Here is a 55,075-nt window from a genome sequence, read left to right on the forward strand (position 1 = left end):
CCTCGTGGCCGTGGACGGAGACCGCGTGCTCGGCGGCGGCCCGCACCACTTCCTCCTCCTCACCGACGATGGTGAGGGTGCAGCCCATGACGCTCGGCGTCCTGCGGCAGTCGGCGACTTTCCTGGTCATGACAGCCTCCTCGGCACCCGTGCGCGTGCCGTTCCCCTCCAGCCTAGGTCCGTTCTCACCAGGCTTCGAGCGGCGGCGTCGTCCCGGCCGGCGGGGGCTCCCACGGGCGGGCCGCCGACGCCCACACCACGAACGCCAGGAGGGCGAGCGCCGTCAGGGTCCACAGCAGCCGCCGGGCCCGCCCGGCCCGGCGCAGCCGGCGCGCGCCGAGGACGGCCGCCCGGGGCGCGAGGTCGCGGGGGACCGGCGGGTGCGGGGTGTCGAGGAGCCGCCGGACCGCCTCCTCCCGGTCACCGCGCCGGTTCACCGGGCGTCCCTCAGCACGCCGACCGCGCGGGCGCGGACGGCCAGGACCCGCGCCTCGGAGACCCCGAGCAGCGCCGCGACCTGCTCCTCCGCGACCCCCTCGTACAGGCACAGGACGACGACGACCCGTTCCCGGGGGCCCAGCGCGGCGAGGACGCCGCCGTGGCCGCCGCGGTGGCGGCGGGGAGCGCGCGCGAAGCGGAGCACGAGCTCGTCGCGCGCGCAGGCGTACGGGTCGTCGTCGCGCAGCCGGTCCCACACCGCGTACGCGTGCGCGAGGACGTGCGTCAGGAGGGCGCGGGCGTACGGGTTCCGGGTGCGGGTCTCGGCCGTCAGCAGGGTCGCGACGTGCAGCAGCCGCCCCGCCGCCCCGGCCGCGAACGCGTCGAACTCCCGGGCGCGGGAGGCGCGTCGGACGTCCCGGCCGTTCCGCCGCTCTCGCACCCCCTCATCCGACGACAGCGCGGGGGCGGGGTCAAGAGGCCGGAGCCGACTCGCTTCCGCCCGTGGTCCCCGGCTCGGCCGGGAGGTGCCCCGTGTGCGCCGACTGGCGTGCGGACAGGGCGGTGTTGAAGCGGGTGAGCAGGGTGCAGAAGGCCTCGCGCTCGTCCGGCGTCCAGCCCTCGGTGACCTCGACCATCAGCCGGCGGCGCGAGGCGCGGACCTCCTCCAGGCGCGCGAGCCCGCGCTGCGAGAGCTGGAGGACGACCGCCCGCCCGTCCTCCGGGTGCGAGGTGCGCTTCACCAGGCCGGTGTCCACGAGCGGGGCGACCTGGCGGGTGACCGTCGACGAGTCGATCCCCATGCCCGCCGCGAGCGCCTTGACGCCCATCGGGCCTTCCCGGTCGAGCCGGTTGAGGAGCAGGTACGCGGCCCGGTCCATGGAGTTGCGGAGCTGGCCGGTGCCGCCGAGGCGGGTCTGTTCGGCCCGGCGGGCGAAGACGGCCACCTGGTGCTGGAGGGCGTCGAGGAGACCGGGGTCGAGAGCGGTCGTCATGTCCTGGGACGGGGGCATGGCTGTGGGTCTCTCTCGTGCGGGAGCGGTCGGACGGTGGGGGACAGAGTACGCGGACCCGGGGGGGTCCGTACCGGGCCCGTCCAAACCCGTTCGGACACCTGCCCGCCGGGCGGTCACCAGGGCCGTGAGCTGCGAGACTTGCTGTCATGAGCTTCCGTACACCACGCCCCTTGCACCGGCTGATGCTCGACGACGTGCGCGGGGCGCAGAAGATGCTGTCCGGGGTGGCCCGCGTGACGGCGATGGAGGGCAGCCGGCACCTGTCCTCCCTGGTGGGGGCGCCGGTGCACCTCAAGTGCGAGAACCTCCAGCGGACCGGCTCCTTCAAACTGCGCGGGGCGTACGTGCGGATCGCCGGGCTGCGGCCGGAGGAGAAGGCCGCCGGGGTCGTCGCCGCCTCCGCCGGGAACCACGCGCAGGGCGTCGCGCTCGCCTCGAAGCTGCTCGGCGTGCGCGCCACCGTCTTCATGCCGGTCGGCGCCCCGCTGCCGAAGGTCGCGGCGACCCGCGAGTACGGCGCCGAGGTCCGCCTCCAGGGGCAGGTCGTGGACGAGACGCTCGCGGCGGCGGAGGAGTACGCGCGGGAGACCGGCGCCGTCCTCATCCACCCCTTCGACCACCCCGACGTCATCGTCGGGCAGGGCACGGTCGGCCTGGAGGTCCTGGAGCAGTGCCCGGAGGTCCGCACGATCGTGGTCGGCGTCGGCGGCGGCGGTCTCGCGGCCGGCATCGGGCTCGCGGTGAAGTCGCTGCGCCCGGACGTGAGGGTGGTCGGCGTGCAGGCGGAGGGCGCGGCCGCCTATCCGCCCTCGCTGGCCGCCGGACACCCGGTGGTCGTCGAGTCGCCGGTGACGATGGCCGACGGCATCAGGGTGGGGCGTCCGGGCGACGTGCCGTTCGACCTGGTCAGGGAGTACGTGGACGAGGTCCGCACGGTCTCCGAGGACGCGCTCTCCTCCGCCCTGCTGCTCTGCCTGGAGCGCGCCAAGCTGGTCGTGGAACCGGCCGGCGCCAGCCCCGTCGCGGCCCTGCTCTCCGACCCGGGGTCCTTCCGGGGCCCGGTGGTCGCGGTCCTCTCCGGCGGCAACGTCGACCCGCTCCTCCTCCAGCGCGTGCTGCGGCACGGCATGGCGGCCGGGGGCCGCTACCTGAGCCTGCGGCTGCGCGTGACGGACCGGCCGGGGGTCCTCGCGTCGCTCCTCGCGGCCCTGACGGTGGTCGACGCCAACGTCCTGGACGTCAGCCACGTGCGGACCGACCCGAGGCTCGGCCTGACGGAGGCGGAGGTCGAACTGCACCTGGAGACGAAGGGCCCGGAGCACTGCCGGGAGGTGACGGAGGCGCTGCGGGACGCGGGCTACACGGTGCTCGGCTGATCCCGTACGCCCCTGACCTCGGCTTGTGGCGCGGATCACTTATTCGCTGGGCGCGGGCCGTCCCCCAAACCTAGGATCGGTGGGAAAAAGTCCCGATCCATGGGGAGTATCCACATGCCAGGCGCGATCTACGCCGAAGGTCTGGTGAAGACCTTCGGCGACGTACGAGCTCTGGACGGGGTGGACCTCGACGTACCCGAGGGCACCGTCCTGGGCCTGCTCGGCCCGAACGGCGCGGGGAAGACCACCACCGTGCGCGTGCTGACGACCCTCCTGCGGCCCGACAGCGGGCGGGCCGTGGTCGCCGGGATCGACGTCCTCAAGCACCCCAACGAGGTGCGCCGCTCGATCGGCCTCTCCGGCCAGTTCGCGGCCGTCGACGAGTACCTCACCGGCCGCGAGAACCTCCAGATGGTCGGGCAGCTCTACCAGATGAGGGCGAGGGCGGCGAAGGAGCGGGCGGGCGAGCTGCTCGACCGGTTCCACCTCGCCGAGGCCGCCGACCGCCCCGCCAAGACGTACTCCGGCGGCATGCGGCGCCGCCTCGACCTCGCGGCGGCGCTCGTGGTCTCCCCGCCGGTCATGTTCATGGACGAGCCGACCACCGGCCTCGACCCGCGCAACCGGCAGGAGCTCTGGGAGGTCATCAAGGAGCTGGTGGCCGGCGGCACGACCCTGCTGCTCACCACCCAGTACCTGGAGGAGGCCGACCACCTCGCCCACGACATCTGCGTGGTCGACCACGGCCGGGTCATCGCGCGCGGCACCTCCGACCAGCTCAAGGCGCAGACCGGCGGCGAGCGCGTCGAGGTCGTCGTCCGGGAGCGGGGGATGCTCGACGGCGCCCGGGAGGTCCTCGGCCGCTACGGCGTCGGCGGCCCCGGCGGTCCCGGTCCGGGGGGCCGCGCCGAGGTCTCCGTCGAGGAGCACACCCGGATGCTCACCGTCCCCGTCACGGGCGGCGCCAAGCTGCTCGCCGAGGTCATCCGCGACCTGGACGCCGTCGGCGTCGAGATCGACGACATCGGCCTGCGCCGCCCGACCCTCGACGACGTCTTCATCTCCCTGACCGGCCACGCGGCCGAACAGGAAGAGGAGGAGGAAGGCGCCCCGGACCAGCAGGGCGGCCGGGGCCGCAAGCACCGCGCGAAGGGCGCGAAGGCCGCGAAGGACGCGGAGACCGCCGAGGACGTGAAGGAGGAGGTGAAGTGAGCACCGTGACCACCGAGGCCCCGGCCCCCCGGGCCCCGCGACCGCGCGGGGGAGTCGCCCAGTCCCTCGGCGACTCGCTCGTCGTCGCCAAACGCAACCTCATCCGGATGACCCGGATCCCCGAGATGATCCTCTTCGGGGTCATCCAGCCGGTGATGTTCGTGGTGCTCTTCACGTACGTCTTCGGCGGCTCGATGGCGATCGGCGGCACCCTCGACCCCGACGTCTACCGCGACTTCCTGATGGCGGGCATCTTCGCGCAGACCGTCACCTTCGCCACGGCGGGATCGGCGGCCGGCATCGCCGACGACATGCAGAAGGGGATCATCGACCGCTTCCGCTCGCTGCCGATGGCGCGGGGCGCGGTCCTCACCGGCCGCACCGTCGCCGACCTCGCGCAGACCTCGGTCACGCTGCTCGTCCTCGCGATCGTCGCGCTCCTGGTCGGCTGGCGCACCGGCTCCGCCGAGCCGACCAACGCCGGACGGGTCCTGGCCGGCTTCGCCCTGCTGCTCCTCCTCGGCTACGCCTTCACCTGGATCGGGGCCCTGATCGGCCTCTCCGTCCGCACCCCGGAGGCCGCCACCTCGGGCGGCATCATCTGGCTCTTCCCGGTCACGTTCATCTCGAACGCGTTCGTGGACTCGGACCAGATGACGCCCTGGCTGCGGCACATCGCCGAGTGGAACCCGTTCAGCGCCACCGTGCAGGCGTGCCGGGAGCTCTTCGGCAACCCGGGCGTCTCGACCTCGGACGCCTGGCCGATGCAGCACCCGGTCTGGGCCTCGATCATCTGGTCGGTCCTGATCATCGCCTTCTTCCGGACCCTCGCGGTCCGCAAGTACCGCTCGGCGGCGTCCTGACGCCCGGCCCCGCCTCGCCACGCGCACGCGTGTGCGCCCGGGGCGGGCGCACGACCGAGGGCCGGACCCCGATCGGGGTCCGGCCCTCGGTCGTGCGCCGGGTGCCTCAGGCGGTGTACGGCTTCGCGCTGAGGATCTTCACCGCGGCCTTCTTGCCGTTCGGCAGCTCGTACTCGGCGTCGTCACCGGCCTTCTTGCCGTTGACGCCGACGCCCAGCGGGGACTGCGGCGAGTAGGTCTCGATGTCACCGCTCGCGTACTCGCGGGAGGCGAGCAGGAAGGTCAGGGTGTCGTCCTCGTCGCCGTCGAAGGCGATCGTGACGACCATGCCGGGCTCGACGACGCCGTCGTCCGCCGGGGCCTCGCCCACCTTGGCGTGCTGGAGCAGCTGGGTGAGCTGACGGACCCGGAGCTCCTGCTTGCCCTGCTCCTCCTTGGCCGCGTGGTACCCGCCGTTCTCGCGCAGATCGCCCTCTTCGCGCGCGGCGGCGATCTTGGCGGCGATCTCGGTACGCGCGGGACCAGACAGGTACTCAAGCTCGTCCTTGAGCTTGTTGTACGCCTCCTGGGTGAGCCAGGTGACGTTGTCGCTGGTCTGGGTCACAGGTGCTCCTCGTAGGTACTGGGAATACAAAGCAACGCCCTACACGGGAATGCTGTGCTGTCCCGGGTGGGCGAAACCACGAGCCTAACAATCAGTGGCGAAAAGCGGGAGGACATAAACCACGGAATGGCGTCACCCCAGGTCACGGTGGTGACCCGCCGGGACTCGTCACCGGCTCCCTACCCACCGCTACCGGGTCGTACACCCGATCAGTTCGGCGCTCGTCGCGTGCGCGGTGGTGCGGAGGGAGAAGACCTGGTCGACCCGGGCGGCGGGATCGTCGATCCGCACGTCCTTGCGGGCCACCTCGGTCCCGTCCTCGGCGCGCGAGCGCAGCGTGCAGACGCCCTCGACGCCCTCGTCCTTGCGGACCTCCAGGTGCACCTGGACCTCGGTGGCGCTCACCACGTCGAACTTGATCAGCTCGGCGCTGATCCTGCTGTCGACCACGTAGTACCAGCCGAACCAGCCGAGCAGGCCGAGGAAGAGGACTCCGAGCACCGACCCGACGACCTTGAGCGTGCGGTCGGCCCGCTCGTCCTCGGAGCGTCCGTAGCGCCCCTCGGGCGGCTGCTCTCGCACCGCGCTCATGATCGATCCTCTCGAAGCCGGGGGCGGCGGAATTTTCGGCCCCCCGATTCCGTCACTATAGAGACCTCCCTCCGCGACCAATCACTGAGGATCGAGTCTTGACTGACCAGCTGCGACTGATGGCCGTGCACGCCCACCCCGACGACGAGTCGAGCAAGGGTGCGGCCACGATGGCCAAGTACGTGTCCGAGGGGGTGGACGTCCTGGTGGTGACGTGCACGGGCGGCGAGCGCGGCTCGGTCCTCAACCCCAAGCTCCAGGGCGACCCCTCCATCGAGGAGAACATCCACGAGGTGCGCCGCAAGGAGATGGACGAGGCCCGCGCGATCCTCGGCGTCTCCCAGGAGTGGCTGGGCTTCGTCGACTCGGGCCTGCCCGAGGGCGACCCGCTGCCCCCGCTCCCCGAGGGCTGCTTCGCCCTCCAAGACGTCGACGAGGCGGCCGGCGAGCTGGTCCGCAAGATCCGCTCCTTCCGTCCCCAGGTCGTCACGACCTACGACGAGAACGGCGGCTACCCGCACCCCGACCACATCATGACCCACAAGATCACGATGGTGGCCTTCGACGGCGCGGGCGACCCCGAGAAGTTCCCCGTGGACGAGTTCGGCCCGCTCTGGCAGCCCCTGAAGCTCTACTACAACCAGGGCTTCAACCGGCCCCGCACCGAGGCCCTGCACCAGGCGCTCCTCGACCAGGGCCTGGAGTCCCCGTACGGGGAGTGGCTGGAGCGCTGGAAGGAGTTCGAGCGCAAGGAGCGGACCCTGACCACCTTCGTGCCCTGCGCCGACTTCTTCGAGGTCCGCGACCGGGCGCTGATCGCCCACGCCACCCAGATCGACCCGGACGGCGGCTGGTTCCGCGTCCCCATGGAGATCCAGAAGAAGGTCTGGCCGACGGAGGAGTACGAGCTCAGCAAGGCGCTGGTGCCGACCTCCCTCCCCGAGGAAGATCTCTTCGCGGGCATCCGCGACAATGCCTGACATGAGCGCACACCTGGCACTGACCCAGCTTGTCCCCTTCGCCGCCGAAGAGCTGGACAAGAACAAGGTGACCCCCGGCGTCCTCGGCTTCGTCGTCTTCGCGGTCCTGGCCCTGGCGGTCTGGATGCTGATGAAGTCGATGAACCGCCACATGGGCCGGGTCTCCTTCGAGGAGGCCCCGGACCCGGCGGCCACGGCGGCGACGCCGGCGGAGACGCCGAAGAAGTAGTGGCCCCGGCCGACCGTCGGGAATCGGCTGCCTTCCGGGCCGGGACCCACGGGAATCGGCGCCCTTTCCGGCCGGGGCCCCGCCCCGGGAGGCTCCGGCCCACGGACGCCCCGCCCTCCGGGCCGTACCCCTGCGGTACGCCCCGGAGGGCGTCCGGGCGCGTCCGGTGCGGGCGGCTGCCCGCGCAGTACGGCCGTCCGGCGCGTACGGGTGCTCCCGCCCGGCCGGTGCCTTCGCGCCGACCGGCGGTACGGGCCGGAACCGGGGCCGGCGGAGGAGGTCCCCGGGCTCACGCCCCGACACCCCGCACCGGCCCCGCCCCCGGTCGGAGGCCCCCTGCCCCCGACACCTCCCGGGACCGGCGGGTCGGGAGCGCGGACACGGAGACGTTCTCGGTGGTCCAGGTGCGCCCGCTCCCCTCCCGTACCGCCCCGACAGCGACGTCCGCGGGGGCGGTCAGCCGGTGTCCGGACCCCCGCTCAACGGCTGACGGCCCGCGTCGAGAACGCGTAGCCGTGGCACACCAGGTCCCTCACGAGATCCTCCGGCAGGGGGTGCTTCTTCAGGGACGGGACCATCAGGACGTCGCACGGCGTGGACGCGTCGGCGGCGATCGGGAAGCTCCGGTGTCCGCGGTGCGGGTCGGCGACGCTGACGAGGCCGTCGGAGCAGCTGACCCAGGGCGCCAGGGCGTAGTCGGTCCCCGCGTCGAAGCGGAGCGGCTCGTCCATGCCGTAGGCCTCGAAGAAGATCCGCGCGATCGGGTCCGCGTAGTCGGCGTAGATCTTGCGGGCACCGCCGAACCGGACCCGGCGCTCGTCGATCTCCGCTTGGACCGGTGACTTCTCCAGCGGCACGGGAGCGCGGTCGGGCCGGCCGAGCACGTCCAGGGTGCGTTCCACCACCGCGCGCTCGGAGAAGGCCGCCCGGCCCCGGTCGAGAGCGGCTTCGTCCACGGCGGCCGCCGACCTGCGCACCGCGGCCGTGAGGGCTTCGGCCAGGGTGGCGGGGTGCACGACCGGGCCCAGCGCGGACCCGTGGACGGGGACCAGCGTCAGCTGCTCCGGGAACCACTCCTGGAAGCCCCGGTGGCCGCCCCAGGACGTCGACACCACCTGATGGCCGTTCACCAGGGACGCGAGGACGGACGAGCCGAAGTTCTCGTCGGAGTGCACCGTGGGCGACACCAGGACGTGCGGCTCCTGGTGGACGTCGTAGAAGACCCAGTCGCGGGGCCGGGGCCCGTGCCAGGTGACCACGTCCGCCAGGCCCAAAGCCTCGGCGAGCTCCCGCAGGAACGCGCCGTAGTCGGAGTTCTTGAGCCCCATGTTGGGGCTGCCCAGGTTGTCCTCGCCGCCGTACACGTCCAGGGTCACCGGCGGCGCCCCGGCGCCGGAGTTCCGCATGAGCCACAGGGCGAACAGCAGGGTGTGCAGGTTCTTCTGCTCCGAGACGCGCCCGACGTAGCCCAGCCGTGTGACCTCGCCTTCCGGCCGCCGCTTCCGGCTGTTCACCTTGAACAGGTCGACCAGCGGGAACGGGATCTGCTCGATCCGGGCCCGCGGGAAACACGCCCGGACCGTCGCCGCCTCCGCCTCGCACGTCACGACGAAGGTGTCCCGCTCGGTGAGCACGTCCGAGAGGGCCCCGAAGGCTTCGAACCCTTCGGGGCCGTCCCCGTGGACGTAGAGGATCATCGGCGCGGGCTCCTCCGCCTCCGCCCGCAGGGAGAGCGCGGCCTTGACCGTGCCGGGCGTCACGGTGGTGAGGACGACGCGCTCCACCCGTGCGGCACGGGCGCGGAGGCGCTCTTCCACCGCGGGCGGCAGGGGAACGCAGAACGTGCTGACGGCCTGCCGCCCGGACCGGCCGATGCGGTCCCAGACGCGTTCGACGGCCGGGATGATCTCCTGCAGGCTCAGCCACCACTCCTTCTCCCTGGTGGTCAGCACGACGATGCCCTCGCTGCTCGACACGTACCCTCCCTGGGGATCGCCCCGTGACCCGCTGGTCACGGGTGAGATGTTCTGCCGCCGCGGTGCCGTACCGGCGCGCTGCCGTGTCCCCGACCGCCTCAGCCGCGGCGGATCACGAGGGCGGTGGCGTCGTCCCTGACCCCGTCCGCGCCGGTCGCGGCGGCCACCAGGGCCTCGGACAGGGCCTGGGGATCGTCCTCGTACCGGAGGGCCAGCGCCTCCATCGCGCCGTGCGGCACCTGGTCGTGGACCCCGTCCGACATCAGCACCACCAGCGGGGACCGGGTCCAGGCCTCCGACACGGTGGCGACGGCGGCGCTCCGCACGGTCGTGCGGACCCACTTGGCGGCCTGGCGCGGGATCTCGCCGGTGTACCCGCACAGGGTCAGGTGCTCCGCGAGGTTGTGGTCGGCGGTCAGCGGCCGCAGCCGTCCGCCCTCCAGGGCGTAGGCGCGGCAGTCGCCGACCCACGCGACGCGGATCCGCTCCTCCTCGGCCGACGCGGACGCCAACCCCGGGGTCGAGCCGGACGCCGTCGCCGAAGCCGTCACCGTGGCGACCACCGCGACGGCGTCCGGCTCCGGTTCGTCGCCCGCGCCCTTGTCGGCCACCAGCTCGGTGCCGGTGAGCAGGCCGGCGAGGCTTCCCCGGCGCGCCGCGACCCGTGCCATGACGGTGGCGAGCAGCTCCGCCGCGGACGCGACGCGGTGGCTGTGCCCGATGCCGTCGACCACGGCCGCAGCGGTGGTGCCGTCGGCCTGGACGTGGACGGCGACCGCGTCTCCGCTGGGGGTGGCGGTGCCGGTCCGTGTGGCCGTGGCGACGCGGACGTTCCCGTATCCGAACTGCGTGGTCATTCAGACGACCTCGACGAGTACGGCGGACTGCACGATTCCCACACCCTCGCTGAAGACGACGGCGTGGTCCCCCGGGGAGAGTTCGCCCGACGCGATCGCGTAGTGGAGGGAGGCGATGGGATCCGCCCCGCCCAGATGCCCGATCTCGCGTCCCCGTTCCTCGCTGGAGCGCGCGGGTTCGAGGTCTCCGAGATAGGGGAAATACTCTTCTTCGAGGACCTGGCGTCCCCTGAAAGGCAGCACCACACGGGCCACTTGTTCGCGTGCGATGCCGGCATCGGCCAGTACCTTGTCGATGACGGCGCCAATTCCGTCTCCGCGCATCTTCCAGGCTTCTTCGCGAGAGATGTCGGACGTCTCGTAAAAGGCGTGGGAGCGCTGCGAGAGGACCACCGGAAGGCTGACGCCCTGGCCGAACACGCGGGGGCCCCGGTGGACCCCTTCGAGATGCGGCTGCGTGTGGCTGGCGGTCGCGAGGAGGCGGGCGATTCCGTGGTCCCTGGACATGACCAGTGCCGCTCCGCCGTCTCCGAACGGGGTGTCCGGGTCGACGGTCCACCGGTCGATCACCTCTTTCGGCTGCCAGCTCTCGGCGGCGGTGACCAGCGCGGCCCCGTGTTCGGTCTCGCAGGTGAGACGGGCGGCGGCCCAGCGCATGCCGTTCACCACCCCGTCGCAGCCGTTCATCAGCTGCGCCACGTCCCGGAAACCGCCCGGTCCGATCTCCCGCTCGAGCCACATCACGGGATTCGACATCCGGGGCGACGGGTCCAGGACCGACGTGTGGACGAGCAGTCCGACGTCGTCGAAGGCGTACCCCGAATCCGCCAGGGCCGCTTTCGCCGCCCGGGCGGCGAAAGCCGCCGGGGGCTCGTCCGCCGGAGCGACCGCGACGGTGCGCTGTCGTGTGCGCCGTGCGAGTTTCTCCGGGTAACTTCCGTCTGCCACGGCCTCGGACACGGGGACGACGGGCGGCAGGTCCACCGCCGTCGCCGCGATGTAGACGTTCTCCCAACGCGTCATGAAGAGCTCCGTCCAGTTCACGCTGATGCGGGCTGCAATTCTTCGGTCGGCCTCGTCTTTTCGACGGAACCATAACAGAGGGTCGAACTTGTCGCCGGTGCGGCGAAGTCGCCTTTTGCACAAGCGAGTTGGGGCACGTTGAACGCGCTTGCGCCGTCTGGTGCCCGCATGTTCACATGACCCCGTGAATACGTTTCATGACGACATGAATCTGCGGCCGAAGACTCTCGCCTGGGTGAACCGACACCTGGACAGCGGCGAACGAGTCGTCGAAACCGCGATGCTGCACGGCGGCATGACCGCGGAAATGCGCAAGCTGACCATCGGCACCCAGGACGCCGTCACCCGTCACCTCGTGCTGCGCAGTTTCGTCGACCCGTTCTACCTGCGAAATGCCGAGGAATGGCTGACCAGGGAGGCGGGCGCCCTGGAACTCCTCGGTGGGACCGGGGTGCTCGCGCCGGATCTGGTCGCGGTCGACCCGACGGCCGCGCACTGCGAGTACCCGTCGCTGCTGATGACGCATCTGGAGGGCCGCTCGGTCCTCGACGACGAGGGCGTCGAGACCCGCGCCCCCCTGCTGGCCCGTCAACTCGTCGCCATCCACGCGCTTCAGCCCGTCGAGCGACCCCGGACGTTCACGACGTTGACGACGCCGGAATCGGTCGTCGTGCCGAAGGGCGGCCAGGAGGCCGCCTGGGCCGCGGCGATCGACGTGATCCGCGAGCCCGCCCCGTCGTACGAAGGCCGTTTCCTGCATCGCGACTTCCAGCCGGGCAACGTCCTGTTCGACGTGCCGTCGTCCCGTCCGGACGAGGCCCGGATCGTCGGCGTCGTCGACTGGTCACAGCCTTCCTGGGGTCCGGCGGACCTCGATGTCGCCCACTGCTCCACCAACCTCGCGCTCCTCCACGACCCTTCGTGGGGACTGCGGTTCGCCGGGGCTTACGAGGAGGCGGGCGGGACGCTGGCGTCGAAGCCGGGCGAGCGCCTGTACTGGCTGGTGCGGGACGCGCTGGCGTGCTCCGAGGAGGTCGACCTGTGGGCGCAGGCCTACCAGGCCGCAGGGCGGACCGACCTCACGACGAGCGTCCTGGAACGGCGTCTGGACACCTACGTCACCGGCCTGATGGCCGCCCTGGGCTGACGTCCCGGCGGCGTGCGCCACGCCCCTGACCCGTACGGTTCCCCGTGCCCGCGCCGCCGGGTGCGACGGGGCACGATGAACCGTACGGACGCGTCAGGAGCCGAGAGGGACGCTGTTCTCGAGGAACCAGTCGATGGTCCTCTTGATCCCGGCTTCGATGCTCACCGCCGGCCGCCAGCCGAGGGACCGTTCCGCCCGGCTGATGTCCGGCCGCCGCAGGCCCGGGTCGTCCTGGGGGCGGGCGACGAACTCGATGGACGAGAACGAGCCGACGAGGCCGCGGATCATCTCGGCGGTCGCGAGGACCGTCATCTCGTGCGTCCCGCCGATGTTCACCGGTCCCTGCTCGCCCGGCGCCCACAGGAGCCGGAGGATGCCGTCCACGGTGTCGCTCACGTAGCACAGCGAGCGGGTCTGGCTGCCGTCCCCGGCCACCGTCAGCGGTTCTCCGGCGACGGCCTGGCGAATGAAGTTGGGGATCATCCGGCCGTCATCGGCGCGCATGTGCGGTCCGAAGGTGTTGAAGATCCGCACGATCCGGGCGTCCAGGCCGCGTGCGTCCCGATGGGCGACGGTCAGCGCCTCGCTGAACCGCTTGGCCTCGTCGTAGACGGCGCGCGGGCCCACCGGGTTCACGTGGCCCCAGTAGCTCTCCGGCTGGGGGTGGACCTGGGGGTCGCCGTAGACCTCGCTGGTGGACGCGAGCAGGAAGCGCGCACCCTTGCGGCAGGCCAGGTCCAGGGCGTGCTGGGTGCCGGTGGACCCCGCCCGCATCGTCTCCAGGGGACGCCTCAGGTAGTCCACGGGAGAGGCGGGGGAGGCGAGGTGGAGCACCGCGTCGACCGTGCCCCCGACGTCGAAGCCGGCCGACACGTCGGCCTCCAGCAGTCGGAAGCCGGAGCGGCGTTCCAGCGGCTCGACGTTGCGCACCGATCCCGTACTGAAGTCGTCGACGCACACGACCGCGAAGCCTTCGCGCAGGAGCCGCTCGCACAGGTGCGAGCCCACGAAGCCGCCGCCGCCCGTGACCACTACACGTCCCTCGTACTGCGTCATGGTCCTTCTCTCCTTGAGTCCGATGTGCCTGTGGTGTCTCCCGCGGCTCCAGGCGTCGCGGTGGGCTCAGACGCGCGTGACGAGGGCCGACCTCACGGAGGCGTCGAGGACGTCCAGCGCGAGGTCGAGGTCGCCGCGGGAGACGGTGAGCGGCGGCAGGAGCTTCACGACCCCGCCGCCCGGACCGCACGTCTCCAGCAGGAGTCCGCGTGCGAACGCCGCCGCGCTGATCCGGTCGGCCGTGGCGCCGTCGGCGGTGGCCAGGCCCAGGGCGAGGCCGCGCCCGCGGACCGCCAGTTCCTCCCCGGGATAGGAGGCCACGATCTGCCGGAGGCCCCCGAGGGCGTGTTCTCCCTTGTCCTCGGTGGACCTCTCCAGCCCGTCGTCGCTCCAGTAGTGGCGCACCGCCTCGGCCGCGGTCACGAAGGCCAGGCTGAAGCCGCGGAAGGTTCCGTTGTGTTCCGCCGGCCGCCACACGTCCAGCTCGGGCCGGATCAGCGTGAGCGCCATCGGCAGTCCGTAGCCGCTGATGCTCTTCGACAGGCAGACGATGTCCGGTTCGATCCCGGCGTCCTCGAAGCTGAAGAAGGGCCCGAGGCGGCCGCAGCCCATCTGGATGTCGTCGACGATGAGGAGGATGCCGTGGCCTCGGCAGACGGCGGCGAGCTTCCGCAGCCACGCGAGGCGGGCGACGTTGATCCCGCCCTCCCCCTGCACGGTCTCCACGATGACGGCGGCCGTGCCGGTGAGGCCGCCCTCGGTGGCCGCCAGCAGGGCCTCGACGTCCGCGACGTCGGCCCGGTCGTCGTCGTAGGGCAGTTGGACGCGGTCCACGAGGGACGTCCCGGCGCTGCGCCGGATCGCCGGATCGCCGTTCACCGAGAGCGCGCCCAGGGTCATGCCGTGGAACGCGTCGCCGAAGTGGGCGACCCACTTCCGCCCGGTGGCCTTCCGCGCCAGCTTGAGAGCCGCCTCCACCGCGTTCGCTCCGGCGGGACCGGGAAAGACGACCTTGTACGCCAGCCCCCGTGGGGCGAGGATCCTCTCCTCCAGTGCCTCCAGCAGGCCCTCTCGGGCCACCGTCCACATGTCGAGGGCGTGCGTGACCCCGTCGTTCCCGACGTAGTCGAGGAGCGCCCGCTTGAGTACGGGGTTGTTGTGGCCGTAGTTGAGCGTGCCGGCCCCGGCGAAGAAGTCCAGGTAGGACCTGCCGTCCACCCCGTGGAGCCGGCTTCCCACAGCCCGGTCGAAGACCACCGGCCACCGTCGGCTGTAGCTGCGCACCTCGGAGTCGAGCCGCTCGGTGCTGGTCACGACGGCACGCCCGACGCCCAGAGCAGCGCCGCGGCGGCGGCGGACGCCTTGTGGCGGGCCTGCCGCTGCACGAGCGAGGTCACGCTGGTGCCGTCCAGGACGTCGGACGCCACCTCCTGTTCGCGGACCGCGGGCAGGTCGTGCATGAACACGGCGTCGGTCGATCCGCTGAAGCGCCGCATCAGGTCCTTGGTGACGTCGAACCCCTCGAAACGCGCCAGCCAGGCCTGATCGTGGCGGGCCGCGCTCATCGACTGCCAGCGCGTCGTGTACACCGCGTCGACCGGGTCCGGCGTGTCGGGCACCGCGTGGTGCTGGCGGACGACCTCCTGGCCCCGGATGGCGTTCAGCGACGCGATCTCCTCGGCGGAGAACCCCGAGCCGGCCGGGCCGTAGACGTCGAGGCCGTGGAAGGGCAGCTTGCAGACGAGCAGCGCCAGCGCCCGGGCCGTGTTGTTCACCTCGCCCAGGTAGGCCAGGCGCAGACCGGTGACGTCACCGAAGTGGTCCCGCAGCGCGCAGAGGTCCGCGATCGCCTGGGTGGGGTGCTCCTCGCGGGTGAGGGCGTCGATCGTCGCCGGCACGTGCTCCGCCAGCTCGGCCAGGTGACGCCGCGGACCGTTCGTGCGGGCGACGACGACGTCGAGGTAGTGGGCGAGCATCGCGCCCGTGTCGCTCCAGGTCTCCCCGGTGGAGATCTGGAGGTCGGCCTCGCCGAGGTGCAGGACGTCGCAGCCCAGGGTGCGGGCCGCGCTCCAGAACGACGTCCGGGTCCTGGTCGACGGCGCGGTGAACACCAGGCCCACCTTCGTCCCGGCCAGGCGGCCCGCGAAGGATCCCGGGTCCTGTCCGTAGCGGAACGCGAGCTCGCCGACCTCCGTGATCTCTTCCGGGCTGAGGTCCGCCAGGCTCAGCAGGGGCCGCCGGTTCGGGAATCCCACTGTCATCGAATCCACTCGCTCCTCTTACTCCTGTTGCTCCGCTTGCTCTGCTTCTTCCGGAGGGACCGCAGCCGTGGGCGCCGCCGCGCCTGCCCGGGACCGTGCCGTCGAGGCGGCGCGGCCCCGGGCGAGGGACACCACCGGAGAACTCCGCCTCCGGGGGGCGGCTTCGCGCCGGTCAGTCCAGGTAGCGCTCGGGGCCGCCCTCGCGGACGGTGTCCAACGTGACGCAGTGGAATCCGCCGCCGAGCACGCGCGAGTGGCGCAGTCGCCGTGGCGCGACCGTGATGCCCTTCTTCTCCATCTCGCGGATCAGCTCGGTCTGATTGCCGTCGACGACGGCCAGCTCGGGACTGACCATGAGCAGGTTCATCCCCACCCAGGGGGTGCTCAGCGTCCGCGGGAGGAGGGGCGCCGCCGGCTCGTTGATCGGCGGGCACCAGATCACGTCCCACCCCTTCAGCGGCTCCGGGACGGTTTCCTCGGTGACGCGCTCGGGGTTGAGCAGCACGAGGCCCGGCCGCAGGAAGGTGATCGTGCTGTCGATGTGCGTGCCCCGGTAGAGGCCGCGCAGCGGATGGACGCGGATGTCGCCCAGCAGCTCCAGGGTCGACTCCAGCCAGCGGAGGCCCATCTCGTTGCCGCTGCGGGAGACCTGGTAGAAGACGTCGCGGCCCAGCCGCAGCACGTTGGCCGCCTCGAAGGCCGGCTCCGCCTCGCCCAGGGTGGGGTTGCCGTCCTCGTCGGTGAGGAACAGCTCGTCCCGCAGCTGCGGCCGGGGGGCGCCGAGCCAGTGGGCGCCGCGCCGCAGGTAGTCCTGGAAGAGGTCCCTCATGTTGGCCAGCTCGAAGTACCGGCCGCGTGACGGGCTCGGCGCCTCGATGATCGTCGAACCGATGACCAGGGCCAGGTCCCGGGGGCAGTACGAGTGGCGGCCCCTGGTCTTCCAGCCGGGGCCGCCGAACTCCTGCTCGTGATCGGACGCGGGCGGCTGGTGCACCAGCACGCCCATCTCGCGCAGGGTCGTCACGAGGTCGGCGAGGTCCTCGTTCGTCTCCTCGATGACCCGCTTCGGGAACTGGCCGCCGACCTGCTCCCGTTCGGACGGGGTGAGTTCGGGGTAGTCGTTGAGCCAGGCCGAGACGTCGGTCTGCGACGGAACGCCCGCGCCCGTCGCGTCGCCGACGACGATCTCCCGCAGCGGGCTGAACTCGTCCCAGGAGTTCACCGCCTTCGCCCCGCCCTCCGGTCGCGACGCGCTGTCGGTGCCCAGGTCTGCTGCGGACTTCGTGTCCGGTGCCACGGTCATGTGTGTGGGTCCTCCTCTGTCCTCTGCGGTTCTTCTGGCTCTGCTACTCCGGAATGCGGGTGCCCCAGCGGCGGAACGTCAGCGCGCTGCCGCAGATCATCGTGCGCATCAGCCAGCGGTCCTTTCCGTCGAAGCGCGCGGTGAACGGCGTACGGGCGTGGACGACCCGCTTGTTGTCGAAGATCAGGAGGTCGCCCCGCTCCATCACGTGGGAGACGGCGGCCTTGTCCAGCGCCATGCCCAGGTCCCTCAGGGCCGTCGCCGCCTCGTCGTCGGCCTCGTCGACCACTTCGAGGTGGTGGGTGTCGTAAGCGATCTCCGGCGACGCCTCCGAGCCCGTCAGGATCGCGAGGGGGCGCTTCGGCATGTCGTCGGGCAGTACGTGGGCGGGGTCCGGCCGCACGTGATAGCGCGGCTGTCGGAGGATCGCGATCTGCTCGTCGGGGAGGTCGACGTCCTTCACACGGGCGTACTTGGACGCCGCGGAGGTGTCGCCCCGGAGACAGAGGAGGCCCGCGTAGTCGCAGCGGTCCTCGCGGAAGCTGTCCTCGCAGTGCCAGTCGAGCATGCCGGTGCTGCTCTGGCTGGTCTGGGTGAACTCCATCCTCCGCACCGGCACCATGTTCTGGACGATGCGCCCCTTGTACAGGCTCGCGTAGTTGAAGGGCTCGCCGAGCATGACCGTCACCGCGGTGAGCAGCAGCGAGGCGCGCTGTGCCGGGCCGGGCGGCGGCGGTGCGTACGGGGCCACCGCCGTCTCGGGAAGCGCGGCGCTGTTCGGCAGGAGGCCGCGCAGGAGGATGACGTCCCCCTGCGGCGCGTAGCGCCGGTAGGCGGTGACGTGGCGGCGAACGGCGGCCGGCAGGAACGCGTTCGCTTCGAGCGCCAGGTCGACGAACTCGTCGGGGGCGAGGGTTTCGAGGTCCCTGCCGCCCACGAGCGTGCCGATGGCCTGCCACAGCTCTTCGGCTTCGTGCGGCTTCATCTCGATCGTCGCTGTCGGCGACTTCGTTGTGGATTCCACTTCGATGCCCTCTCGTTTCAGCGTTTCGCATTCGAGCGTGCATAGATGGTGCACGCCGGCGAGGGAAAGGTGATTTCGCGTCCCGGTGAACACCTCGGGGGGTGCACGGAACTGCCGCGAGAAAGGGACACGCAGCGCCCCCGCCGCCCTGTCGTTCCGCCGTGCTCTTCGCCGCGGAATTTCCCTCGGTACTTCCCGTCGAGGAGAACGGTCGGCGGTGGCGGTGTGATTCGCACTCGGCGTGTTCCCCATCTGAGCACGCTCCGTCGCGTCATCGCAAGGTCCGTCGGTGCCGCGGCGGCAGAGCCGCTCATCCGTGCGTGCCGACAGCTGGACGCCCGGGGCCGCGAAGGAACCGGCCGCACCGGCCTGCCCTGTGCAGATGCGGAATTTCCGCGATTGCACAACCGTCCGCGACACAGTGTGAAGCTTCCGTGAGATTGGGCCAAAAGTACCCTTCCTGGCTGAATTCAGTGAATGCGGGAAGAGGCATGTTCGACGCTTCGGGCGACACCATCCCAGGTGAAACCCAGTACCACGGAGGCAGAGGTGAGCGGGGCGCGCCCGTGCGGGTGGGGCCGCCGAATCCACACTTCGGCCACGCCTGACCCGAACGCGTCGACAGGCGCTCTTTTGCGTGGCCTTTAAGCAACTACACTGCAATATTCGAGAAGTGGAAGGCCGGTGCGCCGAACCGACTCCCCATTGACCTCATCTCGGTGCATGACGCATGATCATAGATGGACGCACCAGTGGGGGAGTCACTTCATGAATACGCCTGAAACTGATCTAACCCAGCATGATGTCGAAACCGTACTGAGGCAGTTTTCACCCGATGAAGATCTACCGGTGGTGGAAGTTCCGGTCAATGAGTTGGTCCTCACCGAATCGCCCCGTTCGCAAGGAATCTGCGCATCCCACGTCCACACCCTCACGGAAACCGATGCCGCGCTTCCTCCCATCCTCGTGCACCACGAGTCGATGAAGGTGATCGATGGTCTCCATCGAGTACAGGCGGCCATCCTCAAAGGCGAGCAGAAAATCCGGGCCCGCTTTTTCAGGGGCAGTGACGACCAGGCCTACCTGCTGGCGGTGAAGCTTAACACCACACATGGTCTTCCCCTGCAACTCGCGGACCGCAGAAATGCCGCCCTCCGTATACTCGGAATCCATCCGGAATGGTCGAACCGGGCCATTTCCGAGATCACCAGGCTCTCGGACAAGACGGTCGCCAAACTGCGCGTGCAGAAATCGGGAGGATCCGAGAAGCAGCGGCGGAGGGTGGGAAAGGACGGTCGGTCCCACCCGCTGGACGTCAACTACGGGCGTCTCCGGGCGAGTCAGGTCATCGCCGACCGCCCGGACGCCTCGCTGCGCGAGATCGCACGGGCCGCGGGCGTGTCGCCGAACACCGCGAGGAGGGTGCGGAACAGCCTGCGGGAAGGACGGACCCCCCTCCTCGAGCCGGCCGCCGAGAACACCGGTTCACCCGCGGAGGCCGACTTAGGGAACAGGTCCTCCTTGCGCTCCCTCGCGACGGCCGTGTCGTCGATTCCCCCCGACGCCCGCGGACCGAGCTGGCTCAAGCTCAAACGCGACCCCTCGCTGAGGTCGACGGAGACGGGACGGTTCCTGCTGCGCAGCCTGAGCCTGCACGCCCTCACCTCGGACACGTGGGAGAGGGTGATCGAAACGATCCCCCCGCATTCCGCCGACGCGGTGGCCGACGTCGCCCGCAGGTGCGCGGCGGCGTGGCAGGAGTTCGCCGACAGGCTTGACAAGTCCGGGAACTGACACGTCCACATCAAGGAGTCCGCATGCCCGCCGCGATCGCCCATGAGCGCGAACAGCGCCTCTGGCACTCCACGTACACCACCGCCGGAGGCTGGGGCGAGGACGAAATCCTCCTCGACCACCGGAGCGCGGCCGCACCGGCTCTGGCCCAGAACGGAGACGATCTGCTCTGCGTCCACCGGGGAGCCCGTCACGGAGTGGCGGAGAACAACCCGCTGCGCTGGACCTCCCACACGCCGGCGGACGACGGGGGCCGGCCGGGCCCCCGCCGGTGGACCCCCGACGCCGACCTCGGCAACGGCAACCTCGCCTTCCACTCCCCGGCCCTCGCCGCGCACGAGGGCAGCGTGTACGCCGTGTACCACCGTTTCTGGGACGACGGCCGCGGCGGTCTCGCGACCACCCGCCGCCCGGCGGGCGGTCCCTGGCAGACGGCGTGGAGGCACGAGGAGCCTCGCGGGACCGGACCGGGCCGCTGGCCGGGCCTGGCCGTCTACCAGGGCCGGCTCCACCTGGTCTTCGCCGTCAGCGGAACCGGTACGGGCCCCGACGGCCCGGAGGGCGCGACCGTCCAGCACGCGACGCTCGCCGGGGACGGCACGTGGACGCCGATCCGGCACGGGCGCGGCAGCGAACCCCTCGCCGTGGTGAACGCCGGGCGGCAGGAGGCGGCGGCCGACATGCGCCCGCCAGGGAACTACGCCCTGACCGAGCACGACGGCCTGCTCCACCTGCTCTACCGCAGGGAGTACGACCAGCGCCTGTGGCACGCCACCTATGACGGCGACACGTGGAGCGGGGCCGTCGCCCTCGACGGCCTCACGAGCCGTCGCGGCGCGTCCCTCGCCTCGTACGACGGAAGGCTGCACGCCGTCTACCCGTCCCCGGACGGCGACTCGCTCCACCACGCCATCCACCAGGACGGCGAATGGAGCGGGGGCGAGGCCATCCCCGGCCACGAGAGCCGGCACGACCCGGGCCTGATCGCGTTCGAGGAGCCGGACGGCAGTCGGAACCTGCGCCTGGTCCACCGCGGCGTGGACGCCGCCGCGATCTGACGGGGGCGACCCCGCCGGGCGGGTGATCATTCGTGGGTTCCGGGAGCAGGTGTCGCGGGGTGTCCGGGCCGGACGTGTCCGGCCCCCGGAGCCTCCGCCCCCGGCTCAGGCCCCGACGCTCTGGTAGCCGCGCATCCGCCTTCGCCACCACACGAGGGCGGCGGCGAACCACAGCAGGCCGATCAGGGGCGCGGCGACGGCCGCCGGAGCCGAGAGGTGAAGGGTGTCGGTCTTGTCCAGCAGGACGCCCGACGGGATGTAGGCGACGACGGCCACGGGCATCACCCAGGTGAGGCCCCACGTCAACGCACCGCCGAAGACGCGCGTCGGGTAGGAACCGAACATCAAGTAGATGTTGTCGACGAGCTGGCCGGCCGCCCAGGTCTGCACGGAGCGGAAGCTCAGCGACGAGACGAGGACCGCGGCCGCTCCCTCGGCCAGCGCGCCCCCGACGACCGCGAACACGAGGTAGGCGACGCTCGGCGGCGAGAGGTCGACGTCGACCAGGTTCACGGCGACGGCGAACAGGATGACCGCGGCCGTCACGTCGCCGATCACGTTCATCCGGAACCGGCTGGTGACGATCTGGAGGAACGGGTTCAGCGGCCGCACCAGATAGCGGTCGAACCGTCCCTCGCGGATCATGGTGTCCATGATCGCGACCTGATGGAAGGGGACGACCCAGACGGCGTGCGCCATCAGCCGCAGCGAATAGAGGAACGCCAGCTCTCCGAAGGTCCAGCCGGCGATGGTGTCGAAGGTGCGGAGCACGGTCCAGACGAAGGCGATGCCGCTGCCCTGGTAGACGAGCCCCAGCGCGAGCAGCATGACGAAGTTCAGCCGGTACTGCGTCTCGCTCCGCACCGCCGCCCGGTAGAGCAGGAACGTCATGCGTACGCTTCCCACGGCCGTCATCCTCCCTGCACCACGACGCGGTGGAGCGCCCGCGACCAGATCAGCCGTACGGCGCCTGCCAGCAGGGCGGCCCAGAACAGCTGCACGCCGATCGCCCGGATCGCTTCGCCGCCGGACAGCTGACCTCCGTAGATCGCCACGGGGGTGAACGTCATCGCCTGGAAGGGAAGGACTTCGGCCACCGTCCGCAGCCAGTCCGGGAAGAAGTACAGCGGCACGAGCACTCCCGCCAGGAACTGGCTGACGAGGGTGTAGAGCATGCCGAACGCCCCGAACTCGGTCGTCCAGAAGGCGCCCAGGCCGACGATGAGGTTGAGCAGCATGGAGATGCCGAACGCGACGAGGAGGCTGGGCAGCCAGTACCCGAAGGCCGTGAGGGAGGCGGGCGGCCCCAGCGTGCCGACGAGCGCGACGAGCGGCAGCGCCGCCGTCGCGAACAGCACCATCGACAGGGTTCCCCCCACCAGATGAGCGAGCATCTGCTGGACGAATCCGGCGGGTCGCAGGATGTCGAAGGCGATGCGTCCTTCCCGTACCAGTGAATAGAGGTGGGAGCCGACGGCCGAGTCCTGCATCGCCCAGTTCTGGAGGTTGGCGATCGTCAGGTAGACGAGGACGTCGGCCAGCGCGACCCCCTTCACCACGTCCGCGCCGCCGTACAACGCGGTCCACACCTTGCGGAGGACGAAGATCTGGACGATGACGACGGCCAGCATGAAGAACGCGTTCTGACGGTAGGCCAGGGCGACGCGCAGCCTGCCGCGGATGATCTGCAGGTAGGCGGGGAGGTTGCGGAGGGGGCCGTCGGAGCGGGCGGCCCGGCCGACGCTCATGCGGTGATCTCGCGGTCGCCGTACAGGGTGCGCATGACGTCCTCGAGCTCGGGCTCCACGATCGAGAGGTCGGTCACGGGACAGCGGCTCGTCACCGCGGAGATGACCTCCTGGGCCGATGTCCGGTGCGCTTCGAAACGTATCCGCAGCGTCGGTCCCTCCTCCGCGGTCACCTCGCCCGGGACGCCGGGACCGAGCAACTCGGCGGCCCGGACCGCCGTCAGCCCGGGGGCGAGCTGCACGACCAGCGTGCGGTGGGGTGCGTACGCGGCCTTCAGGGCCGCGACGCTCCCGTCGTACAGGACTCGCCCCTGGTCGATGAAGACGACCCGTTCGCACAGGGTCTCGACGTCGACGAGGTCGTGCGTGGTGAGCACGATGGTGGTGCCGCTCTCCCGGTTCGTCTCCGCGATGAAGTCGCGCATCCGGTCCCGTGCCACGGCGTCCAGACCGAGGGTCGGCTCGTCCAGGTAGAGGATGGTCGGCTCGTGGAGCATGGCCGCGGCCAGGTCGCCCCGCATGCGCTGGCCCAGGCTCAGCTGGCGGACCGGCCGGTCGAGGAACGGACCCAGGTCGAGCAGGTCGACGAACTCGTCGAGCCGGCGGCGATAGTCCGCCTCGGACATGCGGTACATCTTTCCCAGCAGGGTGAAGGAGTCCACGAGGGGCAGGTCCCACCAGAGCTGGCTGCGCTGTCCGAACACGACGCCGATGTGCATCGCGTTCTTCTCCCGGTTCCGCCAGGGGGCGGTGCCGTGTACCTCGACGAGGCCGCCGGTCGGGACGAGGACCCCGGTCATCATCTTGATGGTCGTGCTCTTTCCCGCGCCGTTCGGGCCGAGGTAGCCGACGAGTTCGCCGGCCGACACGGTGAAGTCGACACCGTCGACGGCCCGCACCTCGTCGTACTGCCGGGTGATCAGGGTTCGCAGTCCGCCGAACGGCCCTTCGTGGCGACGCGGGCGCCGGTAGTACTTGGTCAGCCCCTCCGCCCTGATCAAAGCCGACACGCGGCACCCCCGAGCGCGGAAGCCGCGCCGTGCTCCGCCCCGGCCATGGCCAGACGGTGCATCAGGGGCCGGGCTCCGTTCAGCTCGCGCCACGTGACGACCGGAATGAGGCCGCCGACTCCGAGCGTGCTCAGCGCTGTCGAGCGGAGGCGATCGTCCGCGGCCCGCTCACGGGGGCGCACGCGCTCGCTCGCGATGCCGAGCAGACAGGCCGCGGCCCACAGTTCACGCGTCGCGGACCGGCCGATGAGCTCTTCGACGGCCCGTGCCGCGGGATCGCCGCCGGACCACTCGTCCCAACCGGATTCGACCCGCCCGACGTCCACTCCGAACGCGTCCGCCGCCTGGCGCCAGGGTGTCCGTCGCCAGACGCGGTGGCCCCCGGATTCCCCCTCGTGCAGAAGGACGTAGGCCGCGCCGTCGCGATAGTGCGGTACGGCGGTCAGCACGCCGAGCACCTCGGTGCGCGGCCGGTCGGCACCGCGGTACACGCACGCCGATCGCCACCGCTCACCGGAGTTCCCGGCGATGCTCTCCGTGCCCTGATGCTCGATCAGGTTGGGTACGGACAGAAGGACGGGAACGCGATGACGCTCCAGGTGGTCCAGCATCACCGCGTCGTCCTCGCGGCGCGTCGACACGAGGGGACGCGCCTCCTCGGAGAAACGGGCCGCGTGATCCACGGGCAGCATGAGGGCGAGAGTGGGGGTGTAGATGTCGTCGACCGCCGGCACCCACCCGGCACCGGCCAACGCCCCCACGCGGACCGCCGCGCCGTCGGGGCCGTCCCAGTTCGCATAGAACGCCACGGCCGAACGGGGAAACCGCGCGGCCGCGTCACGTGCGACGGACAACAGCTCGCCCGACGGCACGACGTCGTCCTGCAGCACCAGATGATGAGTCGCACCCTCGCCGAAGGCCGCCCACGCCTCGACGCTCGTACGCAGCGGATTGGGTGCCCCGCCGGGCTCCGGGTCCGTGACCACCCTGACGTCGCCGCCGAGCGACCCGACCAGACTCCCCGCCATCGCGGAACGGGCCGGGTGAGTCATGATGGCCACGCTCAAGAGGGCCGTTGTCATTGATCAGCCTCGACAATCGAGCTAGAGGACAGCAAGCGCCGCCGCAGGCAGGGAAGTCGGCTCCCGAGGATCGCCCTTGCGTCTCCTCAGGACCCCCTCACCTCACCAGAGCCCCCGGGACCTGTCCACCCGCGCCACGTGCACGGTGACACGGTGCACGCTTCTTCCCGCGGCCGGGCACCGGTACGATCGGTTCACCGCCACGGTGCGCGTGACCGCCGAACCGGACACGGACGTCACGCCCTCCCGGTAGGCCCTGGTGGCTGGGTCGAGGACGCAGGCGCAGACGATCGGAACACCGGTGACGGCCCGCTCGACGCGCCGGGAGAAGGGGATGCCGGCTCTGGCGTACGGGCCGCCTTCACGATCCGGTCGGTGGTCTCCGAACCGGGCGACACGACCTCGACGACCAGGAGCCGTACGGTTCCGCGCTGATCTGCGCGCGCATCCACACGGGCGCCACCCTCCCGGCGGTCATGAAGCGCCTCCTTCGGGGATGCGGTGCTGCTCGACTCGGCGTGCCGCCCGCTTCCACCCGGGCACCGGCCCCGGGCCGGGGGCCTGCGGACCGGACCGACAGGGACGCGTCGACGTGAGAGGCTGGATCACATGAACCGGCTGGCTGGTGTGACCTCCCCGTATCTGCTGCAGCACGCTGACAACCCGGTCGACTGGTGGCCGTGGGGACCGGAGGCGTTCGAGGAAGCGAAGCGGCGCGACGTGCCCGTGCTGCTGTCGGTCGGCTACTCCGCGTGCCACTGGTGCCACGTCATGGCCCACGAGTCCTTCGAGGACGACGCCACCGCCGAGCTGATCAACGACGGCTTCGTCGCCGTCAAGGTCGACCGCGAGGAGCGGCCCGACGTCGACGCCGTCTACATGGAGGCCGTCCAGGCCGCCACCGGGCAGGGCGGCTGGCCGATGACCGTGTTCCTCACGCCGGACGCCGCGCCCTTCTACTTCGGCACGTACTTCCCGCCCGAGCCCCGTCACGGCATGCCCTCCTTCTCCGAGGTCCTGACCGGAGTCCGGGACGCCTGGGCCGGGCGGCGCGGGGAGGTGGACGAGGTCGCGGAGCGGATCGTGAAGGAGCTCGCCGGCCGCTCCCTCGCGTACGGCGGCGACGGCGTCCCCGGCGAGGAGGACCTCGCGCAGGCCCTCCTCGGCCTCACCCGCGAGTACGACGCCACCCGCGGCGGCTTCGGCGGCGCCCCCAAGTTCCCGCCGTCGATGGTCCTGGAGTTCCTGCTCCGCCACCACGCCCGCACGGGCTCCGAGGGCGCCCTCCAGATGGTCTCCGACACCTGCGAGGCCATGGCCCGCGGCGGCATCTACGACCAGCTCGGCGGCGGCTTCGCCCGCTACGCCGTCGACCGCACCTGGACGGTCCCGCACTTCGAGAAGATGCTGTACGACAACGCCCTGCTCTGCCGGGTGTACGCGCACCTCTGGAAGGCCACCGGCAGCGACCTGGCCCGCCGGGTCGCCCTGGAGACCGCCGACTTCCTGGTGCGCGAACTCCGCACGCCCGAGGGCGGTTTCGCCTCCGCGCTCGACGCCGACTCCGACGACGGCACCGGAAGGCACGTCGAGGGCGCCTACTACGTCTGGACGCCCGAGCGGCTCGCCGAGGTGCTCGGACCCGAGGACGCCGCCGTCGCCGCCGCCCACTACGGCGTCACCGAGGACGGCACCTTCGAGGAGGGCAGCTCCGTCCTCCAGCTCCCGCAGGACGCGGGCGTGACCGACGCCGAACGGATCGCGTCGATCGCGGACCGGCTCCGCGCCGCCCGCGACGAGCGCCCGCGACCGGGCCGGGACGACAAGGTCGTCGCCGCCTGGAACGGCCTCGCGATCGCCGCGCTCGCCGAGACCGGCGCCCTCTTCGACCGCCCCGACCTGGTCGAGCGCGCCACCGAGGCCGCCGACCTGCTCGTCCGGGTCCACATGGACGAGGGCGCCCGCCTCGCCCGGACGTCCAAGGACGGCCGGGCGGGCGCCAACGCGGGCGTCCTGGAGGACTACGCCGACGTCGCCGAGGGCTTCCTCGCCCTCGCGGCCGTCACCGGCGAGGGCGCCTGGCTGGAGTTCGCCGGCTTCCTCCTCGACCTCGTCCTCGACCGCTTCACCGCCGAGGGCGGCGCGCTGTACGACACGGCCCACGACGCCGAGACCCTCATCCGGCGCCCCCAGGACCCCACCGACAGCGCCACCCCGTCCGGCTGGACCGCCGCCGCCGGAGCCCTGCTCGCGTACGCGGCCCACACCGGCTCCGAGGCCCACCGGTCCGACGCCGAGGGGGCCCTCGGCGTCGTCAAGGCCCTCGGCCCGCGCGCTCCCCGCTTCATCGGCTGGGGCCTGGCCGTCGCCGAGGCCCTCCTCGACGGCCCCAAGGAGGTCGCCGTCGTGGGCGACCCCGGCGACGAGGCCTTCCGCGAGCTGCGCCGCACCGCGCTCCTGGCCACCGCGCCCGGTGCGGTCCTCGCCGCGGGCGCCCCCGGCGGCGAGGAGTTCCCGCTCCTGGAGGGCCGGCCGCTGGTGGCCGGGGGCCCCGCCGCGTACGTCTGCCGCCGCTTCACCTGCGACGCGCCGGTCACCGACCCGGACGAGCTGCGCCGGAAGCTCTGAACGGGCCCCACGGCGAGGCCCCGGAACGGGGACGGCCCCGCCGCCCCTCCGAAGAGGGGTGGCGGGGCCGTACCGGGGCCGGTCGCTCAGCTGTTGCCGGCGCCGTTGCCGGACAGGACCGGGATGTCGCTGAGGATGTGCGACAGCGGCTCGTCGCCCTTGGCCTGGGTCGAGTTCTCGACGCACTGCTGGTTCTGCGGGGAGGACAGGACGTTGATGTCCTGGACCGTGATCGGGATGAGGCCGATCAGCGAACCGGCGTTGACCTTGGCCGGCAGGCCGACGCAGGGCTTGTTCAGCGAGCCCTGGACCAGCGCGAGCTGCGGGCTCATGTTGCCGTACGTGGCGGAGTTGCCGTACGCCTGGGTGGCGCCGTTGCCGCTGAGCGAGGTGGTGCCACCGTCGTCGGCGATCGCGAGCGCCTGCCCGGCGCCCGTCGCCGTCGCGCCGAGGACCGACGCGGCCACAGCAGCCGTAGCGAACAGCTTCTTCATCAGTTCAGGCCTTTCGGATACTGGCTCGCCGATTGCCGAGCCGTACTGATCAACCGGCGGGAATGCCGAAGGTTCCGGGAAGTCCACCGGACGGACTACGGGCAGATGAGCGAAATGCCCTGTCCCGCACCGTATTTCGAGCCGTTCGCACACAGGTGCGCGACGCGGCCCGGAGAGGGTGAATCACTCTCCCGTGCCCATTGTGTAATGATGCGGGAATCCCAGCGGAAGGAGCGAAGATGGCGCCGGAGCCCGGGAAATGGGAACGGATGGCCTTCATTCCGAAGAGCCGGTACGTGAGCGACCCGACCCCCGCCGACCGCACTCCGTTCCCGGTCTACTCCGCCCTGGTGACGCAGTGGACGCAGGCGGGCCGCGCGGTGCCGGGGATGCCGGACCGGGAGTGGGAGCGCCTGATGGCGACCCCGGTCTGGCCGCGCTGAGGAGACGCGCGGGACGACGGGAACGCACGGCACGACGAAAGGGGCCGCCCCGGAGGGCGGCCCCTGACGCGGGAACGTGACGTGTGAACGGCGTCGCGTCCGGACGGGAACGTCAGCTGTTGCCGACGCCGTTGCCCGACAGGATCGGGATGTCCTCCAGGAGGTGCGACAGCGGCTCGTCGCCCTTGGCCTGGGTCGAGTTCTCGACGCACTGCTGGTTCTGCGGGGAGGACAGGACGTTGACGTCCTGGACGGTGATCGGGACGAGGCCGATCAGCGAACCGGCGTTGAGCTTGGCCGGCAGGCCGATGCAGGGCTTGTTGAGTGAGCCCTGGATCAGAGCCATCTGCGGGCTCATGTTGCCGTAGGTGGCGGAGTTGCCGTACGCCTGGGTGGCGCCGTTGCCGCTGAACGAGGTGGTGCCGCCGTCGTTGCTGATGGCGAGCGCCGGGGAGGCCACGGCGGCGGAGGCGCCGACGATGGAGACGGCCGCGGCCGCGGTGGCCATAACCTTCTTGATCACGGGAGTTCCCTTCTAGAACCTGCTCCGTGCAGGGAGCGACCTGACCAACAGGGTCCCGGACGCCGGGGTTCCGTCGTGTCACCCTCTTGGCGGAGCGCGCGCGGCAGCGCGAAACGAGTGCCCCTTCGAAAGGGTGAAGCGCCGGAACCAAACCCGCCGGAGGCAGTTGAGCCGGGCGCATCAATCAGGTCGATTGGTGGGAACAGGAACGGAATCACCGTGATCAAGAAGATTGTGGCGGCTGCGGCTGTTGCGGCCTCCGTCGTCGGCGCTTCTGCCGCGGCGGCCTCCCCGGCGCTGGCGATCGCCGACGACGGCGGCACCACCTCGCTCAGCGGCAACGGCGCCACCCAGGCGTACGGCAACTCGGAGACCGCGGGCGACTTGAGCCCCCAGATGACGCTGGTCCAGGGCTCGCTCAACAAGCTCTGCCTCGGTGTTCCGGTCAAGGGCAACCTCGGCTCCCTCGTGGGCCTCGTGCCGATCACCGTCCAGGACGTCAACGTCCTGTCCTCCCCGCAGAACCAGCAGTGCGCGGACAACTCCACCCAGGCCAAGGGCGACGAGCCGCTGTCGCACATCCTGGAGGACATCCCGGTCCTCTCCGGGAACGGTGTCGCCAACGGCTGACCCGCGGTGCGGACGGCAGGGCCGGAAGGGAACGGCGACGTTCCCTTCCGGCCCTGTTCCGTGCCGGCGCCCGCCCCGTTTCCCGGGGCGCCGGCATTGTCCCGTGCGGGCGCCGGATTGTTCCGTGCGGGCGGTTCCGTGCGGGCAATGGAGTGAAAAGAACACCGCCGAAGTTATTTCGGTTTCCTTTGTGCGGGATGTTCGTTGTGTTGTGTACAGCGGAGGCCGGGGAACTCCCCTCCCCGGACATCACGAGATCCGTGACAATTCTTCCGCCGAGGAAAGGATCCAGACGAAATGAACTGTAAGAAGGCTGCGGCCGTCGTCGCCGGTATCGTCCTGGCCATGGGTGTGGCGTCGCCCGCCTTCGCGGACGCCGACGCGGAGGGCGCGGCCGTCGGCTCGCCCGGCGTCCTGTCCGGCAACGTCATCCAGGTCCCGGTCCACATCCCGGTCAACCTCTGCGGCAACACCGTGAACATCATCGCGCTGCTGAACCCGGCCCTCGGCAACGTCTGCGCCAACGACTGACCCGACGCGGTACGCGGACAGGCACGGGGCCGGCCCCGGGGAGCACCCGCTCCCCGGGGCCGGCCCTTGTCGTGCCGCGTCCGCGGTCAGCGGGGGGCGAGCCGGTCGGGCGCGTCCTCCGGGGCGGTGCGGGGGGACGGCGGCGCGGCGGCCGGGCGCGGTCCGCCGGGCGTCCACCGCCGGCGCAGCGCCGCCAGGGCCTTGCGCAGCAGGTGCGCGAGCCAGGCGCGGCCCATGGCGAGCGCGGGCAGCGGGTCGTCGGCCGCGCACCACGCCCACTCGGTCGGCCGCCGCACCCCGCCGGTCTCGGCCGCGTACCGCCGGCGCGGGACGGTGAGCAGCGAGAGCAGCGCGTAGTTCTCGGCCACGAACCGGCGCCCGTACGCGGGGGAGGGCGGGGGGACGGGCCGCCCGGTGAGGTCCAGGTGGAGCGCCCGGACCGCGTCCAGGCCGTCCTGGTCGGTGAAGAGCCGGAACTGCGCGCCGGGCCGGGGGTTGAAGTCGAGCAGGTGGTACGCGCCGGTCGTCCGGTCGAGCCGGAAGTCCAGGTCGCACACGCCCCGGTAGCCGAGCGCGCCGAGCAGGGCGCGGGCCGTCCGGTCCACCGCCGGGTTCACGGCCCAGCGGCCCGCGGCGGTCAGCCCGGCGCCGGTGGGCCAGGCGCGCTCCTTGCGCCCGGTCGCCCCGGTCGGGCAGCGGCCCGCGGAGTCCACGTACCCCTGGAAGAACCAGTCCAGGTCGCGGCCCTCGGGCAGGAGCTCCTGGAGGAGCAGCCGGCTGCCGGCCTCCGGGGCGCGGGCGTACAGCTCCCGCACCTCGGCGAGCGAGCGCACGACCGACGTGCTGCGCAGCCCGGCGCCGGCCGGCAGCAGCCAGGGCCGGCTCCACTTGGCGACCACCGGGAGGCCCAGCGCCCAGGCCATGGCGGCGGCCTCGTCGGCGCCGGTGGGGAGCGCGGTGCGGGGGTGGGGCAGGCCCAGGGCCGCGCAGGTCTCGGCGAGCGCCGCCTTGTCGGCGACCCGCAGCAGCTGCGCCTCGGTCTGCTCGGGCAGCAGGAAGCGCGGGGTCAGCTCGGCGCGGCGGCGGGCCAGGGCGAGCGCGGTGACGTCGTCCAGCGGGACGGCGAGCAGGGGGGCCGCCGACCCTTCGGTCACCTCGTCCCCGACCCGGAGGAGGAAGTCGGCCAGCTCGGCGGAGGAGGCGGCCCCGGGGCCGGGGCGGACCGACCGGAGGTGGCGGGAACGGGCCACCGGACCGGTCCGCGACTCGACGACGGCGTGGACCGGGATTCCCGCCCGGCCCAGCGAGCGGACCGCCCCGAGCGTGCCGTGGTGAAAGGGGTTCCGGTCGAGCCGCACGAGGACGGCCGGGACGCGGGTGTCAAAACTCGGCACGGCATGCCCTTCGTCTCGGTGCACCAACCGGGCGATCAAATCCTCTAATGGACTAGCGAGCGAAGGAAAGTCGAGTTCACGGACGGCTCATTAGGAATACTTTAGGAACATCTGATTGACGATCTGTCACCTACTGCGTGACGCGGAGGAACGGCCATGAAAGCTGCAAGCCGGAGAAATTCGAGAGCGTGGCTGGGGGTGTTCACCGCCGGTCTCCTCGCCTCGGGCTCCCTCGCGCTGTCGCCCTCCGCCCACGCCGCGGCGCCCGTGGACGGCCGGGGGGCGGGGGAGACGCGCGAGGCGCGGGACCCCGGGCCGTCGTCGGTCGCCGGCGCCATGGGCGCCTTCCTCTCCTCGGGCGCGTACGGGGTCGCCCGCATCGGCGAGCTCGAACGCTGGCTCGGCGGCCGCGAGCTCCGCGTCGGCCACACCTACCTCCCCGGCGACCGCTGGAAGAACATCGAGGGACCCCCCGGCTTCCTCGACGCCTGGGCGAACTGGCGCAACGAGAAGGCCGACCGCCTCTTCGTCCTCAACGTCCCCATGCTGGAGCGCAACGAGGCCCGCGTCCCCGACGCCGAGGTCCGCCGGCAGCTCCGGCTCGGCGCGGCCGGGCAGTACGACCACCACTTCAGGACCCTCGCCCGGCGCCTCGTCGAGCTGAGGGCGAACGACACCGTCGTCGTCCTCGGCTGGGAGATGAACGGCATCACCTACACCCACCGGTGCGGCCCCGACCCCGAGGCCTGGAAGGCGTACTGGAACCGCATCGTCGCCGCGATGCGGTCCGTCCCCGGGCAGAAGTTCCGCTTCGACTTCAACCCGAGCCGCGGCCGCGACGCCGTTCCGTGGACCGAGTGCTACCCGGGCGACGACGTCGTCGACATCATCGGCATGGATTCGTACGACCAGCCGCCGGGAAGCAGTTTCGACGAACACGTCGACGAGCCGTACGGGCTGCGGAAGCAGATCGATTTCGCGGCCGAGCACGGAAAACTGATCTCCTATCCGGAATGGGGACTCTTCCGGAACGGCGACAACCCGGAATACATGCGGCGCATGCTCGAATGGATGGAGCTGCACAAACCGCTCTACCACACGATCACCGACTACTGCCCGCACGGCGTCTGGCAGTGCGACGACAACCCGCGGTCGTCGCTGGTGTTCCGTCAGATGCTGTACGGGAAGGAGCCGGAGCTCCCGACGCCCGAGCCGACACCGACGCCGACGCCCACCCCCACGCCGACGCAGCCCGCGCCGGAACCCAAGCCCGAACCGACGCCGACTCCCACGCCCACACCCACGCCGACGCCGACGCCGGAACCCGCGCCGACTCCCACGCCGACCCCCACGCAGCCCGAGCCGAAGCCCGCACCGACGACACCGACACCGACACCGACACCGACTCCCGCGCCGACGCCGACTCCCTCTCCGACGCCCACGCCCACGCCGACGCAGCCCGAGCCCAAGCCCGCGCCGACGACACCCACGCCGGAACCCGAGCCGACGCCCACGCCCACTCCCACGCCGACACCGGCCCCCACGCAACCCGAGCCGAAGCCCGCGCCGACGACGCCCGCCCCCACGCCGACGCCCACGCAGCCCGAGCCCAAGCCCGCGCCCACGCCCGTGCCCCTTCCCACGCCCGTGCCCCAGTCGAACTGCTGGTCCGTCAACCTCGGCTCGTGGGTCGAGAGCTGGATCGGCGGGCCCGTCTGCGTGTCGAAGGGCCCCTGGAAGGACGGGGCCGGTCTCGACTGGAAGGACGCGCTCAAGGGCGTCTGGCCCTTCTGACCGGGGCGGAGCTCATCCGTCGCGGGGCGGGCGGCCCTTGACCCGGTCGAGCGCCCGCCCCGCCCAGGCCCGTTCCCGTGCCTGGCGGGCCGCCCAGCGCCGCGCGTCGGCCGCGCCCGCGCGGAGCCAGAGCAGCGGGGCCGCACCGGGCCCGGAGAGGAGCAGGCGGCGGTTGCGGACGGGCTCCGGGCGCCAGTGGTGCTTGTACGACTCGCTGCCCCGCAGCATGCTCAGCGTGGCCCGCCCGCCCGCGCTGGTCTCGCGGGCCCCGTGCCGCAGCAGCATCGTCGCCACGTCGACCTTGCGGGCCCGCAGCGCCGGGTCGGCCCCGTACAGATAGCCGCCGGCCAGGCGCGGCGACATCAGCGTCAGGTCGGCGGCGACCACGTCCCCGGCGAGCCGGAACTCGGTGACCATCGCGTCCCCGCGCTCCACCATGGGCCGCACGGCCCGGGACAGGTGCTGGGCGAAGCGCTCGCTGGTGTGCTCGGCGGTGACGCCCCGGCCCTGCCACTGGAGCCGGTGGAGCGTCAGGAGCCGGTCCAGGGCGGCCGGGACCTCCTCGCCGGTCACCACGCGCGCGTCGATGCCGAGCGCGTCCAGCTTCCGCAGCTTGGCGCGCACCCGCTGGGCCTTCCCGGAGGGGATCCGTTCGAGCAGGCCCTCCATCGGGACGGCGGGCAGCTCCAGGCACAGCGAGTCGGGCAGCCGCCGGCGCGGCCCCCGCCAGTGGGCGAAGACCCGTTCGCCGGCCGCGCCCGGCCGGACCTCCCGCAGGTCGACCACCGCGCCCCGGGCGGTCCGGGCGACCGCCCGGGCCAGGGCGGGGACCGCCTCCGGGCAGTCGTCGTCCAGGAGCACGTCCGTGAAGTCGGTGATCGAGCCGCCGAGCAGCGTGAGGACGGGCAGCGGGCCCCGGGCCCGCATCAGGGGCGCGGCGGCGACCAGTGCGCCGTCCCCGCGCCGTACGAGCACCACCCGCAGCGCACCGGCCCGCCCGTACGAGAGCCACCAGGAGTGCAGCCAGGAGTGGGACTGGAAGGGGGTGGCGGAGGAGCAGCGGCCGTACAGCGCCGTCCACTCGGCCGCGAGCCGCCCGAACCCCTCCTCGTCACGGCAGACCTCCGTCCGCAGGGCGCCCCCGGTCACACCGTCTCCGGCCGGTGCGCGCCGGACACGGCGGGGGCGGGCACCGGGGCGCCGGCCCGGCGGGAGTGGCGGGACTCGCCGCGCGCGGCGGCCCGCTTCGGGCGGACGAGGAGGCCCAGGCCGCCGAGGAGGCCGCCCGCGCAGCCGCCGACGAGCGCGGAGAGCGACGCGGAGGGGGAGACCGGGTCGACGGGCTTCGTGGCGCGGGAGAATTGCACGACCTTCACGCCGGTGCTGGACGCCACGTGCGAGCTGTCGAGGATGAGCGCCCTGGCCACCCCGTCGGCCATGGACACGGCCTTCGCGGGCCGGGCGGCCCGCGCGGTGATCGAGATCATCGGGGCGTCCGGGGAGGTCTCCGCCGTCACCTTCTTCCGCAGCGTCGCGGTCGTCACCCCGGCCCACACCTGGGCGTCGCCGGTCACCGCGATGTCGGTGGCGACCCGCCCGTACGCCTGGGCGAAGCCGAGCGCACCGGCCGGGTCGGACTTCTCGCCCGGTACGACGATGACGTAGCTGGTCGCCGCGTACTCCGGCGTCTTCAGGGCTCCGTAGCCGCCGCCGAGCACGGCCCCGGCCAGGACGGCGGCGGGCAGCACCGCCCAGCGTCCGGGGAGGCGGAGCCCGGCGGGCGGGAAGGCGCGGGAGGCTGTCGTGGTCTTCATGGGTCGGGCTTCTCTCACTTCACGGATGCTTCATCGGGAACGCTGTGCGGACGGCGCGGCGGCCTGGTCGTAGAGGGACGTCAACTGCCGGGCGCTGCGCGCGATGTCGTAGTGGCGGGCGGCCTCCGGCACCGGGAGCCGGGCGGGCCGGGCCTCCGCGGGGCCGCGGAGGGCGGCGGTCAGTTCGGCCGCGGAGCCGCCGGTCCGGCGGGCGCCCGGGGCCGCGCCCGCCGGCAGGTCCTCGACCGCCGGGCAGGCCGCGTACAGGACGGGCAGGCCCGCCGCGAGCGCCTCGACGACCGCGAGCCCGAAGGCCTCGTCGGGGGAGGCGGACACGAAGACGTCCATCGCGGCCAGGAGCCCGGGCAGCGAGGGCCCGGCCGACCCGGCGGGCGGCGGGTCCTCGCAGGCCCCGGTGAGCAGCACCCTGTCGGCCGCTCCCAGCTCGCGGGCCAGCCGCAGCAGCTCCTCCCGCTCGCCGCCCTCCCCGACGAGCAGCAGCCGGGCCCCCGGGACCGCCGCCACCGCCCGTACGAGCAGGTCGAACCGCTTCCCGGGGGCCAGCCGTCCGACCCCGCCGACGACGTACGCGTCCTCGGGGAGACCGAGCGCCGCCCGGGTCCGGCGGCGGGCGTCCGGGTCGAAGGCGAACCGGCCGGTCTCGATGCCGTTCGGCACCACCCGGACGCGCTCCTCGGGCACCCCCCAGTCCACGAGCCGCCGGGCCACGCTGGGCGAGACGGCGACCGTGGAGGTGCCGAGCCGCTCGGACGCCAGGTAGAGGGCGCGGGTGCCCGCCGACAGCGGCCGGCCCTCGATCTGGTGCTCCCCCAGGGAGTGCTCGGTGGCGACGATCCGGCGCACCCCGGCGATCCGGGCCGCCGCCCTGCCGTACACGCACGCCCGGTACAGGTGCGTGTGCACGAGGTCGTAGCGGCCCTGCCGGACGACCCGGGCCAGCCGGGGGAGCGCCCCGAGGTCGCGGTTGCCGGTCATGCCGAGGTGGGTGACGGGGGTGCCGTCCGCCTCGATGCCGGCGGCGACCGCGCCCGGGTTGGTGAGCGTCACCACCCCGCTCCGGACGGGGAGGTGGCGCAGCAGGAGCCGGAGCTGCTGCTCGGCGCCGCCGATGCCGAGGCCGGTGATGACGTGCAGGACCCTCATCGCGCACCGACCACGGCCGGGGCGTGCGCGGCGGGGACCGCCAGGTCGGTGGGCCGGCGGCGGCGCAGCGGGTGCAGCAGGCGCTTGGCGGCCAGCCGCCAGGCGGTGTCGTTCTCGCCGATGTGGACGCGGGGCAGGGCGTACGCGCCGGTGTGCGGACCCGGGTCGATCGCGCAGGCGTAGCGGTAGCCGGCCCGGCGCACGGCGCGCATCGCGCGCGGGTCGACCCGCCCGTACGGATAGCAGAAGCCCTCCACCGGACGGCCCGTCATCTCCTCCAGGAGCTCGCGGCTGCGCCGGGTCTCGGCGACGAGCGTCCGGTCGTCGGCCTCGGGCAGCGCCACGTGCGTCAGCCCGTGCGAGCCGATCTCCATCCCGGCGGCGGAGATCCGCCGGATCTCCTCCCCGGACAGCAGCCGCTTGCGCGGACCGGCCGTGTCCCAGCCGTTCTCGCCGCCGAGCCGGCCCGGCAGGACGTACACCGTGGCGGTGAAGCCGTGCCGGCGGAGCAGCGGCAGCGCCGAGTCCACGAAGTCCGCGTAGCCGTCGTCGAAGGTCAGGCCCACCAGGCCCTTGGCGCGCCCCTGGGCGGTGGCGGCCAGCAGCTCCCGCACCGACACCCCGCGCAGCCCCCGGTCGCCCAGCCAGCGCAGCTGCCGGGCGAAGCGCACCGGGGAGACGGTCACCCGGTACGGATCATCGGCGGTGTCCGTGATCGAGTGGTACATCGCCACCCACAGGGACGGGCTCCCCCACGGGGGCAGGTTCCTTCCCCGGGGCGGCTTCGGCAGCAGACGGCTCGGCGCGGTGACGGCGGGCATGGGGGGTCCTCCGGTAGGCGGAGCGGGGCAGGGACGGAAGGCCGGACGCCTCGGGGGCGCAGGCGAGGAAGAGCAGGAAGACGCCGGTGGCGACGAGGGCGGCGGCGACGACGGCGGGGACGGCGGGGCCGATCGCGACCGAGCAGGCCCAGCCGGCCCCGGTGGCGCCCGCTCCGGCGGCGGCGAGCCGGAGCAGGCCCGCGCCGAGCCGGCCGGCCCGGACCGGGACGGACTGGCGGTGCGCGCCGCGCAGGAGCAGGACGGCGGTCAGGGTGATCCCGAGGGCGTTGGCGGCGGCGATGCCGACCGCGCCCCAGTACTGGGCGCCGGGCACGCCCGCGACGCCGGTCGTGACGAGCCCCGCGCCCATGGCGGCGGCCGGGTACCAGAGCGGGCGGGCGGCGGAGAAGTAGCAGCGGACCAGCGCGCCGACCATCGTCTGGCCCAGCAGGCCGAGGGCGTACACCCGCATGACGGCGGCGGTCGCGGTGGTGTCGGAGCCGCCGAACTCGCCGCGCTCGAAAAGGAGTTCCACGATCCTGGGGGCGGCGGCGATCACCGTCGAGGCGCCGACGAGCACCACGACGGCGGCGAGCAGCAGGTCCCGCTCGACCCGGTGGCGGGCCGTCTCCTCGTCGCCCGCCGCGAGGGCGCGGGCGACCACCGGGAAGCTGACCGTGCACAGCATCAGGGAGAGGATCATCGGCAGCTGCGCGACCTTCTGCGCGTAGTTCAGGTGCGAGATGGCCCCGGCGGGCAGCGGCGAGGCGAGGAAGCGCTCGATCAGCGTCTGGGACTGGCGGCACAGCGAGAACGCGACGACCGGCGCGATCAGGCCGAGCACCAGGATCCGCCCGTCCTGCCCGCCCCGGGGGGCGGACGCCCGCGGCGCCGGGGGCACGGGTCCGGAGCGCAGTTCCCGCACGAGGGAGGGCGCCTGGACCAGCACCATCAGGATCCCGCCGACCGCGACCCCGGCGGCGGCCGACCGCACCCCCCAGGGCTCGCGGAGGACCAGGATCGTGCCGATGATCCCCACGTTGTACGCCGCGTAGATCATGGCCGGCGGCAGGAAGCGGCCGTGCGCGCGCAGCGCGGCCGAGCAGTAGCCGACCAGGGCGAAGGAGAGCACGCAGGTCGCGGTGAGGCGCGTGCAGTCGACGGCGAGCGCCGGGTCGGGGAGGCCGGGGGCGAGGGCCTCGACGAGCAGCGGGGCGGCGAGGACGAGGACGGCGGCGACGAGGCCGACGGTGAGGGTGAGCCGGGGGAGGGTCCCGCGCACGAGCGCGCGCACCGGATCGCCGAGCGCGCCGTCGCCGCGCCGGGCCAGGGCGCGGGAGAACGCGGGCACCAGGATCAGGGCCATCGCGTCCTCGATGAGCAGCGTCGAGGCGAACTCGGGCACGGTCCACGCCACCAGGAACGCGTCGGTCGCGGCCCCGGCCCCGAAGTACCCGGCGAGGATCTGGTCCCGCACGAGCCCGAGCACCGAACCGACGGCGGTGAGCCCGGCGGTCACGGCCGCCGCCTTCGCCAGGAACCCGCGGCCCTGGGGCCCGCCGGCCTTTCTCGCCCGCGCGCGCCTCCTCACGCGGGTGCGTGCGTGGGCTCGACGGCCGGTGCGGGGCGCGGGGGGCGTCGTCGCCTTCGGCGGGGCGGTCGGGGTCGGGGACGGGGTCGTCGCTCCGGAGGCCGGTTCGACTCCGGTCGCGGCGCCCGCCCCGGCGTCGGTCGCGGTCCGGGTGCCGGTGCGGAGCCCGGCCGCCGCACCGCTTCCGTTCCCGGCTCCGGACCCGTCCCCCGCGCCGGCCCCCGGCTCGTGCGCGACCGCGGTCCGTCCGCGCACGGCGACGCGGCGGGCCCCGGCGAGACCGCCCGCGGGCGGGGCGTCGTGGGGGAGGACGTCCGCCCCCGGCAGCACGACGGCCCCCGGGGCCCACGGGGAGTCCGTGGGGCTCAGGGGCGGGGTCGACCAGGGGTCGGCCGGCGGGGTGCCGCGAGGCGGCCGGGGCGCCGGGCGCCGCCCGTCGGACCGCGGCGGGTCCGCGGGCCGCCCCGCGTCCGTGGGGCCCGGTTCCCCGGCCCACGGGTCACGCACGTCTCGCCCCCACCAGCGACCACCAGGCCGCCAGGCCGAGCACGACCGACATCAGGACCGTCGAGGGGCCGCCGATGTCCGCGTAGAAGAAGTCGGTGAGCTGCCAGACCAGCAGGCCCGTCGCGACGAGCGCGCAGTCCGCGCCGGAGCCGGACCCGGGGCCCGCGCCGCCGCGCCGCCGCAGCGCGCCCACCAGGAGCGCCGTCCAGCTCCCCGCCAGGGCGAGCAGCCCCACGAGCCCCTGCTCGCTCAGGACGAGCAGGTACATGTTGTGCGGGGAGAGCAGCGGCTGCCGCTGGAAGACCGCGCCCGCGCCCGCCGTGTCGCTGCCCGAGGACAGCGCGACCGAGGCGTGCGCGTCGCGGTACTGCGGGAAGCCCTTCAGACCGACGCCGGTGAGCGGCTCCGCGCGCCACATCTCCCCGGCCGCCGCCCACATCGTGTACCGGTCCGTCACCGACCGGTCCGGCGCCGCCGTCACCCGCGTGATGCTGGCGACCCGTTCCTCCACCATGTCCGAGCCGATCCCGAGACCGCCGACGAGGACCACGCCGAGCGCCCCCGCCGCCAGCCCGGCCCGCACCGCCCGGCGCGGCCCCGCCAGGAGCAGCTGGAGCGCGCAGGCGACCACGGTCGCGATCCACGCGCCCCGGCTGAAGGAGAGGACCAGCGGGAGGAACAGCAGCCCCGCGCAGACCAGGGCCGCCGTCCGGGCCCGCCCCGGACCGCTGCCGAGCGCGATCCCGGTGACGACGACGAGCCCGTACGAGACGACGGTCGCCATGCCCATCACGTCGGTGGCCCCGAACGTGCCGACGGCCCGGACGTCCTCGCCCTGGTACGAGGCGCCCGTGCCGGTCAGGTACTGGCCGACGCCCACCGCGCCCTGGAGCAGCGCGAGCCCGACGAGGGCCCAGGCGACCACGGCGAAGTCCCGCCGGTCGCGGACCGTCAGGAGCACGGCCGCCGGGACCAGCACGAAGACCTGCACGTAGCGGGCGACGCCCGGCAGGCTCGACGCCGGGTCGTTCGAGGTGATCGCGGCCAGGCAGATCCCGAGGACCGGGAGGCCGAGGACGACGGCCGCCGTACGGGTCAGCGGCCGGGTCCCGCCGCGCGCCACCCGCACCAGGCAGACCAGCACGAGGAGCCCGGAGGCCGCGTCCGCGACCGTGCCCGTCCCGCCGGTGCCGCCCTGCGCGCCGCCGCCGCCCGGGACGAGCAGCAGCGCGATCACGGCGAGGACCGGGGCGAGCGCCCCGGCCCTGCGGAGCCGGTCCCGCGCCGCCGGGCCGACCACGGGTGACGTCGCGGCCGTGGCCATCCTCAGCTCCCCGTGGGTCGGACGAGCTCGGCGGCGGTGCGCAGCAGGATGCAGACGTCCTGCCACAGCGACCAGTGGTCGATGTAGTGGTTGTCGAAGCGGCAGCGGTCCTCGATCGAGGTGTCGCCGCGCAGCCCGTGCACCTGGGCGAGCCCGGTGAGCCCCACCGGCATCCGGTGGCGGGCCGCGTAACCGGCGTGGATCTTGCTGAACTGGGCGACGAAGTACGGGCGTTCCGGCCGGGGCCCGACCAGGCTCATGTCCCCGCGCAGCACGTTCCAGAGCTGCGGCAGCTCGTCCAGCGAGGTCTTCCGCAGGAGGCTCCCGGCCACGCTCATCCGCCGGTCGCCCGCCACGTTCCAGCGGGTCGCCGACTCGGTGTCGTCCGAGGGCCGGAGCGTGCGGAACTTGAGCAGCGTGAAGTGGCGCCCGTACTGGCCCACCCGCTCCTGCCGGAACAGGACCCCGGGGCCGTCCGAGAGGCGCACGGCGAGCGCGCAGAGCAGCAGCACGGGCAGCGCGAGCACCAGCGCGGGAGCGGCGAGGGTGATGTCCAGGGCGCGCTTGGCGGCCAGGCCGCGCCGCTCGTCCAGCGGCACGATCCGGTGCCAGGCGTGCCCCCACATGTGCTCGCCCATCGGCCCGTCCTGGTGCCGGCCGCCGACCCGCCAGGTCGTGCAGCCGTACTGCTGGAAGAGCGTCACCAGGTCCGGGTCGTCGTCGAGGAACACCGCGTCGCGCACGGTGTTCTGGATGACGGCCCGGTGGATCTCCTCGGTCGTGGCGAGCACCGGGAGACCGGACTCGCCGGCCGCCCGGGGGGCGCCGCCCTGCTCGGGCACGCCGACGATCCCGACCGGCAGCACCCCGTACTCGGGGTGCTGGACGGCCGCCGCCGCGAACCGGCGCGCGTCCCCCGTCCCGCCGACGACCAGCGCCGACCGCGGGTGCGCCTTCGCGACCCGGCGGCGCCGGCCGACGACGAGGGCGCGGACCGCGCAGACGAGGAGGACGTGGACGGCGTACGCGGCGCAGAGCCGCAGCGGTCCGATCGCCAGGTGCGGGGAGTGCGCGGCGACGCCCGCCGCCGCCAGGCACCAGACGACCCCGGCGCGGGAGGCGAGCGCGGGCAGCTCGTCCAGGGCCCGGACGTGCGCGGCGGGCCGGTAGAGCCCGGCGTGCCCGTCGAGGAGCAGGACGAGCGCCAGGACCGGCAGGACGAGCCGGGCGTCGTGGTGCGCCGCGCTCAGGACCGAGGCGGCCGCGACGACGGCCAGGCCGTCGGCCGCCACGAGCGGCGCCGCGCCGGCCCGCCGGCGGGGCCGGGGGCCGGGACGGCGGTGGCGCGGCACCGGGAGGCGGCCGGGGGTGCCGCGGGGCGGCGCGAGGGAGGCGAGGCCGAAGGCCTGGCCCGCGGCGGGCCAGGGGCCCGGCGAGGAGGGGACGCTGGTGCTTTCCGTGGTCACTGTGCGATCGGCTCTCTGTGCTCGGCCCCCCGCACTCCGGCCAGCTCGCGGTAGAGGTCCGCGACGGCCGCGCCGGTGCGCCGGACATCGAAACTGCTGAGTACGTGCTCGTGGGCCTCCCGGCCCAGGCGGTGCCGCAGCTCCGGCCTGCCGAGGAGGCGGCCGAGGGCGGCGGCGAGCGCGGCCGGGTCCTCGGGCGGGACCAGGCACAGGGGTTCGTGGGCGGGCGGCAGGCTCTCCCGGGCCCCGTCCACGTCGCTGACGACGACGGGCCGGCCGCTCGCCATGGCCTCCAGGGGCGCGAGCGCCATGCCCTCCCAGCGGGACGGCAGGACGACCACGTCGGCGGCCCGGTACCAGGGGGCGGTGTCCCCGACGGTCCCGGCGAACCGCACCGAGGGGCCGGCGGCGGCCCGCAGCCCCTCCGCGTCCGGGCCGTCGCCGACCAGGACGAGCCGGGCCGCGGGCACCTCGGCGAGGACGGCGGGCCAGGCGGCGAGCAGCACGTCCTGTCCCTTCTGGCGGCAGAGCCGGCCCACGCAGACGACCGTGGGGGCCGGGTTGCGGGGCGGGCCGTCGTTCGCGAACCGGGCCGTGTCCACGCCGTTGTGGACGACCGACCAGTCCGCCTCGACCCCGGCCGCCTCGCCGGTGCGGCGCTCGGCCTCGCTCACGCAGAGGATCCGGTCCGTCCAGCGGGCGCCGAACCGCTCCCAGCGCCGGGCCAGCGCGGCGGTCGTCCCCCGGACGGCCTCGAACGACCAGGCGTGCGGCTGGTACACCGTCGGGATCCGGCCCCGCAGGACGAGCCGGGCGCACAGCCCCGCCTTGGCGCTGTGCGCGTGGACCAGGTCGGGCCCGACCGCGCGGACGAGCCGGGCCAGGGAGGCGGTCTCGCGGACGAGCCCGGGCCCCGGGTCGCGGCCGGCCCGCCAGTCGTGGACCTCCGCCCCCTCGGCGCGGGCGGCGGCGGACAGGACGGTGCCGGGCGGGCAGGCGACCGCGACCCGCAGGCCGGCGGCGCGCTGGGCGCGGACGAGGTCGGTGACGACGCGGGCGACCCCGCCGTCGCCGGGCTGGACCGCGTGCAGGACGGTGACGGACCCCGGGTCCGTGTCGCGTGGTGACAACACGTCAGCGCCGCACGTCCGCCCGGGCGGCCGACGTGCCGCGGGGCACGGCAAGAACCGCTGAATTCCGCATACAGGTTCTCCGCTTTGATGAGAGAAGGAAGGGAAGACCCGCGAAGGCCGGGAGGGGGGAAGGTGTCGTCCGCACGAAATGGGTGAACGCGCGGCCGGCCCGGAAGCAACGTTCGGGAAAGTTATAACCCCGAAGCGGGGCGATAGTAAGCATTAGATGCCCGGCAACGCTAACTCCCGTATCCATGTGGCCCGTTCGTCGTTGTGCGTGTTGCGCCATTCTGCGTCCGGACGCTCCCGTGCCCCTCTTTCGGCCCACAGGCCGGTCGCGAGTCACCCGTTCGGGAGAGCAACCGATGGAAATCGGAGGCGTTGTTGAAGGAGTCGGGCCCGCCGGTCCGCGCAGTCCGATCCGTATGAATTCGATCGAGGAGTACTTCTCCATGTCCCGTATCGCCAAGGCCGTTGTCCTGACCATGGGTGCCGCCGCCGCCGTCGCCGGTACCGCGGGTGCCGCCGTCGCCGACGCCGGTGCCGAGGCCGCGGCCGTGCACTCCCCCGGCGTCCTCTCCGGCAACATCGCGCAGATCCCGGTCCACATCCCGGTCAACGTCTGCGGCAACACCGTGAACGTCGTCGGCCTGCTGAACCCCGCCTTCGGCAACACCTGCGCCAACGTCTGATCCGGCACGCCCGATCGGTCCTTTCGAGGTCGGTGCGCCCGCTCCCGCCAGGGACGGGCGCACCGGCTTTTTCCATGTCGTCACGGGGTCGGAACCCGCTCCGGCGCACGGGTGCGCGCCGCCCGGTGCAACGGCGCACGCCCCTCTCCGGGACAGGGCGGGAGGGTGGATTCACCCGAACGGGTGCGTGGCGCTCAGTAGTTCTCCGACTGCGGAGGGCTATGGGTGCAGGCCCCTCCGGGTGACGGGCGGCCGGCCCGCGGGGCGGGGGAACGCGTGTGCGGTCGGCAAATAACACCGGTCTCATCGATCGGGTGCAGTGTCGAGAAATCCTTCCTCCCGGAGTTTCCGGGAAGCGCACTTCTCGTTACAGAAGCAGAACGGCGTACGGGATTCGTCCAAGAAGCCCGTACGGGAAGTGACTTGAAAGCCAGAGGAAGGATTCACCCCATGAAGCCCACCAAGGTCGCCGCGGTCGTCGCCGGTTCGCTGATGGCCCTGGGTGCCGCCGCGCCCGCCATGGCCACGGAGGCGCTCACCCCCACCAGCCTGAACGGCGGCCTGGAGGCGATCGCCGCCAACGGTCTGAAGACCGACGTGCTGAGCAGCACCACGGAGGGCTCCCCGGTGAAGACCGTCACGGACACGGCGTCCCAGCTCAACGAGGCCACCAAGGGCGGCTCGCTGCTCGGCGGCCTCCCGCTCGCCGGCGGCCTTCCGCTGGGCGGCTGATTCCCCGTCGGTACGGGTGTCCCCAGGGGCATTCCCCGAGGCCTTCGCGCCCCGTTCCCCACGGTCGGCTGATCGAATGATTTTCAGATGATCTGCCGTGTGGCCCATGCTCCATGCCCCGCTCCGGCTCCTACTCTCTCGCCAAGTCCCACGCGCACGTCGGTGGGTACCAGGCCGGTCGGAGCGAGGGGGGAGTTTCGTCGGCCTCTCCTTTTCTCAGAGGAAGAGCGGTATGCGGTCCATCATCAGCAGGAAAGTACTCACCGCGGCGGCAGCGACCGGAATCCTGTCGCTGAGCGGCGGATTCGCCCTTGCCGCGAGCTCCCACCCGGGCGCGGGCGAAGGACCGGGCCCGGGTGCGGCCGGCCACGTCCAGGCTCCCCTGACGGCGGACGTCTGCGGCCGGATCGCGGAGAAGGGCGCCGCCGCGGCGGCGGCCGTCGGGCACCTCTGCGGCCACGCGGGAGGCCAGGACGACGGCTACGGCCACGACGACGGCGGCTACGGCGGGGACGACGGCGGCTACGGCGAGGAGCCCTCGCACCCGCCGACGAAGCCGCCGACCACCCCTCCGACCACTCCGCCGACGACGCCGCCGACGACGCCTCCCACGACGCCGCCGACGACGCCTCCCACGACGCCGCCGACGACGCCTCCCACGACGCCTCCCACGACGCCGCCGACCACTCCGCCGACGACACCCCCCACGACGCCGCCGACGACGCCTCCCACCACGCCCCCCACCACCCCTCCGACGAAGCCGCCGACCACGCCGCCGACCAAGCCGCCGACGACTCCGCCGACCAAGCCTCCGACCACTCCGCCGACAAAGCCGCCGACGACGCCTCCCACCACCCCGCCGACGACTCCGCCGACGACCGCCCCGCCCACGACGACTCCGCCGACGACGCCTCCCACGACGCCGCCGACGAAGCCCCCCACCACTCCGCCGCAGCTCCCCGAGACCGGTAGCGAGCCCGCGCTCATGGGGGCGGCCGCGGTCAGCGCCGCGCTCGTCATCGGCGGTGCCGTGGTCTACGCCCGTGCCGGACGACGGTTCGCGCGCCGTCACTGACCCTCCGCACGGACACCGCGTCAACCGGGGCCCCCACCCTCACCGGTGGGGGCCCCGCGCGTTGCCGCACCCAGGGGAGACCCGCCACGTTCCCCCGCAGGCCTCGTTGTCAGAACATGAATCTGCGCTCCCACGCCGGCACGGGTCTCCTCGTGACCGCACTCGCCTCCGCCGCCCTGGCCGCGCAGGCCTCCGCCGTCGAGGCGCCGGTGATCGTCCCGCTCGAAGGCCTCGAACCCGTCCTCCCCATGGACGCCCCCACGGTGGCCACCGGCGTCCCCGTCCCGGTGCCCGGCGCCCCCACCGGCTTCCAGGAGGGCACCGGCACGCTGCCCGGCGTCACCCTGCCCGCCGTGCCGCTGGCCGGCACCCTGCCGAAGACCGTGGTGGACGCCCCGCTGCCCGAGCTCCTGCGCGGCGGCGAGCCCGGCCACGCCCTCCTCACCACCCCGCACTCCGAGATGGCGGCGGCCACCCCGGGCGCCACCGTCGGCAACCCGGTGGAGGCGCCCCGCGGCAATGGCCTCGACGGGCTGCCGGGCCTCGTCCCGCCCCGCGTCGGCCTGCTCGCCCCGACGCTGAGCGGCGCCCTGGACTCCCGGCTCGGCCTGGCGCCCGAAGGGCACCGAACGGAACGGGCGACCGGTCGCCGGAGCGGGTGAAGGGACGATTCTTCCCGTCACCCGCCGCCCTCGGCCCGCCGCCCTTCACCCCGCCACCCGTCACCCGTCACCCCGGCGGGCCGTCGGTCGTTGCAGGAGAAGGCTCGTCGCATGGCCGAGGCCCGGGGACCGGACCCTTCCCGTCGTATCCGACGACGGACGGAATTCCGGTCCGCGGGCCATTTTTTCTTTTTTCCTTCTTCTCGTTCGGCCCAATGGCCGTGACCCGCACCTCCGCCCGGCGTTGAACCGGCATGACGACCGTGATTCCTGCGGTCGCTTTCCCCGTCCAAGGAGTTCTTGATGTCTCGCATCGCGAAGGCTGCCGCTGTCATCGCCGGCACGGGTGCCGTTGCCCTCAGCGGAGCCGGCCTGGCCGTCGCCGACTCGGGCGCCGAGGCCGTCGCCGCCCACTCGCCCGGTGTCGCCTCCGGCAACGTCCTCCAGGTCCCGGTCCACGTCCCGGTCAACCTCTGCGGCAACACCGTCAACGTCATCGGCCTGCTGAACCCGGCCTTCGGCAACACCTGCATCAACGCCGACGGCGACGAGGACCGCGAGGACGACGGCGGCTACGGCGGCTGATCCCCCCCGCTCCCCACCCGTGTCCCCCCGGCCCGACCAGGCCGGGGGGACACGTGCGTGCGGGCCCGCGCGCGGCGGCTCAGGCGTACCGGTAGATCCGGCCGTGGTCGAACATCGAGGCCGGGGTCACCCCCCACGGCGCCATCGGCTGGTGCCGGGCGACCACCTTGCGGTACTGCCCGTCGCCCAGCGGCGGCGGCTCCGCCGGGAGGTAGGCGGCCCCGGGGTTCCGCTGCTGCCAGCGCGACCAGACCAGGTCCACGAAGGCGTGGTGCAGCCAGAAGACCGGGTCGTTCACGGAGCCGCCGCCGAGCATCAGCCCGCCGACCCAGCGGTGCACCCGGTTGTGGATCCGGAAGCGGTCGTTGCCCTGCCCCGACGCCCAGCCCTCCAGGCGGTTGCGGAAGCCGGAGGGGCTCGTCGAGTTCCAGGGCGTCACGTCGTACACCCGTTCCCTCATCACCTCCTCCAGCTGGGCCTGGGTGGGGAGTGTGATCGGGTCGCGGGGGCGCCCGAAGTCCCTGGTCAGGAAGCGGCCCTCGGTCATCGACTGGGTGACGTTCCAGCGGCCGGAGGAGTGGGCGAACGGGCCGGTCATCACCTGGAGGTCGGACCGGCGCCCGTTGCCGCCCATGAAGTCCTCGCCCCAGATCGACGAGGCCGGGCTGTTGTCCCGGGTCCAGTCCCAGTACGGGACGCTCACCGTGGGGTCGATCCGGCGCAGCGCCGTCTCGAACTCCAGCAGGAACTTCCGGTGCCACGGCAGGAAGCTCGGCGTCATGTGCGCGACCCGCAGCCTGCCCTCCCCGTCGGCCACGTAGTAGTCGATGTGGGTGCGGACGAAGCGGTCGTACGTCCCGGCGCGCTTGAGCTCCAGGACGGCGGCGACGAACTTGCGGCGCTCGGCGCCGGTCAGGTCGCGCTGGTTCTTACGCGTGTACACCACGCGGACTCCCTCCCGTAGGGCCCGTGGGGACGCCGTGGGCGCCCGCGAGCGGGGAGAGCGGGGCGGTGCCCAGCTCGTCCACGGCCGCGCGGACCGCCGCCAGCGGCGTCGGGCAGGACTCGTAGTGGTCGATCGGAGTGACGTAGCCGCCGTCGGCGCAGCGCATCAGGTGCAGCGGCCGGCCGTCGACGAAGGCCGTCGGCTCGCCGCCGGGGCCGGAGAGGCCCAGGAGGCGGCGGCCCCCGTATACCTCGTCGAAGGCGTGCGGGTCGTCGGCGTGCCCGGCGTCCGGCCCTCCGTCCGGGGCGCGGAGCGCGACGCGGCCGAGGGCGCCGCCGGTGAAGGCCAGGGCGAAGAGGGACCGCAGTGCGACGCGGCGCGGGACGGTCATCGGTGATCTCCAGTCGGTCGGCCGGAGGTCCCCCGCCGCGGGGAGGGGGGCCTTCAGGGCACAACGATGAAAACCCGGGTTCGTTGCGGCGGAAATGCCAGTGGCGTGAATGTCGGCCGTTCGGGTGAAAGGGACGCGGAGAAAGGGTGGTTGGAGCACTAGCATCCGATTCATGACCACTTCCAACGTCGTGTCCTCGGCGCGCAGCGCCTCTCCGCTGGGAACCCTCACGGTGATCCCGTGGTCCAGCGAGCCCTCCGCCGAGTCGGCGGGCACGCCGTTCCTCATGGCGTACTCGCTCGGTGACGGCCGGGACGGCCCGGAGGCCGGTCAGCAGGCGATGCGGGCGGCCCTGGAGGCCATGGGCCTCTCGGTCGGCGACCGGCTCTTCGACCTGGAGAAGGACACCGGGATCAACGCCTCGCTGCTCGTCGAGGGCGGCTCGGCCGTGCTCAGCCTGCCCTTCCTGAAGGTGCAGTGCCCGGTGCCCGACGAGTGGCAGGCGGCCGCCCGCGAGAGCGGCAAGGCCTATCTGATCTGCTCGGTGCGGCCCTGGCCCGAGGCGGTCCCCGGCCGGCCCGTCGACGAGGCGCGGCTGCGGGCCTTCGTGTCGGACGAGGAGATGCTCGCGGAGAGCGCCCACGTACTGCTGCCGGCCCGCCGCATCCAGGGCTGAACGGGCCGGGCGGAAGAGCGGGAAGAACCGGGAAGAGGGGTCGCGCCATGGCGACGGTGGACGTACGGGGCGGAGTGCCGGGCCAGCGGCGGCGGGAGGGCGCCCGGGAGCCCGGCGGACCGGTCGGGGCGGGCCGGGGCCTCGCCTGGCTCCTGGTGGCCACCGGCGCGGCGGGCGTCCTGGCCGGCTGGGTGATCACGCTCGACAAGTTCCTGCTCCTGGAGGACCCCGGCTTCACCCCGGGGTGCAGCCTGAACCCGGTGGTCTCCTGCGGCAGCGTCATGAAGAGCGAGCAGGCGGCGGTGTTCGGGTTCCCCAACCCGATGCTCGGGCTCGTCACGTACGCCGTCGTCGTCGCGATCGGCGCCGGGCTGCTCGCCGGGGCCCGTTACCGGGGCTGGTTCTGGCTCGGCCTGAACGCCGGGACGCTCTTCGGGGTCGGCTTCTGCACCTGGCTGATGCACCAGTCGCTGTACGAGATCAACGCGCTCTGCCTGTGGTGCTGCCTTGCCTGGACCGCGACGATCCTGATGTTCTGGTCCGTCACCGCGCACAACGTCCGGACCGGGACGCTGCCCGCGCCGGCGGGGGTGCGGACCTTCTTCGGCGAGTTCTCCTTCGCGCCGCCCCTCCTGCACCTCGGGATCGTCGGGATGCTGATCCTGACCCGGTGGTGGGACTTCTGGACGAGCTGACGTGAGCCGTCCCTCCCCGACGTCCTTCCGGCCGCGAGCCGCACCGATCGTGCTGCTCGCGGCCGTTCTCGTCCTCCTCCTGCCGCACGACCGGCTCGCGCCCGACGGCCGGCCCGCCGGGGAGCGGCCCCCGCAGGGGGTGCCCTCGGGGTTCTTCACCGGCTCCGACGAGGCCGGGGTGCGCCGGATCGCCCAGGTGCGGCAGTGGCTCGGCGGCACGGCGCTGACCGTCGGGCACACGTACCTGCCGGGGGACCGCTGGTCCAACATCGAGGGGCACCCGGCGCTCTTCGGGCCGTGGGCCCGCTGGAAGGAGCAGCGGCCCGGACGGCTCTTCGTGCTCAACGTGCCGCTGCTCGACCGCAGCGAGGAGGGCCTGCCCGACGCCGAGGTGCGGGAGGGCCTGCGGCGGGGCGCGGCGGGCGCGTTCGACGGGCACTTCCGGGCCCTGGGGGAGCGGCTGGTGGAGCACCGGCTCGACGACGCGGTCCTGGTCCTGGGCTGGGAGATGAACGGCACCACGTACAGCCACCGCTGCGGGCCCGACCCGGAGGCGTGGAAGGCGTACTGGCGGCGGACGGTGGAGGTGCTGCGGGCCGTGCCGGGGCAGCGGTTCCGCTTCGACTTCACGCCGAGCCGGGGGCGCGACGCCGTGCCGTGGCCGCTCTGCTATCCCGGGGACGACGTCGTCGACGTCATCGGCATGGACGCCTACGACCAGCCCGAGGGCCTCTCCTTCGAGGGCCAGGTGAACGAGGAGTACGGCCTCGCCCACCACGTCCGGTTCGCGGCGGAGCACGGCAAGCCCGTCTCGTACCCGGAGTGGGGCCTCTTCCGCAACGGCGACAACCCGGCGTACGTCCGGGGGATGCTCGACTGGTTCGCCGTGCACCGGCCGGTCTACCAGACGGTGACGGACTACTGCCCGCACGGGGTGTGGGAGTGCGCGGACAACCCGGAGTCGGCGCGGGTGGTCAGGGAGGTGCTGGGAGCGCCGGGCCGCCCCTGAGGGTGTCGAGGGCGCGGTCGAGGAGGGCCACGAGGTCGTCGGCGCGGCCGTGTTCGGCCCAGTGGGCGGCGGTCTCGCGGAGGGCGCCGAGGACGGCCGCGGTGAAGACGCGGACCTCCAGGGCGTCGGGGGCGCGGCCGGTGCGGTCGGCGAGGGCGCGGGCGAGGCGGCGGCCGGTCTCGGCGGTGGTGTCGGTGAGGCGGGCGCGCACGGCGGGGATCTCGACCATGAGGCGGGCGCGCAGCCCGGTCTCCTCCGGTTCCTCGGCGAGGGCGGTGCGGACCGCGTCGAGGAGGACCGCGCGCAGGGACTCCAGGGGGTCCTCGCCGGCGGGGCGGGCGCGCAGCCGGGCTTCGAGGAGGGCGTCGTCCTCGCCGGTGAGGAGGATGTCCTCGCGGACCGGGAAGTAGCGGGCGACGGTCGAGGGGGAGACCTCGGCCGCCGCCGCGATCCGGTCGGTGGTGGCGGACTCCCAGCCGCCCTCGGCGGCGAGCCGGTAGGTGGCCCTCCGGATCGCCGCGCGGGTCTTCGCCTTCTTGCGTTCGCGGAGGCTGGGGCGGGCGGGGACGTCGGCGGCCATGCCGCCATTCTCACAGGTCAGGCGTGTTGGTACGCGACCAGCGAGATGCCGACGTAGTGGACGATGAAGGCCGCCAGGGTCAGCGTGTGGAAGACCTCGTGGAAGCCGAACCAACGCGGCGACGGGTTCGGGCGCTTGATGCCGTAGATGATCCCGCCCGCGCTGTAGAGCAGGCCTCCGACGACGACCAGGACGAGGACGGCGATGCCGCCCGCGCGCAGGAAGTCGGGCAGGAAGAAGACCGCGGCCCAGCCCATCGCGATGTAGCAGGGCGTGTAGAGCCAGCGGGGCGCGCCGACCCAGAAGACGCGGAAGGCGATGCCCGCGAGGGCCGCCGCCCAGACCGCCCACATGAGCGGCTTCGCCGTGGAGTCGGGGAGCAGCAGCAGGGTGAGCGGGGTGTAGGTGCCCGCGATGATCAGGAAGATGTTGGCGTGGTCGAGGCGCCGGAGCACGGCCTCGCCGCGCGGGCCCCAGGTGCCGCGGTGGTAGAGCGCGCTGATGCCGAAGAGCAGGCACGCGGTGAGGACGTAGATCCCGCAGGCGACGCGGGCGCGGGGGGAGTCCGAGAGGGCGACCAGGACCAGGCCCGCGACGATCACGGCGGGGAACATGCCCGCGTGCAGCCAGCCTCTCAGCATGGGCTTCAGCGGGAGCACCGGGGCGGGGTCGTCCGGGGTCACTTCCGGGGTAGCTGCAGTCATGTACGGAATCGTACCTACGGGCCCGTAGGTCCCGAATGCGAGTGGCGATGCTCACATGTGCGGCCCTCTGGACATATGGGCGGTTCCATCGGATGATCAAATGAGTGCGGTCGGCACCGGATGAGCAAGCTACGAAGCATCCGGGTCGCGGCCCCCACGGGGCAAACATCTGAAAACCCCTCAAAAGGAGCAATCGTGGCGCGCGACAACGCGGCTCCCACCACCGTCCCCACCCAGCACCAGGAGCTCGTCTCCTGGGTGAACGAGATCGCCGAGATCACCCAGCCGGACACCATCGTCTGGTGCGACGGTTCCGAGGCCGAGTACGAGCGCCTGTGCGAGGAGCTCGTCGCCAAGGGGACCTTCAAGAAGCTCGACCCGGTCAAGCGCCCGAACTCCTACTACGCCGCCTCCGATCCCTCCGACGTGGCACGCGTCGAGGACCGCACCTTCATCTGCTCCGAGAAGGAGGAGGACGCGGGCCCGACCAACCACTGGAAGGCCCCGGCGGAGATGAAGGACGTCTTCGCGGGTGAGGACGGCATCTTCCGCGGCTCGATGCGCGGCCGCACCATGTACGTCGTGCCCTTCTGCATGGGCCCCGTCGGCTCCCCGCTCTCCGCCATCGGCGTCGAGATCACCGACTCCGCGTACGTCGCCGTCTCCATGCGCACCATGACCCGCATGGGACAGGCCGTCCTCGACGAGCTCGGCACCGACGGCTTCTTCGTCAAGGCCGTCCACACCCTCGGCGCCCCCCTCGCGGAGGGCGAGCAGGACGTGCCGTGGCCCTGCAACTCCACCAAGTACATCTCGCACTTCCCCGAGACCCGCGAGATCTGGTCGTACGGCTCCGGCTACGGCGGCAACGCCCTGCTGGGCAAGAAGTGCTACGCGCTCCGCATCGCCTCCGTCATGGCCCGCGACGAGGGCTGGCTCGCCGAGCACATGCTGATCCTCAAGCTCACCCCGCCGCAGGGCGGGTCGAAGTACGTCGCCGCCGCCTTCCCCTCGGCCTGCGGCAAGACCAACCTCGCCATGCTGGAGCCCACGATCCCCGGCTGGACCGTCGAGACCATCGGCGACGACATCGCCTGGATGCGCTTCGGCGAGGACGGGCGGCTCTACGCCATCAACCCCGAGGCCGGATTCTTCGGCGTCGCGCCCGGCACCGGCGAGCACACCAACGCCAACGCCATGAAGACCCTCTGGGGCAACTCCGTCTTCACCAACGTCGCCCTCACCGACGACGGCGACGTGTGGTGGGAGGGCATGACCGAGGAGGCCCCGGCCCACCTCACGGACTGGAAGGGCAACGACTGGACGCCCGCGTCCGGGACGCCCGCCGCCCACCCCAACGCCCGCTTCACCGTCCCCGCCGGACAGTGCCCGACCATCGCGCCGGAGTGGGAGGACCCGAAGGGCGTGCCGATCTCGGCCATCCTCTTCGGCGGCCGCCGCGCCTCCGCCGTCCCGCTGGTCACCGAGTCCTTCGACTGGAACCACGGCGTCTTCCTCGGTGCCAACGTCGCCTCCGAGAAGACCGCCGCCGCCGAGGGCAAGGTCGGCGAGCTGCGCCGCGACCCCTTCGCCATGCTGCCCTTCTGCGGCTACAACATGGGCGACTACATGGCCCACTGGGTCAAGGTCGGCGCCGGCGCCGACGCGGCGAAGCTGCCGAAGATCTACTACGTGAACTGGTTCCGCAAGAACGACGCCGGCAAGTTCGTCTGGCCCGGCTTCGGCGAGAACAGCCGCGTCCTCAAGTGGATCGTCGAGCGCCTCGACGGCAAGGCCGAGGGCGTCGAGACCCCGATCGGCATCCTGCCGACCCCGGAGTCCCTCGACACCGACGGCCTGGACCTGCCGGCCGAGGACCTGGAGTTCCTCCTCAAGGTCGACCGCGACGTGTGGCGCGAGGAGGCCGCCCTCGTCCCCGACCACCTCAACACCTTCGGCGACCACACGCCGAAGGAGCTGTGGGACGAGCACCGCGCGCTGGTCGAGCGCCTGGGCTGATCCCGCACCCCGAACTCGTGGTGGGTTGCCCCGAAATTCCGCCCTGACCAGTGGGGTCACGACGGCCCACCACGATCCGCCCGGCCCCCGGAGCCCCCTCAGGCTCCGGGGGCCGGCGCATGCGCCCGGTCAGCCGCGCCCCCGGTCCTCCGGACAGCGGGTGTGCGTCCGCTGCCGGACCTCCTCCGCCTCCTGGAGCGCGGCGGCGATCCCGGCCGCCTCCTCGCGCGGCGCGGCCAGCTGGCGCCCGACGACTCCCCGCACGGTCTTCGCCGCCGTGCCCGTGTCCCCGTCGCCGCCCGTCACAAGGACGGCGGCCACGCCGCCGAGGAGCAGGACGGCGAGGACGATTCCCGGGATGCGTCTCACGCGGGAAGCGTGCTCGCGGAAACCCGCGTTCCGGGGCGGGCCGGGTGGACGGGGGGTGAAGGGGCCATCCCGGTACCGAACCGGAGGGGCCGGTGCCGCGGGCCCTCGCCCGGAAGGGGAGTGGTTGGCGCCCGGTCCGCGCGGTTCGTGCCGCGCGGACCGGGGCCGTCAGGGGGCGGCGACCGCCAGGGTGGGTTCCCCGGCCAGTGCCGCGGCGTGCGCGTCCATCCGCCCGGCGGCGAGGATCGCGACGGTCGTGTCGGCCCGGGAGGCGGCGACGACCAGGGCGCGGCCCGCGAGGGCGTGCGCCTTGCCGTGCAGCTCCCGCGCGGACGCGCCGCTCAGGGCGGCGTGCCGTGCGGGCGGTGCGCCGCGCAGCCGCGCCACCTGCCGGGCGACGAGCTCGCCGGCCTCCGTGTCGCCCAGCTCGTCGGTGACGGCGAGCAGGGCCGCGAGGTGTCCGGCGAGCTGGATGTCCAGCTCCTCCTCGCGGGAGCGGTGCGGATACGCGTCGTGGTCGTCGTCGGCCATCCGGTGGACCGACTTGGTGCGGATCGGTTCGTACATGGGACGGCCTCCTCAGTGCTCTGGAGCCATCCTAGCTTAGATTCAGTCTAAAGTTGATTCGTGTCCGGCGCGGGACGGCTACGGCTGGCCGTAGCCGTCCAGGAACCGCCCGATCCGCGTCACCGCGTCCGCCAGGTCCGCCGCCGCCGGGAGCGTCACGATCCGGAAGTGGTCCGGCTCGTGCCAGTTGAAGCCCGTCCCGTGCACCACCATGATCTTCTCGGCCCGCAGCAGGTCCAGGACCATCTGCCGGTCGTCCTTGATCTTGTAGACGTTCGGATCGAGCCGCGGGAAGAGGTACAGCGCCCCCTTCGGCTTCACGCACGTCACGCCCGGGATCTGCGTGAGCAGCTCGTACGCCGTGTCCCGCTGCTCCAGGAGCCGCCCGCCCGGCAGGACGAGGTCCTCTATCGACTGCCGGCCCTGGAGGGCGGCGGCCACCGCGTGCTGCGCCGGCATGTTCGCGCA

General features: G+C 72.9%; 58 protein-coding genes and 1 pseudogene (2 of these 59 cut by a window edge). 21 read left to right on the top strand and 38 right to left on the bottom strand.

What is annotated here, in order from left to right; genetic code table 11:
* The 4 genes in view from ACIQKA_RS01325 to ACIQKA_RS01340 are tightly spaced (at most 55 nt apart) and all read right to left on the bottom strand, a layout consistent with a single transcriptional unit that may run on beyond the window.
* On the bottom strand, nt 1–130 hold the 5' portion of the coding sequence (locus ACIQKA_RS01325) for a DUF1059 domain-containing protein (protein WP_366371353.1). It extends 62 nt beyond the left edge of the window; 130 of the gene's 192 nt are visible here — the first part of the coding sequence; it begins with the start codon at nt 128–130; its stop codon lies beyond the left edge, outside the window.
* A 55-nt stretch (nt 131–185) separates the two neighbouring features.
* Entirely contained in the window at nt 186–437 is a 252-nt protein-coding gene (locus ACIQKA_RS01330; protein ID WP_386374431.1) for a hypothetical protein, read from the bottom strand.
* Nucleotides 434–880, bottom strand: coding sequence for a sigma factor-like helix-turn-helix DNA-binding protein (locus ACIQKA_RS01335; protein WP_383442931.1), 447 nt, complete (start codon nt 878–880; stop codon nt 434–436). Before ACIQKA_RS01335 ends, ACIQKA_RS01330 begins: the two co-directional genes overlap by 4 nt.
* A 31-nt stretch (nt 881–911) precedes the next feature.
* Nucleotides 912–1,451, bottom strand: a complete 540-nt coding sequence (locus ACIQKA_RS01340) for a MarR family winged helix-turn-helix transcriptional regulator (RefSeq protein ID WP_383149807.1) — start codon at nt 1,449–1,451, stop codon at nt 912–914.
* Nucleotides 1,452–1,600: 149 nt separating this feature from the next.
* Between ACIQKA_RS01340 and ilvA the strand changes: the two genes are divergently transcribed.
* The 3 genes from ilvA to ACIQKA_RS01355 all read left to right on the top strand — a co-directional run bounded on the left by ilvA (nt 1,601) and on the right by ACIQKA_RS01355 (nt 4,905).
* Nucleotides 1,601–2,830 carry a threonine ammonia-lyase gene (ilvA, locus tag ACIQKA_RS01345; protein WP_383149809.1) on the top strand — a complete coding sequence of 410 codons (1,230 nt, stop codon included), beginning with the start codon at nt 1,601–1,603 and terminating at the stop codon, nt 2,828–2,830.
* Between the two features lie 114 nt (nt 2,831–2,944).
* Nucleotides 2,945–4,042, top strand: coding sequence for an ATP-binding cassette domain-containing protein (locus ACIQKA_RS01350; RefSeq protein WP_402539603.1), 1,098 nt, complete (start codon nt 2,945–2,947; stop codon nt 4,040–4,042).
* Between the two features lie 5 nt (nt 4,043–4,047).
* Nucleotides 4,048–4,905 carry an ABC transporter permease gene (locus ACIQKA_RS01355; protein WP_383150045.1) on the top strand — a complete coding sequence of 286 codons (858 nt, stop codon included), beginning with the start codon at nt 4,048–4,050 and terminating at the stop codon, nt 4,903–4,905.
* Between the two features lie 106 nt (nt 4,906–5,011).
* Here ACIQKA_RS01355 and greA read toward each other — a convergent pair whose 3' ends face one another.
* The gene (greA, locus tag ACIQKA_RS01360) at nt 5,012–5,509 is read right to left on the bottom strand and encodes a transcription elongation factor GreA (RefSeq protein WP_383149813.1); all 498 of its coding nucleotides are present in this window, start codon (nt 5,507–5,509) and stop codon (nt 5,012–5,014) included.
* Between the two features lie 189 nt (nt 5,510–5,698).
* A complete protein-coding gene (locus tag ACIQKA_RS01365) occupies nt 5,699–6,100 on the bottom strand; it encodes a DUF4307 domain-containing protein (protein WP_383149814.1) in 402 nt (133 codons plus the stop codon).
* A 98-nt stretch (nt 6,101–6,198) separates the two neighbouring features.
* On the opposite strand from ACIQKA_RS01365, the gene mca reads away from it, so the two are divergent.
* Entirely contained in the window at nt 6,199–7,080 is an 882-nt protein-coding gene (gene mca, locus ACIQKA_RS01370; protein WP_383149816.1) for a mycothiol conjugate amidase Mca, read from the top strand.
* On the top strand, nt 7,073–7,309 hold the full coding sequence (locus tag ACIQKA_RS01375; RefSeq protein WP_383149818.1) for a hypothetical protein: 237 nt from the start codon (nt 7,073–7,075) through the stop codon (nt 7,307–7,309). The genes mca and ACIQKA_RS01375 overlap by 8 nt, the downstream gene beginning before the upstream one ends.
* A 479-nt stretch (nt 7,310–7,788) precedes the next feature.
* Here ACIQKA_RS01375 and ACIQKA_RS01380 read toward each other — a convergent pair whose 3' ends face one another.
* The 3 genes from ACIQKA_RS01380 to ACIQKA_RS01390 form a co-directional block, all read right to left on the bottom strand.
* Nucleotides 7,789–9,285, bottom strand: a complete 1,497-nt coding sequence (locus tag ACIQKA_RS01380) for a glycosyltransferase (protein ID WP_402539605.1) — start codon at nt 9,283–9,285, stop codon at nt 7,789–7,791.
* Between the two features lie 98 nt (nt 9,286–9,383).
* Complete coding sequence (locus ACIQKA_RS01385) at nt 9,384–10,142, bottom strand: PP2C family protein-serine/threonine phosphatase (protein WP_402539606.1); 759 nt, start codon at nt 10,140–10,142, stop codon at nt 9,384–9,386.
* Nucleotides 10,143–11,186: a hypothetical protein gene (locus ACIQKA_RS01390; protein WP_402539607.1), complete on the bottom strand. Its 1,044-nt coding sequence runs from the start codon at nt 11,184–11,186 to the stop codon at nt 10,143–10,145.
* A gap of 184 nt (nt 11,187–11,370) precedes the next feature.
* On the opposite strand from ACIQKA_RS01390, the gene ACIQKA_RS01395 reads away from it, so the two are divergent.
* On the top strand, nt 11,371–12,312 hold the full coding sequence (locus tag ACIQKA_RS01395) for a phosphotransferase family protein (RefSeq protein ID WP_383437838.1): 942 nt from the start codon (nt 11,371–11,373) through the stop codon (nt 12,310–12,312).
* A 93-nt stretch (nt 12,313–12,405) separates the two neighbouring features.
* Here ACIQKA_RS01395 and ACIQKA_RS01400 read toward each other — a convergent pair whose 3' ends face one another.
* The 5 genes from ACIQKA_RS01400 to ACIQKA_RS01420 form a co-directional block, all read right to left on the bottom strand.
* Nucleotides 12,406–13,368: an NAD-dependent epimerase/dehydratase family protein gene (locus ACIQKA_RS01400; protein ID WP_383149828.1), complete on the bottom strand. Its 963-nt coding sequence runs from the start codon at nt 13,366–13,368 to the stop codon at nt 12,406–12,408.
* A 66-nt stretch (nt 13,369–13,434) separates the two neighbouring features.
* Nucleotides 13,435–14,682 carry a diaminobutyrate--2-oxoglutarate transaminase gene (locus tag ACIQKA_RS01405; protein ID WP_390107679.1) on the bottom strand — a complete coding sequence of 416 codons (1,248 nt, stop codon included), beginning with the start codon at nt 14,680–14,682 and terminating at the stop codon, nt 13,435–13,437.
* On the bottom strand, nt 14,679–15,629 hold the full coding sequence (locus ACIQKA_RS01410; protein ID WP_383149831.1) for an ornithine carbamoyltransferase: 951 nt from the start codon (nt 15,627–15,629) through the stop codon (nt 14,679–14,681). The genes ACIQKA_RS01405 and ACIQKA_RS01410 overlap by 4 nt, the downstream gene beginning before the upstream one ends.
* Before the next feature lie 172 nt (nt 15,630–15,801).
* Nucleotides 15,802–16,932 carry an inosamine-phosphate amidinotransferase 1 gene (locus tag ACIQKA_RS01415; RefSeq protein ID WP_383149832.1) on the bottom strand — a complete coding sequence of 377 codons (1,131 nt, stop codon included), beginning with the start codon at nt 16,930–16,932 and terminating at the stop codon, nt 15,802–15,804.
* Nucleotides 16,933–16,975: 43 nt separating this feature from the next.
* Nucleotides 16,976–17,956 (bottom strand): TauD/TfdA family dioxygenase, encoded by a 981-nt coding sequence (locus ACIQKA_RS01420; protein ID WP_402539609.1) that lies wholly within the window; start codon nt 17,954–17,956, stop codon nt 16,976–16,978.
* A 768-nt stretch (nt 17,957–18,724) separates the two neighbouring features.
* On the opposite strand from ACIQKA_RS01420, the gene ACIQKA_RS01425 reads away from it, so the two are divergent.
* Together ACIQKA_RS01425 and ACIQKA_RS01430 are read left to right on the top strand one after the other, a co-directional pair.
* A complete protein-coding gene (locus tag ACIQKA_RS01425; protein ID WP_383149836.1) occupies nt 18,725–19,750 on the top strand; it encodes a ParB N-terminal domain-containing protein in 1,026 nt (341 codons plus the stop codon).
* A gap of 23 nt (nt 19,751–19,773) precedes the next feature.
* Nucleotides 19,774–20,808 (top strand): hypothetical protein, encoded by a 1,035-nt coding sequence (locus tag ACIQKA_RS01430; RefSeq protein WP_402539610.1) that lies wholly within the window; start codon nt 19,774–19,776, stop codon nt 20,806–20,808.
* Nucleotides 20,809–20,913: 105 nt separating this feature from the next.
* On the opposite strand, the gene ACIQKA_RS01435 is transcribed toward ACIQKA_RS01430, so the two are convergent.
* The 5 genes and pseudogenes from ACIQKA_RS01435 to ACIQKA_RS01455 all read right to left on the bottom strand — a co-directional run.
* Nucleotides 20,914–21,714, bottom strand: coding sequence for an ABC transporter permease (locus ACIQKA_RS01435; protein WP_402539612.1), 801 nt, complete (start codon nt 21,712–21,714; stop codon nt 20,914–20,916).
* 5 nt (nt 21,715–21,719) lie between these two features.
* A complete protein-coding gene (locus ACIQKA_RS01440; RefSeq protein ID WP_402539613.1) occupies nt 21,720–22,556 on the bottom strand; it encodes an ABC transporter permease in 837 nt (278 codons plus the stop codon).
* Nucleotides 22,553–23,566, bottom strand: a complete 1,014-nt coding sequence (locus ACIQKA_RS01445; protein WP_383149844.1) for an ATP-binding cassette domain-containing protein — start codon at nt 23,564–23,566, stop codon at nt 22,553–22,555. Before ACIQKA_RS01445 ends, ACIQKA_RS01440 begins: the two co-directional genes overlap by 4 nt.
* Nucleotides 23,554–24,633, bottom strand: coding sequence for a hypothetical protein (locus ACIQKA_RS01450; protein WP_402539615.1), 1,080 nt, complete (start codon nt 24,631–24,633; stop codon nt 23,554–23,556). The genes ACIQKA_RS01445 and ACIQKA_RS01450 overlap by 13 nt, the downstream gene beginning before the upstream one ends.
* Before the next feature lie 255 nt (nt 24,634–24,888).
* A pseudogene (locus tag ACIQKA_RS01455) lies at nt 24,889–25,064 on the bottom strand (Uma2 family endonuclease); the annotation flags it as partial.
* Between the two features lie 193 nt (nt 25,065–25,257).
* On the opposite strand from ACIQKA_RS01455, the gene ACIQKA_RS01460 reads away from it, so the two are divergent.
* Nucleotides 25,258–27,276, top strand: a complete 2,019-nt coding sequence (locus tag ACIQKA_RS01460) for a thioredoxin domain-containing protein (RefSeq protein ID WP_402539616.1) — start codon at nt 25,258–25,260, stop codon at nt 27,274–27,276.
* Between the two features lie 86 nt (nt 27,277–27,362).
* On the opposite strand, the gene ACIQKA_RS01465 is transcribed toward ACIQKA_RS01460, so the two are convergent.
* Nucleotides 27,363–27,770, bottom strand: a complete 408-nt coding sequence (locus ACIQKA_RS01465; RefSeq protein WP_383149848.1) for a rodlin — start codon at nt 27,768–27,770, stop codon at nt 27,363–27,365.
* Between the two features lie 296 nt (nt 27,771–28,066).
* Between ACIQKA_RS01465 and ACIQKA_RS01470 the strand changes: the two genes are divergently transcribed.
* Complete coding sequence (locus tag ACIQKA_RS01470; protein ID WP_383149850.1) at nt 28,067–28,213, top strand: hypothetical protein; 147 nt, start codon at nt 28,067–28,069, stop codon at nt 28,211–28,213.
* 112 nt (nt 28,214–28,325) lie between these two features.
* On the opposite strand, the gene ACIQKA_RS01475 is transcribed toward ACIQKA_RS01470, so the two are convergent.
* Nucleotides 28,326–28,736: a rodlin gene (locus ACIQKA_RS01475; protein WP_383149852.1), complete on the bottom strand. Its 411-nt coding sequence runs from the start codon at nt 28,734–28,736 to the stop codon at nt 28,326–28,328.
* A gap of 219 nt (nt 28,737–28,955) precedes the next feature.
* Here ACIQKA_RS01475 and ACIQKA_RS01480 point away from each other — a divergent pair, with 219 nt between their 5' ends.
* Nucleotides 28,956–29,366: a rodlin gene (locus ACIQKA_RS01480; RefSeq protein ID WP_383149854.1), complete on the top strand. Its 411-nt coding sequence runs from the start codon at nt 28,956–28,958 to the stop codon at nt 29,364–29,366.
* Between the two features lie 297 nt (nt 29,367–29,663).
* Complete coding sequence (locus ACIQKA_RS01485) at nt 29,664–29,897, top strand: chaplin (RefSeq protein WP_383149856.1); 234 nt, start codon at nt 29,664–29,666, stop codon at nt 29,895–29,897.
* Nucleotides 29,898–29,983: 86 nt separating this feature from the next.
* Here ACIQKA_RS01485 and ACIQKA_RS01490 read toward each other — a convergent pair whose 3' ends face one another.
* Nucleotides 29,984–31,291: an ATP-grasp domain-containing protein gene (locus tag ACIQKA_RS01490; protein ID WP_402539617.1), complete on the bottom strand. Its 1,308-nt coding sequence runs from the start codon at nt 31,289–31,291 to the stop codon at nt 29,984–29,986.
* Between the two features lie 156 nt (nt 31,292–31,447).
* Between ACIQKA_RS01490 and ACIQKA_RS01495 the strand changes: the two genes are divergently transcribed.
* Nucleotides 31,448–33,085, top strand: coding sequence for a glycoside hydrolase family 26 protein (locus ACIQKA_RS01495; RefSeq protein ID WP_402539618.1), 1,638 nt, complete (start codon nt 31,448–31,450; stop codon nt 33,083–33,085).
* 12 nt (nt 33,086–33,097) lie between these two features.
* Here the strand turns inward: ACIQKA_RS01495 and ACIQKA_RS01500 are convergent, their stop codons facing one another.
* From ACIQKA_RS01500 to ACIQKA_RS01535, 8 genes are all read right to left on the bottom strand, one after another.
* Nucleotides 33,098–34,234 carry a GNAT family N-acetyltransferase gene (locus ACIQKA_RS01500; protein ID WP_391093376.1) on the bottom strand — a complete coding sequence of 379 codons (1,137 nt, stop codon included), beginning with the start codon at nt 34,232–34,234 and terminating at the stop codon, nt 33,098–33,100.
* Nucleotides 34,231–34,899 (bottom strand): lipopolysaccharide biosynthesis protein, encoded by a 669-nt coding sequence (locus ACIQKA_RS01505; RefSeq protein WP_383432318.1) that lies wholly within the window; start codon nt 34,897–34,899, stop codon nt 34,231–34,233. The genes ACIQKA_RS01500 and ACIQKA_RS01505 overlap by 4 nt, the downstream gene beginning before the upstream one ends.
* Nucleotides 34,900–34,929: 30 nt before the next feature.
* Complete coding sequence (locus ACIQKA_RS01510; protein ID WP_383442979.1) at nt 34,930–36,063, bottom strand: glycosyltransferase; 1,134 nt, start codon at nt 36,061–36,063, stop codon at nt 34,930–34,932.
* Complete coding sequence (locus ACIQKA_RS01515; protein ID WP_402540237.1) at nt 36,060–36,791, bottom strand: polysaccharide deacetylase family protein; 732 nt, start codon at nt 36,789–36,791, stop codon at nt 36,060–36,062. Before ACIQKA_RS01515 ends, ACIQKA_RS01510 begins: the two co-directional genes overlap by 4 nt.
* Nucleotides 36,760–38,403 carry a murein biosynthesis integral membrane protein MurJ gene (gene murJ, locus ACIQKA_RS01520; RefSeq protein ID WP_383149867.1) on the bottom strand — a complete coding sequence of 548 codons (1,644 nt, stop codon included), beginning with the start codon at nt 38,401–38,403 and terminating at the stop codon, nt 36,760–36,762. Before murJ ends, ACIQKA_RS01515 begins: the two co-directional genes overlap by 32 nt.
* A 571-nt stretch (nt 38,404–38,974) precedes the next feature.
* The gene (locus ACIQKA_RS01525; protein WP_402539620.1) at nt 38,975–40,306 is read right to left on the bottom strand and encodes an O-antigen ligase family protein; all 1,332 of its coding nucleotides are present in this window, start codon (nt 40,304–40,306) and stop codon (nt 38,975–38,977) included.
* 2 nt (nt 40,307–40,308) lie between these two features.
* Nucleotides 40,309–41,772, bottom strand: a complete 1,464-nt coding sequence (locus tag ACIQKA_RS01530; protein WP_402539621.1) for an exopolysaccharide biosynthesis polyprenyl glycosylphosphotransferase — start codon at nt 41,770–41,772, stop codon at nt 40,309–40,311.
* Nucleotides 41,769–42,905: a glycosyltransferase gene (locus ACIQKA_RS01535; protein WP_383149871.1), complete on the bottom strand. Its 1,137-nt coding sequence runs from the start codon at nt 42,903–42,905 to the stop codon at nt 41,769–41,771. Before ACIQKA_RS01535 ends, ACIQKA_RS01530 begins: the two co-directional genes overlap by 4 nt.
* 452 nt (nt 42,906–43,357) lie before the next feature.
* Between ACIQKA_RS01535 and ACIQKA_RS01540 the strand changes: the two genes are divergently transcribed.
* Nucleotides 43,358–43,597, top strand: coding sequence for a chaplin (locus ACIQKA_RS01540; protein WP_383150049.1), 240 nt, complete (start codon nt 43,358–43,360; stop codon nt 43,595–43,597).
* 450 nt (nt 43,598–44,047) lie between these two features.
* The gene (locus tag ACIQKA_RS01545) at nt 44,048–44,329 is read left to right on the top strand and encodes a hypothetical protein (protein ID WP_062752491.1); all 282 of its coding nucleotides are present in this window, start codon (nt 44,048–44,050) and stop codon (nt 44,327–44,329) included.
* A 522-nt stretch (nt 44,330–44,851) separates the two neighbouring features.
* Here ACIQKA_RS01545 and ACIQKA_RS01550 read toward each other — a convergent pair.
* Complete coding sequence (locus tag ACIQKA_RS01550; RefSeq protein WP_390107648.1) at nt 44,852–45,349, bottom strand: hypothetical protein; 498 nt, start codon at nt 45,347–45,349, stop codon at nt 44,852–44,854.
* Between the two features lie 171 nt (nt 45,350–45,520).
* On the opposite strand from ACIQKA_RS01550, the gene ACIQKA_RS01555 reads away from it, so the two are divergent.
* Both ACIQKA_RS01555 and ACIQKA_RS01560 read left to right on the top strand, forming a co-directional pair.
* Complete coding sequence (locus ACIQKA_RS01555) at nt 45,521–46,066, top strand: hypothetical protein (protein ID WP_402539623.1); 546 nt, start codon at nt 45,521–45,523, stop codon at nt 46,064–46,066.
* 303 nt (nt 46,067–46,369) lie between these two features.
* Nucleotides 46,370–46,651, top strand: a complete 282-nt coding sequence (locus ACIQKA_RS01560) for a chaplin (RefSeq protein WP_383149877.1) — start codon at nt 46,370–46,372, stop codon at nt 46,649–46,651.
* A gap of 79 nt (nt 46,652–46,730) precedes the next feature.
* Here the strand turns inward: ACIQKA_RS01560 and ACIQKA_RS01565 are convergent, their stop codons facing one another.
* A complete protein-coding gene (locus tag ACIQKA_RS01565) occupies nt 46,731–47,597 on the bottom strand; it encodes a tyrosinase family protein (protein WP_383149879.1) in 867 nt (288 codons plus the stop codon).
* Nucleotides 47,581–47,988, bottom strand: coding sequence for a tyrosinase family oxidase copper chaperone (locus ACIQKA_RS01570; protein ID WP_402539625.1), 408 nt, complete (start codon nt 47,986–47,988; stop codon nt 47,581–47,583). The genes ACIQKA_RS01565 and ACIQKA_RS01570 overlap by 17 nt, the downstream gene beginning before the upstream one ends.
* Before the next feature lie 172 nt (nt 47,989–48,160).
* On the opposite strand from ACIQKA_RS01570, the gene ACIQKA_RS01575 reads away from it, so the two are divergent.
* From ACIQKA_RS01575 to ACIQKA_RS01585, 3 genes are read left to right on the top strand one after another with little or no spacing between them, the layout of a single operon-like run.
* The gene (locus tag ACIQKA_RS01575) at nt 48,161–48,664 is read left to right on the top strand and encodes a DUF5949 family protein (protein ID WP_402539627.1); all 504 of its coding nucleotides are present in this window, start codon (nt 48,161–48,163) and stop codon (nt 48,662–48,664) included.
* A gap of 47 nt (nt 48,665–48,711) precedes the next feature.
* Entirely contained in the window at nt 48,712–49,359 is a 648-nt protein-coding gene (locus ACIQKA_RS01580) for a vitamin K epoxide reductase family protein (RefSeq protein WP_383149885.1), read from the top strand.
* 1 nt (nt 49,360) lies between these two features.
* Nucleotides 49,361–50,368 (top strand): glycosyl hydrolase, encoded by a 1,008-nt coding sequence (locus ACIQKA_RS01585; protein ID WP_391093369.1) that lies wholly within the window; start codon nt 49,361–49,363, stop codon nt 50,366–50,368.
* Here the strand turns inward: ACIQKA_RS01585 and ACIQKA_RS01590 are convergent.
* Together ACIQKA_RS01590 and ACIQKA_RS01595 are read right to left on the bottom strand one after the other, a co-directional pair.
* Nucleotides 50,334–50,948 (bottom strand): TetR family transcriptional regulator, encoded by a 615-nt coding sequence (locus ACIQKA_RS01590; RefSeq protein WP_383149889.1) that lies wholly within the window; start codon nt 50,946–50,948, stop codon nt 50,334–50,336. The two genes, ACIQKA_RS01585 and ACIQKA_RS01590, sit on opposite strands and share 35 nt — an antisense overlap.
* 17 nt (nt 50,949–50,965) lie before the next feature.
* Nucleotides 50,966–51,652: a hemolysin III family protein gene (locus ACIQKA_RS01595; RefSeq protein ID WP_383149891.1), complete on the bottom strand. Its 687-nt coding sequence runs from the start codon at nt 51,650–51,652 to the stop codon at nt 50,966–50,968.
* Between the two features lie 195 nt (nt 51,653–51,847).
* Between ACIQKA_RS01595 and ACIQKA_RS01600 the strand changes: the two genes are divergently transcribed.
* Nucleotides 51,848–53,671, top strand: coding sequence for a phosphoenolpyruvate carboxykinase (GTP) (locus ACIQKA_RS01600; protein WP_383149893.1), 1,824 nt, complete (start codon nt 51,848–51,850; stop codon nt 53,669–53,671).
* A 129-nt stretch (nt 53,672–53,800) separates the two neighbouring features.
* On the opposite strand, the gene ACIQKA_RS01605 is transcribed toward ACIQKA_RS01600, so the two are convergent.
* From ACIQKA_RS01605 to ACIQKA_RS01615, 3 genes are all read right to left on the bottom strand, one after another.
* Nucleotides 53,801–54,040 (bottom strand): hypothetical protein, encoded by a 240-nt coding sequence (locus ACIQKA_RS01605; protein WP_402539628.1) that lies wholly within the window; start codon nt 54,038–54,040, stop codon nt 53,801–53,803.
* A 168-nt stretch (nt 54,041–54,208) separates the two neighbouring features.
* Nucleotides 54,209–54,607, bottom strand: coding sequence for a hypothetical protein (locus ACIQKA_RS01610; RefSeq protein ID WP_383149897.1), 399 nt, complete (start codon nt 54,605–54,607; stop codon nt 54,209–54,211).
* Nucleotides 54,608–54,685: 78 nt separating this feature from the next.
* Nucleotides 54,686–55,075, bottom strand: partial view of a pyridoxal phosphate-dependent aminotransferase gene (locus tag ACIQKA_RS01615; RefSeq protein ID WP_109185273.1) — the end only. 822 nt of this gene lie beyond the right edge of the window; only the last 390 of its 1,212 coding nucleotides appear in the window; the start codon falls outside the window, past its right edge; its stop codon occupies nt 54,686–54,688.

This window comes from Streptomyces sp. NPDC092045 (genome assembly GCF_044756005.1).
Taxonomy (GTDB): domain Bacteria; phylum Actinomycetota; class Actinomycetes; order Streptomycetales; family Streptomycetaceae; genus Streptomyces.

Excerpts from the sequence above, each read along its gene's own strand:
- ACIQKA_RS01570 (WP_402539625.1), bottom strand. The coding sequence starts at position 47,988 with ATGACCGTCCCGCGCCGCGTCGCACTGCGGTCCCTCTTCGCCCTGGCC.
- ACIQKA_RS01465 (WP_383149848.1), bottom strand. The coding sequence starts at position 27,770 with ATGAAGAAGCTGTTCGCTACGGCTGCTGTGGCCGCGTCGGTCCTCGGC.
- ACIQKA_RS01580 (WP_383149885.1), top strand. The coding sequence starts at position 48,712 with ATGGCGACGGTGGACGTACGGGGCGGAGTGCCGGGCCAGCGGCGGCGG.
- ACIQKA_RS01425 (WP_383149836.1), top strand. The coding sequence starts at position 18,725 with ATGAATACGCCTGAAACTGATCTAACCCAGCATGATGTCGAAACCGTA.
- ACIQKA_RS01375 (WP_383149818.1), top strand. The coding sequence starts at position 7,073 with ATGCCTGACATGAGCGCACACCTGGCACTGACCCAGCTTGTCCCCTTC.
- ACIQKA_RS01515 (WP_402540237.1), bottom strand. The coding sequence starts at position 36,791 with ATGTACCACTCGATCACGGACACCGCCGATGATCCGTACCGGGTGACC.
- ACIQKA_RS01410 (WP_383149831.1), bottom strand. The coding sequence starts at position 15,629 with ATGACAGTGGGATTCCCGAACCGGCGGCCCCTGCTGAGCCTGGCGGAC.
- ACIQKA_RS01590 (WP_383149889.1), bottom strand. The coding sequence starts at position 50,948 with ATGGCCGCCGACGTCCCCGCCCGCCCCAGCCTCCGCGAACGCAAGAAG.
- ACIQKA_RS01485 (WP_383149856.1), top strand. The coding sequence starts at position 29,664 with ATGAACTGTAAGAAGGCTGCGGCCGTCGTCGCCGGTATCGTCCTGGCC.
- ACIQKA_RS01525 (WP_402539620.1), bottom strand. The coding sequence starts at position 40,306 with ATGGCCACGGCCGCGACGTCACCCGTGGTCGGCCCGGCGGCGCGGGAC.
- ACIQKA_RS01575 (WP_402539627.1), top strand. The coding sequence starts at position 48,161 with ATGACCACTTCCAACGTCGTGTCCTCGGCGCGCAGCGCCTCTCCGCTG.
- ACIQKA_RS01610 (WP_383149897.1), bottom strand. The coding sequence starts at position 54,607 with ATGTACGAACCGATCCGCACCAAGTCGGTCCACCGGATGGCCGACGAC.
- ACIQKA_RS01400 (WP_383149828.1), bottom strand. The coding sequence starts at position 13,368 with ATGACGCAGTACGAGGGACGTGTAGTGGTCACGGGCGGCGGCGGCTTC.
- ACIQKA_RS01540 (WP_383150049.1), top strand. The coding sequence starts at position 43,358 with ATGTCCCGTATCGCCAAGGCCGTTGTCCTGACCATGGGTGCCGCCGCC.
- ACIQKA_RS01395 (WP_383437838.1), top strand. The coding sequence starts at position 11,371 with ATGAATCTGCGGCCGAAGACTCTCGCCTGGGTGAACCGACACCTGGAC.
- ACIQKA_RS01510 (WP_383442979.1), bottom strand. The coding sequence starts at position 36,063 with ATGAGGGTCCTGCACGTCATCACCGGCCTCGGCATCGGCGGCGCCGAG.
- ACIQKA_RS01415 (WP_383149832.1), bottom strand. The coding sequence starts at position 16,932 with ATGACCGTGGCACCGGACACGAAGTCCGCAGCAGACCTGGGCACCGAC.
- ACIQKA_RS01595 (WP_383149891.1), bottom strand. The coding sequence starts at position 51,652 with ATGACTGCAGCTACCCCGGAAGTGACCCCGGACGACCCCGCCCCGGTG.
- ACIQKA_RS01550 (WP_390107648.1), bottom strand. The coding sequence starts at position 45,349 with ATGACGAGCGCGGCGCTGACCGCGGCCGCCCCCATGAGCGCGGGCTCG.
- ilvA (WP_383149809.1), top strand. The coding sequence starts at position 1,601 with ATGAGCTTCCGTACACCACGCCCCTTGCACCGGCTGATGCTCGACGAC.
- ACIQKA_RS01340 (WP_383149807.1), bottom strand. The coding sequence starts at position 1,451 with ATGCCCCCGTCCCAGGACATGACGACCGCTCTCGACCCCGGTCTCCTC.
- ACIQKA_RS01545 (WP_062752491.1), top strand. The coding sequence starts at position 44,048 with ATGAAGCCCACCAAGGTCGCCGCGGTCGTCGCCGGTTCGCTGATGGCC.
- ACIQKA_RS01385 (WP_402539606.1), bottom strand. The coding sequence starts at position 10,142 with ATGACCACGCAGTTCGGATACGGGAACGTCCGCGTCGCCACGGCCACA.
- ACIQKA_RS01460 (WP_402539616.1), top strand. The coding sequence starts at position 25,258 with ATGAACCGGCTGGCTGGTGTGACCTCCCCGTATCTGCTGCAGCACGCT.
- ACIQKA_RS01495 (WP_402539618.1), top strand. The coding sequence starts at position 31,448 with ATGAAAGCTGCAAGCCGGAGAAATTCGAGAGCGTGGCTGGGGGTGTTC.
- ACIQKA_RS01505 (WP_383432318.1), bottom strand. The coding sequence starts at position 34,899 with ATGAAGACCACGACAGCCTCCCGCGCCTTCCCGCCCGCCGGGCTCCGC.
- ACIQKA_RS01555 (WP_402539623.1), top strand. The coding sequence starts at position 45,521 with ATGAATCTGCGCTCCCACGCCGGCACGGGTCTCCTCGTGACCGCACTC.
- ACIQKA_RS01365 (WP_383149814.1), bottom strand. The coding sequence starts at position 6,100 with ATGAGCGCGGTGCGAGAGCAGCCGCCCGAGGGGCGCTACGGACGCTCC.
- ACIQKA_RS01440 (WP_402539613.1), bottom strand. The coding sequence starts at position 22,556 with ATGAGCGTCGGCCGGGCCGCCCGCTCCGACGGCCCCCTCCGCAACCTC.
- ACIQKA_RS01350 (WP_402539603.1), top strand. The coding sequence starts at position 2,945 with ATGCCAGGCGCGATCTACGCCGAAGGTCTGGTGAAGACCTTCGGCGAC.
- ACIQKA_RS01430 (WP_402539610.1), top strand. The coding sequence starts at position 19,774 with ATGCCCGCCGCGATCGCCCATGAGCGCGAACAGCGCCTCTGGCACTCC.
- ACIQKA_RS01560 (WP_383149877.1), top strand. The coding sequence starts at position 46,370 with ATGTCTCGCATCGCGAAGGCTGCCGCTGTCATCGCCGGCACGGGTGCC.